The sequence below is a fragment of the uncultured Parabacteroides sp. genome, from assembly GCF_905196875.1.
In the GTDB taxonomy this organism is placed as follows: Bacteria; Bacteroidota; Bacteroidia; order Bacteroidales; family Tannerellaceae; genus Parabacteroides.
This window is the reverse complement of the sequence record NZ_CAJJWO010000003.1, coordinates 1-57,671: the sequence shown is the minus strand read 5'-3', so window position 1 is coordinate 57,671 and position 57,671 is coordinate 1. Positions and strand designations below refer to the sequence as shown.

Annotated in this window: 32 protein-coding genes and 2 pseudogenes; 18 read left to right on the top strand and 16 right to left on the bottom strand. The window is 44.6% G+C overall.

Features of this window, described 5'->3' with window-relative positions; translation table 11 throughout:
- Positions 1–63: 63 nt before the first annotated feature.
- Together QZ076_RS01860 and QZ076_RS01855 are read right to left on the bottom strand one after the other, a co-directional pair.
- Positions 64–612, bottom strand: coding sequence for an RNA polymerase sigma-70 factor (locus QZ076_RS01860; RefSeq protein WP_293709783.1), 549 nt, complete (start codon positions 610–612; stop codon positions 64–66).
- 293 nt (positions 613–905) lie between these two features.
- Positions 906–4,934 carry a two-component regulator propeller domain-containing protein gene (locus tag QZ076_RS01855; RefSeq protein WP_293709781.1) on the bottom strand — a complete coding sequence of 1,343 codons (4,029 nt, stop codon included), beginning with the start codon at positions 4,932–4,934 and terminating at the stop codon, positions 906–908.
- Between the two features lie 293 nt (positions 4,935–5,227).
- Between QZ076_RS01855 and QZ076_RS01850 the strand changes: the two genes are divergently transcribed.
- The 7 genes and pseudogenes from QZ076_RS01850 to QZ076_RS01820 all read left to right on the top strand — a co-directional run bounded on the left by QZ076_RS01850 (position 5,228) and on the right by QZ076_RS01820 (position 17,318).
- A complete protein-coding gene (locus QZ076_RS01850; RefSeq protein WP_293709779.1) occupies positions 5,228–8,461 on the top strand; it encodes a TonB-dependent receptor in 3,234 nt (1,077 codons plus the stop codon).
- A 13-nt stretch (positions 8,462–8,474) separates the two neighbouring features.
- A complete protein-coding gene (locus QZ076_RS01845) occupies positions 8,475–10,382 on the top strand; it encodes a RagB/SusD family nutrient uptake outer membrane protein (protein WP_293709777.1) in 1,908 nt (635 codons plus the stop codon).
- Between the two features lie 201 nt (positions 10,383–10,583).
- Positions 10,584–12,038 carry a sulfatase gene (locus QZ076_RS01840; RefSeq protein WP_293709775.1) on the top strand — a complete coding sequence of 485 codons (1,455 nt, stop codon included), beginning with the start codon at positions 10,584–10,586 and terminating at the stop codon, positions 12,036–12,038.
- A gap of 11 nt (positions 12,039–12,049) precedes the next feature.
- Positions 12,050–13,429: pseudogene (locus tag QZ076_RS01835) on the top strand (alpha-L-fucosidase); the annotation flags it as partial.
- Positions 13,403–15,433 (top strand): Sip1-related alpha-galactosidase, encoded by a 2,031-nt coding sequence (locus QZ076_RS01830; RefSeq protein WP_293709924.1) that lies wholly within the window; start codon positions 13,403–13,405, stop codon positions 15,431–15,433. The pseudogene QZ076_RS01835 and the gene QZ076_RS01830, both read left to right, overlap by 27 nt.
- A gap of 18 nt (positions 15,434–15,451) precedes the next feature.
- Positions 15,452–16,993 carry a sulfatase gene (locus tag QZ076_RS01825; protein ID WP_293709773.1) on the top strand — a complete coding sequence of 514 codons (1,542 nt, stop codon included), beginning with the start codon at positions 15,452–15,454 and terminating at the stop codon, positions 16,991–16,993.
- A gap of 70 nt (positions 16,994–17,063) precedes the next feature.
- Complete coding sequence (locus QZ076_RS01820) at positions 17,064–17,318, top strand: DUF6722 family protein (protein ID WP_293709771.1); 255 nt, start codon at positions 17,064–17,066, stop codon at positions 17,316–17,318.
- Between the two features lie 185 nt (positions 17,319–17,503).
- On the opposite strand, the gene QZ076_RS01815 is transcribed toward QZ076_RS01820, so the two are convergent.
- From QZ076_RS01815 to rbr, 8 genes are all read right to left on the bottom strand, one after another.
- Positions 17,504–18,217: a hypothetical protein gene (locus tag QZ076_RS01815; protein ID WP_293709769.1), complete on the bottom strand. Its 714-nt coding sequence runs from the start codon at positions 18,215–18,217 to the stop codon at positions 17,504–17,506.
- Position 18,218: 1 nt separating this feature from the next.
- The gene (locus QZ076_RS01810) at positions 18,219–22,931 is read right to left on the bottom strand and encodes an efflux RND transporter permease subunit (protein ID WP_293709767.1); all 4,713 of its coding nucleotides are present in this window, start codon (positions 22,929–22,931) and stop codon (positions 18,219–18,221) included.
- Positions 22,932–23,110: 179 nt separating this feature from the next.
- Positions 23,111–26,260 carry an efflux RND transporter permease subunit gene (locus QZ076_RS01805; RefSeq protein WP_293709765.1) on the bottom strand — a complete coding sequence of 1,050 codons (3,150 nt, stop codon included), beginning with the start codon at positions 26,258–26,260 and terminating at the stop codon, positions 23,111–23,113.
- Positions 26,261–26,381: 121 nt separating this feature from the next.
- Positions 26,382–27,443 (bottom strand): efflux RND transporter periplasmic adaptor subunit, encoded by a 1,062-nt coding sequence (locus QZ076_RS01800; RefSeq protein ID WP_293709763.1) that lies wholly within the window; start codon positions 27,441–27,443, stop codon positions 26,382–26,384.
- 6 nt (positions 27,444–27,449) lie between these two features.
- Entirely contained in the window at positions 27,450–28,946 is a 1,497-nt protein-coding gene (locus QZ076_RS01795) for a TolC family protein (protein ID WP_293709761.1), read from the bottom strand.
- Between the two features lie 19 nt (positions 28,947–28,965).
- A complete protein-coding gene (locus QZ076_RS01790; protein WP_293709759.1) occupies positions 28,966–32,280 on the bottom strand; it encodes a xanthan lyase in 3,315 nt (1,104 codons plus the stop codon).
- Between the two features lie 21 nt (positions 32,281–32,301).
- Positions 32,302–33,195 (bottom strand): ABC transporter ATP-binding protein, encoded by an 894-nt coding sequence (locus QZ076_RS01785; RefSeq protein WP_293709757.1) that lies wholly within the window; start codon positions 33,193–33,195, stop codon positions 32,302–32,304.
- A 150-nt stretch (positions 33,196–33,345) separates the two neighbouring features.
- Positions 33,346–33,924, bottom strand: a complete 579-nt coding sequence (gene rbr / locus QZ076_RS01780; protein ID WP_293709755.1) for a rubrerythrin — start codon at positions 33,922–33,924, stop codon at positions 33,346–33,348.
- A 375-nt stretch (positions 33,925–34,299) separates the two neighbouring features.
- Here rbr and sulP point away from each other — a divergent pair, with 375 nt between their 5' ends.
- The 3 genes from sulP (at position 34,300) to QZ076_RS01765 (ending at position 37,534) form a co-directional block, all read left to right on the top strand.
- The gene (sulP, locus tag QZ076_RS01775) at positions 34,300–36,000 is read left to right on the top strand and encodes a sulfate permease (protein WP_293709753.1); all 1,701 of its coding nucleotides are present in this window, start codon (positions 34,300–34,302) and stop codon (positions 35,998–36,000) included.
- Between the two features lie 110 nt (positions 36,001–36,110).
- On the top strand, positions 36,111–36,428 hold the full coding sequence (locus tag QZ076_RS01770; protein WP_233577140.1) for a helix-turn-helix transcriptional regulator: 318 nt from the start codon (positions 36,111–36,113) through the stop codon (positions 36,426–36,428).
- Complete coding sequence (locus tag QZ076_RS01765; protein ID WP_293709749.1) at positions 36,425–37,534, top strand: type II toxin-antitoxin system HipA family toxin; 1,110 nt, start codon at positions 36,425–36,427, stop codon at positions 37,532–37,534. The genes QZ076_RS01770 and QZ076_RS01765 overlap by 4 nt, the downstream gene beginning before the upstream one ends.
- A gap of 182 nt (positions 37,535–37,716) precedes the next feature.
- On the opposite strand, the gene glsA is transcribed toward QZ076_RS01765, so the two are convergent.
- The 5 genes and pseudogenes from glsA to QZ076_RS01740 form a co-directional block, all read right to left on the bottom strand.
- Entirely contained in the window at positions 37,717–38,682 is a 966-nt protein-coding gene (glsA, locus tag QZ076_RS01760; RefSeq protein ID WP_293709747.1) for a glutaminase A, read from the bottom strand.
- Between the two features lie 8 nt (positions 38,683–38,690).
- Positions 38,691–40,130 (bottom strand): glutamate decarboxylase, encoded by a 1,440-nt coding sequence (locus tag QZ076_RS01755; protein ID WP_293709745.1) that lies wholly within the window; start codon positions 40,128–40,130, stop codon positions 38,691–38,693.
- A 201-nt stretch (positions 40,131–40,331) separates the two neighbouring features.
- Positions 40,332–42,095, bottom strand: a complete 1,764-nt coding sequence (locus QZ076_RS01750) for a RagB/SusD family nutrient uptake outer membrane protein (protein ID WP_293709743.1) — start codon at positions 42,093–42,095, stop codon at positions 40,332–40,334.
- Positions 42,096–42,122: 27 nt separating this feature from the next.
- Positions 42,123–45,278 (bottom strand): TonB-dependent receptor, encoded by a 3,156-nt coding sequence (locus QZ076_RS01745; protein WP_293709741.1) that lies wholly within the window; start codon positions 45,276–45,278, stop codon positions 42,123–42,125.
- Positions 45,279–45,473: 195 nt separating this feature from the next.
- A pseudogene (locus QZ076_RS01740) lies at positions 45,474–46,925 on the bottom strand (alpha-L-fucosidase); the annotation flags it as partial.
- Positions 46,926–47,292: 367 nt separating this feature from the next.
- Between QZ076_RS01740 and QZ076_RS01735 the strand changes: the two are divergent.
- The 8 genes from QZ076_RS01735 (at position 47,293) to QZ076_RS01700 (ending at position 56,773) form a co-directional block, all read left to right on the top strand.
- Complete coding sequence (locus QZ076_RS01735) at positions 47,293–51,234, top strand: two-component regulator propeller domain-containing protein (protein WP_365324261.1); 3,942 nt, start codon at positions 47,293–47,295, stop codon at positions 51,232–51,234.
- Between the two features lie 59 nt (positions 51,235–51,293).
- Positions 51,294–52,529 (top strand): MFS transporter, encoded by a 1,236-nt coding sequence (locus tag QZ076_RS01730; protein WP_293709737.1) that lies wholly within the window; start codon positions 51,294–51,296, stop codon positions 52,527–52,529.
- A 15-nt stretch (positions 52,530–52,544) separates the two neighbouring features.
- Complete coding sequence (locus QZ076_RS01725) at positions 52,545–53,456, top strand: DMT family transporter (protein ID WP_293709735.1); 912 nt, start codon at positions 52,545–52,547, stop codon at positions 53,454–53,456.
- Between the two features lie 158 nt (positions 53,457–53,614).
- On the top strand, positions 53,615–54,061 hold the full coding sequence (locus QZ076_RS01720; RefSeq protein ID WP_293709733.1) for a DUF4252 domain-containing protein: 447 nt from the start codon (positions 53,615–53,617) through the stop codon (positions 54,059–54,061).
- Positions 54,054–54,566 carry a sigma-70 family RNA polymerase sigma factor gene (locus QZ076_RS01715; protein WP_293709923.1) on the top strand — a complete coding sequence of 171 codons (513 nt, stop codon included), beginning with the start codon at positions 54,054–54,056 and terminating at the stop codon, positions 54,564–54,566. Before QZ076_RS01720 ends, QZ076_RS01715 begins: the two co-directional genes overlap by 8 nt.
- The gene (locus QZ076_RS01710) at positions 54,556–54,957 is read left to right on the top strand and encodes a hypothetical protein (RefSeq protein ID WP_293709731.1); all 402 of its coding nucleotides are present in this window, start codon (positions 54,556–54,558) and stop codon (positions 54,955–54,957) included. Before QZ076_RS01715 ends, QZ076_RS01710 begins: the two co-directional genes overlap by 11 nt.
- A 4-nt stretch (positions 54,958–54,961) precedes the next feature.
- Positions 54,962–55,423, top strand: a complete 462-nt coding sequence (locus QZ076_RS01705) for a DUF4252 domain-containing protein (RefSeq protein ID WP_293709729.1) — start codon at positions 54,962–54,964, stop codon at positions 55,421–55,423.
- Between the two features lie 108 nt (positions 55,424–55,531).
- Entirely contained in the window at positions 55,532–56,773 is a 1,242-nt protein-coding gene (locus QZ076_RS01700) for an acyloxyacyl hydrolase (protein WP_293709727.1), read from the top strand.
- A 437-nt stretch (positions 56,774–57,210) separates the two neighbouring features.
- Here QZ076_RS01700 and QZ076_RS01695 read toward each other — a convergent pair.
- The coding region (locus QZ076_RS01695) for an Rpn family recombination-promoting nuclease/putative transposase (RefSeq protein ID WP_293709725.1) at positions 57,211–57,671 on the bottom strand (461 nt) is incomplete at its 5' end.

Here is a 57,671-nt window from a genome sequence, read left to right as displayed (position 1 = left end):
TTATCGTTTCTAATAATATAGACAACACACAGACAAAAATCCCTAAACAGATTTGAAATTATTTTAGGAAACAAACAGGAAATAAAAAAATGGAAGATATTCTTTTAAGGCTATTCGTAAAATTTTTAATGATTTAGTTATATGATATTCCACGCTTTTAGAGCTTATGGAAAGTTCTTCTGCTATTTCCTTTACCGAACGACATTCATATCGACTCATTTCAAAGACGCGGCGCGTTTGTTCGGGTAATGATTGTAAGGTCTCCTCTACTATTCGAGTGATTTCAAAAGAAAATATCTCTTCCGGATCGCATACCTGTAATGTAGATATGCGGTAATTCAAATCACGATCCATTTTAGAAGATATTGACTCAGAGGCTGTTTTTCTTATGTCCAAATGTTTTAGATGGTTTAATGCTCCATTTTTAAGCATCACCAACAGAAGAGACAAAGGGTGTTCCACCTCCTCCTTTTTGCTCGTCTCCCATAAATTAATTAAAGCTTCGGATACGATATCTTCCGCCACCATATCATCTCTGACATAGGACTTCACAAACAAAAACGATCGTTTGTAATAACTGGTATATATATCACTGAAACTTATATTACCCATATCCCAATCAAACCTCCTGAAAGATCTTTTTCATCTATCAACATTATGCAAATGTAATCTTTTATTCTTCCAGTAACAACATTTATTATAAAATCCGATGTCATTCTGAACACCTAATACCTACCAGAGCTGTATTCCGTTCATACCACAGTTGGATTCCGTTTGTTCCACAGATGAGTTTCTTTCATACTACAGTTGTGGTATGAAAAGAAAAACGGCTACTAGCTGCAGTACATTCTGGGTAAACAGCAACATCCACCGGGTAATCCGCTATATTTCAAAGGTAATGGAGACTATAACGCATTATACCGCGACGGCGACACCCCAAACTGCTTTGTAAAATGTTTACGGAAGGTCGTTATATCATTATAGCCCACCATTTCGGCAACCTCCTGGACGGAGTATTTCTTCTGCATGATCAGTGAGGAGGCTTTACTGATTCGTATGCTTCGGATTACTTCGATAATAGACAAATTGCTTTGCTGCTTCATCTTCCTGTATAAAGTCGGTTGGCTGAGGTTCAGGAGGCTTGCCAGGCTCTTTGCACTAAAGTCGGGATTAGTCAGATTGGCTTCTACAATACCGATCACCTGTTGCATGAAAGGATCGGCGGCCTCTTCATCGTCAGGTCTCTCCTCCGTATGTTTCAACATCAATGTCTTTGTATAAATACGCTTCAGTTGCTCGCGCAGACGGATCAGGTTCTCCACTTTCGCTTTGAGGACTTCGGGGTTGAAAGGTTTCATGATATAATCGTCCACACCAATCCGGGTACTCTTCAGTAAATCTTCTTCTTCCGCCTTTGCCGTAAGCATGATGACCGGGATATGAGCTGTCGCCAACTGCAGCCTGATCTCCTGTATGCAGGCAAAGCCGTCTTTTACAGGCATCATAATATCTGAAATGATCAGGTCCGGAATCTCTTCGGTAGCAATTTTTATTCCTTCTTCTCCATCATGGGCTTCCAATACCTGGTAATCTTTACAGAACAAAGAATAAATATAACTTCTGATCTCATCGTTATCTTCTATGATCAACAGCTTCTTTCCTGAAGTAACTTTTGTATCTTTTTCTTCTTTCTGCGTTGTATAGAAAAGCTCTTCTTCTTTTGTTTTCCGGATATCTTCAATCCACTCATATTCGTCCTCTCTGAAATGTTCTTTACCCAGCGGCAGGTAAAGCGTAAATCTCGAACCTTTCCCCGGAGAACTATCTAATAATACCTGCCCATGATGAAGATCCATCGTATTTTTTACAATACGTAAACCGATCCCCATCCGGGTAGAAAATGAGGGATCATTTTTACCTGTAATAAACGAATCGAAGATACGTTCCTGCAAATCTTCCGCTATACCGGGACCATTATCCAAGACGGAAAGCAAGCAGAACATTTTCCCGTCGACCTCCTTCTCCTCCAGCGAAACCCTTATTATTCCATCGTTTAGAGTATACTTAAATGCATTCGACAGTAAATTCTTTAATGCCGACTCTATCTTCCCGGCATCTATCCAAAGCGTAAGAGAAGAGATACCAGAGTCCAGGACATACTCAGTACTTTTTATCTCTGCCATCTGCAGGAAGGAGGCCATCACCTTCCTCACGAGCGCTACAATATCTACTTTCGACAAATGAAGCTGAACCATGCCGGCCTCTATCTTCTGGACATACAATAGTTGGTTCACCAGGGTAGATAATGAAGTGGCATTATTGTACACCAGAGACAGCTTGTTCTGTAAAGTCTGAGACAAACGCTCGGTCTGCAACAACTCCTGCAAAGGAGAAAGAATCAACGTTAACGGTGTGCGTAATTCGTGCGATACGTTCGTAAAGAAATTTTCCCGCTCACGGTTGATTTGTTTCTCTTTCTCACGTTCCAGATTAGAAACAAAGAGCTCATGTTTCAGGCGTTCTTCCTGAGTTAGTCGGATTTGTTCCTTCTTGACACGGCGCATCAGGTAATATACAATAAAGACAGCAAAAGCAAATACCAGTAAACGGAACCAGATCGTTTCATACCAATAAGGCAGAATATTTATTGTCAGCGAAGTAGTATCTCCGTTCGAACCGTCAGGGGAAATACTCCTTACCTCGAAAAGATATTCTCCGGCAGGCAAGTTAGCATAAGAAATCCGTTCGCCCTCACCGGCTACCAACCATTCGGACTGACCGGGAGCAAGCCGGTAGCTGTATTTTTGTAACTCTTCCGAATACGTCAGGTTACTGAACATCAAAGAGAAATTATTGTTGGAAGCATTCAGTGTCAGTTCGTTCGTGTAAGGAATCCCTTCCTGCAGAATAACCTGGTCATTTATTTTTTGTCCGATCAGAACCGGTTTGTTATCGACATCCAATTGAGTGATAACTACTTTATTCTGTTCAGGTTGATCGTTCATAACCTCTTCCGGCAGAAAATAGGTTATATTCTTGTTATTTCCCCAAAACAGAAAATCCTTATAATGTAATACAGATCGGTTATTGCCTGAGATATAATAGTTATAAAACAACTTCTGATGTTTACTGTACCGGCAGATACTTGAATTGGAACCGATCCATAAATGACCTTGTGAATCTTCACTGATACAACCGATAAAGTTATTACTTAATCCGTTATGCGTCGTATAGAAACTCCCGATCGAGTCGGTTCCGATCTCCATGACACCGAAGCCATCCGCATAACCTATATACAAATTCCCATCTGTCGAAGCGAAAAGAGAACGGGCATCCTTCGCCGGAATATTAGCATCTTGTTCAAAACCGGAACGTAGCATCTCATTTTGAAAAATAAACTTTTTCAAACCGTCAGTCGTACCCAACCATAAACATTCACCGGGAACTTCTGCGATAACCCGGATTGTACCCGGAGATACAGGATAATAAGAAAAAAGTTTGGTCACAGGATTAAAAAGAAGTAAACCATTTGTTGTTCCCAACCATAACCGATCCTCTCCATCACATAATATATACCAGACACTGCCTGTCCAGCCCGGCTTTCCGGGAATACGGATAGGATAAACCGTAAAAGACTCATTATCCGAATTATACCAGATCAGTTCGGACTGATTATTACCAAACCACAGATCACCGTCCCTATCGGTCGCTACACACAATACGGTATTTCCTGTTCCGACAGAGACTGGCTCAAAAGAAAGTCTTCCCTGAGGATCGAATGCTTCCGTGCTCTTCAATATTCCTTTATGGAAAGAAGCCAGCCAAATACGATCCTTTTTATCTGTTGCCATCCCGCATATTTCGTTATGTGTTTCCTGATGAAAACGTCGATAGAACTGTTTTCGCAGATCAGAAGCATACACACCTCCTCCTTGTGTCCCGATCCACATGATCCCTTCCGGATCATAATACGCGGAGATCATACGGGTTTCCAGATTGCGGTGTAACTGTGAAGCCGTATTGTTATACACTTCTGTTGTATACTGTGTAGAATCTTCTTTTTCAGGAACAAGGATCGTATATCCATTCCAGGTGGCAGCCAATAAACGACCGTTTCCCATAGGAACCATTTGATAGACATCCCAATGGGACAATGTCTTGTCTTTATCTTCGGGCTTATAGGTATATTGATCGTAAACTCCCGATTCCGGATTATAACGGATCGCCCCGTTAGCCCAGGTTGAAAGCCAGACATATCCGTCTGCATATAAAAGCCTGTGGACATGCACCTTATTAACCTTCGGCAAATCACCTTTATCTATCACATGGTAGGAGACCGGGTCGAACGTCACTATATTTCCCCAGTCTGTTGCGATATAAATCAGACCTTCCGGAGACTGGCACATCGCAGTATAATTAGTGCCACTTCCGATCAAATCGGTAAACTCCATTTCTACCCGAAGATCAACCCTGGTTATATTTTCATCCGTATCCTTCCTGTAATCAATGGAAATAAGATAAAGAGTTTCATCTGATATGACCCATAAAGAATTGTTTTTTTGCAATAGTATGTCCTGAACTCCGGTACATTTTTCGTTCAGGCTGACAGGAATATATTGCTCCATCCGCCGATCAAAGCAATAAATCTGTCCGTTGGCTACCAGCCAGAGTTGGTTATTCTCCGTTTCACGGATATGGCTTACTTTCATATACAGTTCATCCAAACCGAAATTCCTGATATTCTTTCCATCATAGCGGCTTAACCCGTTATCCGTACCAAACCACATAAATCCATCTTTATCTTTATGGATACAGGAAACAGTATTGTCGGCCAGCCCGTTCTGCATAGTAAGTATACGGATATCCTTTTCAAAAAAACTATATCCCGACAGGTAGCAAAAAATAAATAATAATATAAATAAAGATCTCCTCATATTCCTCCTTAACAAAGTCCAGTATGTAAACACAAAGAACATTATTACAAAGAAACAAAAAAAGAGGAAGAACACACCAACGCAAACAAAATAAAAAGTCTGCAAAACAAAGTATGAACAAAACACCCACTATTTATGAATAAAATACCCACTACACTGATATACAATCCACAGAATAAAGAAAACGCCCGTTGTTAATGAAGAAAACACCTGTTATCCCTTCCATGCATACCACATACTTTTGCTTACAAACATTTAAAAATTTTAGTATTTACACCTTAAACTAAAAGAGAATGAAGAAGAGAGTCACATTATTAATCATGCTGCTGTTAACCGGTATATCATATATATACGCACAGCAGTTGACCATCACTGGTACTGTTATCGACAAGAGCCTCGGCGACCCCGTTATCGGAGCTTCCGTACTGGTAGAAGGAACCACGAACGGAACCGTCACTGATATCGACGGTAAGTTTTCAATCAACGCCTCCAAAGGCAATGTATTAAACATTTCTTACATCGGTTACCAGACACAAACAATCAAGCTGGACGGAAATCAAACCGTCCTGACCATCCAACTGGGAGAAGACACCCAGGCGCTGGACGAAGTCGTTGTAGTAGGTTTCGGTTCCCAAAAGAAAGTAAACCTGACCGGTGCCGTATCGACTGTCGACAACAAGACACTTGCCTCACGTCCGGTAGCACAGGTAGGACAAGCTTTACAGGGGGTTGTACCCGGTTTGAACATGTCCCTCAACAACCAGGGAGGATCATTGGGTAATGCACTGAAAGTGAATATCCGTGGTACAGGTACGATCGGCGAAGGTTCGACCGATTCGCCGCTGATCCTGATCGACGGTATCGAAGGCGATATGAACGCATTGAATCCGGATGATATCGAAAGTATCTCCGTATTAAAAGATGCTGCTGCTTCCAGTATTTACGGTTCACGTGCACCTTTCGGTGTAATCCTTATCACCACCAAAAGCGGAAAGAGCGGAAAGGCACAAGTGAATTATAGCAATAGCTTCCGTTGGTCGGCGGCAACTAATCTGCCGGACATGATGGATTCCTATACATTCGCCAAGTTCTTCAACGCAGCTGCACTCAACAGCGGACAGAATGTTCCGTTCGATGACGAAACGATCGGAAGGATTCTGGCTTACCAACGCGGAGAGATCACAACGACAACCGTCCCTAACCCGGGTAACGGCATGTACGAATTCCACCAGAAAGCTAACGACAATCAGAACTGGGCACGCAACCATTTCAAGACAGCTTTCACACAGGAACATAATGTAAATGTAAGCGGCGGTACGGAAAAGCTTACCTATTTCATGTCGGGCGCTTTCATGGATCAGGGCGGTAATATGCGTTACGGAGATGATAGCTTCAAACGTATGAATGCCTCCGCCAAGATCAACTCACATGTAAACGACTGGTTGCAGATAGGTATCAGTACCCGCTTTATCCGCGAGGAACTGGATCGTCCGACTTATGCAAACGACGATCCGGACAATACCGTCAACGGTATCTCTGTCGGTTTGTATTACCATGATATCTCACGCACCTGGCCGACCATGCCTTTCCAGGACCCGAACGGCCATTACATGCGTAACTCCAAGATCATCCAGATCGAAGACGGCGGACGTTACAAACGTAGAAAAGACATTATCTATACACAGGCAAACTTCACCATCACTCCAATCAAAGACTGGAATATCCGCGGGGATGTAAGCCTGAAGGCAGAACATGTAAACAAAGACGAAAACCTGGCTAAAATTTATGAATACAACTCAAAGAACGAGCCTGTCGCCCTGGCATTTGCCGGTTCGTACGGACCAGGCGCCACTTATGCCTGGTCCTCGGCACAGGACAACAACCTGCTGACCACCAGTCTGTATACCGATTACTTCAAATCTATACAGAAGAACAACTTTAAAGTAATGGTCGGTTTCAATACAGAGCTGTACAAACAAAACTATGTATATGCCAGACGTGACGATGTGATCAGTGACGAAGTGCCGAGTATCGACGCCAGCATGGGTAAAGACTACACGGCAGCCAACAAGAAAGAATGGGCTACGGCCGGTTTCTTCGGACGTTTGAACTACGACTATGACGGACGGTTCCTGGCAGAAGTCAATTTGCGTTACGACGGTTCTTCCCGCTTCCTGGGGGACAAACGCTGGAATGTCTTCACTTCTTTCTCATTAGGTTACAATGTAGCACGCGAAGCTTTCTGGGAACCGTTCTCTGAATATGTAGGAACTTTGAAACCGCGTTTCTCATGGGGTAAACTGGGTAACCAGAATACAAAGGAATTCTATCCCTTCTATCCAGCCCAGCCACTGGGACTGAAAGACGGTAAATGGCTGATCGCCGGACAGATGCCGACAACTGCAACTGCACCGTTAATGGTCAGCGACTTGATGACATGGGAAAAGATCACGACAACCAATGTCGGTATCGACTTCGGTGCCTTCAGCAACCGCCTGTCGGGTTCTGTCGAATGGTTCAAACGTAAAACGGATGATATGGTGGGACCGCCGGAAGAAAAGTCGCCGATCATCGGTATCGACAACGACAAGCTGCCGCGTATCAACAACGCAGCCATGACAACCCAGGGATGGGAACTGGCCCTTAACTGGAACGACCGCATCGGTAAAGTAGGATATACCATCGGCTTTACCCTGGCCGACGCCAAAAGCAAGATTAACAAATACCCGAATGAAACACAGATCATCGACCGTAAAAACTCGGACGGAGTCATGGAATACGTTCCCTATGCAGGAAGATATATGGGTGATATCTGGGGATACGAAACGATCGGTATCGCAAAGACCGATGAAGAAATGCAGGCTCACCTGGCCACTACCGACCAGTCACAGCTCGGAAGCAAATGGGGCGCAGGCGATATCATGTATAAAGATCTGGACGGCGACGGTAAAGTATCTCCGGGATCAAACACCGTAGGCGATCCGGGCGACCGTAAGATCATCGGTAACGAAACGCCACGCTACCAGGTCGGTATCACCTTGGGAGCAGACTGGAACGGTTTCGACTTCCGTGCTTTCTTCCAGGGCGTTTGCAAACGCGATATCTGGTTGACCGGTAACTTCTTCTGGGGAGCCACCGGAGGTATCTGGCAATCTATCGGATATAAGGAACATTTCGACTACTTCCGCCCGGCAGGCGACGAGATGGGAGAGAATCTAAACTCCTACTTCCCGAAGCCTTATTTCGACAGCAATGCCGACAAGAACCAACTGTCACAGACAGGCTATCTGCAAAGTGCTGCTTACCTGCGTCTGAAGAACCTTCAGGTCGGTTACACCGTACCTACTTACCTGGTTAACAAGATCGGATTGAACAAAGTACGCGTATTCTTCTCCGGTGATAACCTGTTCACTATCTCTTCCATCTTCGGCGTATTCGATCCCGAAGCAGTAGGCGGAGCAATGGGTAACGGTAAGATCTACCCGCTTTCAAGAACACTTTCATGCGGAGTAAATGTTTCATTCTAAAAATTAAAGCATCATGAAAAGACAATCGATCATCATATTATCACTCGCTGCAGGTGCTTTCTGTTTTACAGCCTGCAACGATTTCCTCGACAGAGAACCCCTTTCCTCCGTTACGTCAGAACATTATCTGAACACGGAAGCCGAGTTGGCCAGTTTCGGTGCCGCTCAATATGACGCCCTTCCCGCACATAAACCGGGAGAATACAACGTCGGCGTTTTCAAAACAGACAATAACAGCGACAACCAGTGCTCGGCAACGGAAGAAAACAACTTCATCCCCGGCGAACGGCGCGTACCGACCAGCGGCGAATGGGATTTCAAGAAGATACGCGACTGCAATTATTTCCTTGAAACCGTACTGCCTAAATACGAAGAAGGAAAGATTACCGGTCTGGATGTCAACATCCGCCATTATATCGGTGAAATGTATTTCTTCCGCGCCTTTCAGTATTTCACTTTCATGAAAAAATACGGCGACTTCCCGATCGTGGATAAGACCCTGTCGGACGATTATTCGGAACTGGCGGAAGCCAACCAGCGCCGTCCGCAGAACGAAGTAGCCCGCTTCATCCTGAAAGACCTGGATAAAGCAGCCGAAATGATGAAGGAAACAGCTCCCGAAGCCAACCGCCTGACCAGATACGTAGCCCTCCTGTTGAAATCGAGAGTAGCCCTTTATGAAGGAACCTGGTTGAAATATCATGCAGGAACCGACCGTGTTCCGGGCGGACCGGGATGGCCGGGTGCAAACGCCAGCTACCTGAACGGTTTCAATATCGACCTGAACAGCGAAATACAGTTCTTCTTGTCAGAAGCCAAGAGTTCAGCCGAACAAGTAGCCGATAACTTTCCGTTGGAAGATTATGCCAGCATGTTCAACAGCATCGACCTCTCCGATAAAAAAGAAGTACTGCTTTGGAGAAAATACGATATCAGCCTGAAGGTGTTCCACTATGTCGTATCTTACTTACAGACAGTACAGCCCGGCGGCAACGGTTGCGGAAACACCGGCTTCACCCGTTCGCTGGTTGAAAGTTATCTTATGACGAACGGCTTACCTATCTATGCTTCCGGCTCAGGGTATAAGGGAGATAAAACACTGGCGGATGTAGCTGCCAACCGCGACAACCGTCTGCGCGAATCGATGAGCATTCCGGGCGACCAGATCAACCCGATGAATGTATATACCCGTCCGGGTATCACCATCATCACCGAGAATAAGAATACAACGGGATACACCTTGCGTAAAGGTCTGAACCAGGACCCGAGTATGGGAGCAACCAACCCCAGTAACACGGGCTGTGTGATCTTCCGTGCGGCAGAAGCTTACCTCAACTACATCGAAGCCAGCTATTTGCTGACTAACTCGCTGGATGCCAAGAGCACCTCATACTGGAAAGCTCTGCGCCAAAGAGCCGGTGTAGACGACGATATACAGAAAACAATTGCCGCCACCGACCTGTCCAAGGAAAACGACCTGGCAGTCTATTCCGGAGATCAGCAGGTAAATGCAACATTGTATAATATCCGCCGCGAACGCCGTTCGGAGTTCATTGCCGAAGGTTTGCGCCTGGATGACCTGTACCGTTGGAGAGCACTCGATAAGATGAAGAATTACCAGATGGAAGGTTTCAACCTGTGGGACGAAAACTACAAACTATATGACGACCTGAAACCGGAAGGTGAAGCCGACGAACCGAACGTATCCGGCCGTGCCAGCAAATATATCCGCCCGTACCAGATACATAAGAACAATAAGGCATTCAACGGATATACTTTCATGCAGGCTCATTACCTGGCTCCTATCGCCTACGACGTGATCCGCCTGAGTACACCGGATAAGGGTGGCGACATAAGCTCTGCTTACATCTATCAGAACCCAGGTTGGGATGTGCAACCGGGAACAAGTGCTAAGAAATAAGGGAGAGGCTAACACAAAACCGGTTAGCAACTAATGCAAAACTAGTTAGTAACTAATACGAAAGTCCTTATCCATTAATCTTTCGGCAAATGGCAAACAGTCTTTTGCCATCTATTAAAAGATAATTCTACAAATGGCAAAAGATCATTTGACAGCTGTCGAAAGATTAAAAGATAGGGTATTAAACATTAATAAGTCACTATGAAACAGTTACCCAAACAGTTGTTATTACTTACTTCCTGCCTGGTTGCCAACCAGATACAGGCAGAGAAGAAGTCTTCTTCCCCTAATCTGGTATTCATCATGGCCGACCAATGGCGCGGACAGGCAATGGGTTGTCTGGGACTGGAACCGGTACAAACGCCCAATCTCGATCGTCTGGCTTCCGAAGGGGTCTATTTTACGGATGCTATCAGCAGTTACCCTGTCTCCTCTCCTGCCCGGGGAATGCTGATGACGGGTATGTATCCGACAAACAGTAAAGTAACCGGTAACTGCAATTCAGAGACGGCTCCCTATCATGTAGAGCTGCCTACCGAAGCCCGTTGCTGGTCGGATGTACTGAAAGACCAGGGATACGAACTGGGATACATCGGAAAATGGCATCTCGACTCCCCTTATAAACCTTACATTGAAACCAATAACAACAAAGGAAAGATCGCCTGGAACGAATGGTGCCCGAAGGAACGTCGCCATGGCTTCACCCATTGGATTGCCTATGGCACCTACGATTATCACCTGAAACCTATGTACTGGGATACGGATGCTTCCCGCGAGGAATTCTATTTCGTAGACCAATGGGGACCCGAATATGAAGCCGACCGGGCCATAGACTATATCGCCAACCAAGATAATAAGTTACGCAACGCAGACAAACCGTTTGCCCTGGTCGTGTCGATGAACCCACCTCATACCGGATATGAACTGGTTCCCGACAAATACAAAGACATCTACCGCAACGTAAATGTCGAAACTTTATGCAATTCCCCTCTCATCGCCCCCAAAGGGACGGAAATGGGAGATTTCTACCGCAAGAGCGTGCTCGATTATTATGCCTGTATGACCGGAGTAGACGAACAAGTCGGCCGCATTATCCGCCAGCTGAAAGAACAGGGATTGTACGACAATACGATCGTGGTCTTCACTTCCGATCACGGCGACAGCATGGGTATGCACGACCATATCGGTAAGAATATCTATTACGAGGAAGCTATGCGCATCCCGATGATGATAAGCTGGCCGGAAAAGATTGCACCGCGCAGGGACTCTACCCTGATGATCGCTTTTGCCGACCTGTGTCCTTCTCTTTTATCATTAATGGGATTCAAAGACCAGATACCGGCAGAGGTCCAGACCTTCGACCTGTCTGCTTCCATCCTGTCACCGGAGAAGGAGCAGGAGATCGTACAGCCTTATTATTATCTTCTCCCTGAAAATTTAACAACCGGATACAGAGGATTACGGACTAAAAAATATACATTTGTCGTACACGCTACAAACGGCCAGACTGACGAGTGGATACTGTTCGACCGCGAGCAAGACCCGTACCAGCTAAACAATATTGCATCCGATCAGCCGGAACTGATTAAGCAGTTTTCAAACCAGCTAAAAGACTGGTTGAAGAAGACAAACGATCCTTTTATGAATTGTCTGTAAATAACATATACATGAAAACACATTTTTATCTGGCAATCTTACTGATAGCAAGTATTCTCCCGGCAACGGGACAACAGAACGATATTCCCCGCCCTGCACCTCATCAGCTGAAATGGCATGAATCGGAAATGGGCGTAGTCTTCCATTACGACCTGCACGTTTTCGACGGTATAAAGTATGGTCAGGGTAACAACCGCGTCCAGCCGATAGAGGATTATAATATCTTCAATCCCACACAGCTCGATACCGATCAATGGGTGCAGGCGGCGAAAGCGGCCGGGGCGAAGTTTGCCGTGCTGACGGCAACGCATGAAACGGGTTTCGCCATTTACCAGAGCGATGTAAATCCGTATTGCCTGAAAGCGGTGAAATGGGGCGACGGGAAAGGGGATATTATCCGCGACTTCGTCAATTCCTGCCGTAAATACGATATAATGCCGGGCATTTATGTCGGTATCCGATGGAATTCACTTTTTGGCGTTCATAATTTCAAGGTACAGGGAGAGGGAGAGTTTGCCGTCCACCGTCAACAATGGTATAAGCATCTTTGCGAGCGCATGGTAGAAGAACTGTGCAGCCGCTACGGGGATTTGTTTATGATCTGGTTCGACGGTGGCGCAGACGATCCGAAAGGCGACGGACCGAATGTATTACCGATCGTCAGCAAATACCAGCCTGAATGCCTCTTCTATCATAACGTAGACCGGGCGGACTTCCGCTGGGGCGGTTCCGAGTCGGGCACGGTCGGTTATCCCTGCTGGTCTTCTTTCCCCTACCCTTACTCACACAGTAACAATACGGAAGGAAGCCGCAACCATAACGACCTGCTGAAACATGGCGACAAAGACGGTAAATACTGGGTACCGGCTATGGCAGACACTCCGCTGCGTGGCATGAACGGCCGGCATGAATGGTTCTGGGAACCGGACGACGAGAATACCATCTATCCGGTAGACAGCCTGATGAATATGTATTATAAGTCGGTAGGCCGCAACGCCACCCTGATTGTCGGCCTTACTCCCGATACTACCGGTCTTATTCCTGCGGGCGACGTAGAGCGGCTGAAAGAATGGGGCGATGAGATCAACCGCCGTTTCTCTTCTCCTTTGGCTTATAATCCGGGACAAAAGAAAAGCCTGACACTGAAGCTGGACAAAACGCAGGCTGTCAACCATTGCATCATCCAAGAGAATATAGCCAATGGTGAACGTATCCGCCGGTATAAGGTAGAAGCCAAAGTAAACGGCAAATGGCAGACAGTCTGCGAGGGCGAGTCGGTCGGACATAAACGGATCGAGCAGTTCCCGGCAGTCGAAGCTTCGGCTTTGCGCCTGACGGTTTCCCAATCGGTAGCACAACCGGATATTCGTGACTTCAGTGTCTACAACGTACAGCCCTCGTTTGTCTATGAGAAAGGTAAGATGTTCGAAGATATAGCAACTTTTCAGATGACAAAGGCAATCAGCCTGGCGAAGTTGCAGGCCCCTGTATTCTATGAACAGGCCGTTCCTGAAGGACAGCAAACCCTGTCTTATAAGATAGAGATCCCGGAATATAAACGAGGTATCTTCTTCAGCCGCGATTCCCGTCCCGGCGATTATCAGTGGCCGAACAATACCAACCGGTTATTACCCTGGGTATTCACCCGTCTGGACGACCTGACGAAGGATACTTATGCGGGGATTCCTTCAAACGGAGCGCCTTCCGTATTAGGTGATGCCTTGTTACTGGAACTGACCGACGGGCAGTTCTTATATACCAAAGCGGTAGCCGGAGATAACAGTATCAGCTGGTTCCGGGTTAACAAAGACGGTTCGCTCACCCTCTATCTCTCTACATTAGGAACAGACACACTCAATCCGCAAGCTCCTGTCCTGTTAGCAGAAAAAGGTGTAACGGCTTACGACGCTATCGATAAAGCATATGCCACACTGATCGGCAACCGGGAAGTGTCCGCTTTGAAGAAAAGAGCAGATAAAGACTACTTCGAAGCGTTCAACTACTTGGGTTGGTGTTCATGGGAGCATTACCATTACGACATAGACGAAACAAAGATGTTGAACGACCTGGATGGTATCGAAGCGTCCGGCCTTCCTATCCGTTATGTCCTGATAGACGACGGACACCTGGCGAATAAGAACCGCCAGCTTACCAGCTTCGTGCCGGATAAGGAGAGGTTTCCTAACGGATGGAAAAACATCATGGCCCGGAAAAAGGAGAATAAAGTAAAATGGATGGGGTTATGGTATAACTTCTGCGGCTACTGGATGGGGATATCGCCGGAAAACGATTTCCCGGAAAAGATCAAACAATCGCTTTACCTCTATAATGGAAGTATGCTTCCGGGAAAAGAGAAGGAGGATATCGGGGCATTCTACCAATACTATGTCGGGATATTGAAAGACTATGGTTTCGATTTCCTTAAAATAGATAACCAGTCTTTCCTGTTGCCCCTTTACATGGGAAATACGGAAGTTATACATCAGGCTAAAGCGTGTAATCTGGCATTGGAAGAGCAAACGCACAACCGGCAGGTCGGCCTGATGAACTGCATGGCGCAGAATATCCTGAACATCGACCATACATTATATAGTGGTGTAACCCGTGTCAGTATCGATTACAAGAAATATGATGAAGACATGGCGAAATCGCATCTGTTCCAGTGTTATACCAATACATTGCTGCAAGGGCAAACGGTTTGGCCCGACCATGATATGTTCCATTCCTGCGATACTATCTGCGGAAGCCTGATGGCACGGTCGAAAGCCCTGTCCGGCGGCCCGGTTTATCTGTCGGACTCTCCCGCTGATTTCATCAAAGAAAACATAGTACCGTTGATCGATGAGGAAGGAAAGCTGTTTCGTCCCGAGGCTCCTGCCATCCCGACACCCGAATCGGTTATCACGAACCCGCTGCAGGATGGCAAGGCTTACCGGGTATTCGCCCCTACCGGCGATGAAGCCGTATCGCTGATATGCTATAACCTGAACACTTCTCCTCTGCATCATAACGTGCAGGCAACGATCGGTAAAGCCGATTATCTGCTGCGTGAAACGATGACGGAGAAAGCTGCTACCGAAGATCAGCGGATCATCCTCTACGACTGGGCTAAACAGACTGCTACCGAACTGACTACGGATGAACAGATAGGGCTGGAAGGTTTCACCGACCGACTGTATCATCTCTGCCCTGTCATCAACGGTTGGGCAGTCATCGGTGTACGGGAAAAATTCCTTTCGCCGTCGACAGTCCGTATCCTTACCCGTAATGACAAACAACTCACCCTGGATGTTCTTAGTCCGGGAACCGTCAATGTATGGGTAGAATCCGGGAACAAACGGGAACTACGGAGTATCCCGGTATCTGCCCCGGGCAAAATAACAATCGACAAATAACATTCAAAAGATACAAGTATGAACAAGAGACTATTCTTTTCCCTGGCTGCAATTCCTTTACTGGGAACGACTGGACAAGCCGAAGCGGCAAAGCCGCAGGATCGGCCGAATATTATTCTCTTCTTAGTAGATGATATGGGCTGGCAGGATACTTCCCTCCCTTTCTGGAAAGAAAAGACCCCTTACAATGAAGTATACGAAACGCCCAATATGGAACGTCTCGCCCGTCAGGGAATGATGTTCACCCAGGCGTATGCGTCGAGTATCAGCTCACCGAGCCGTTGCAGCCTCTATACCGGCATGAACGCCGGACGCCACCGGGTAACGAACTGGACTTATCCGAAGAATGCTTCCACCGACCGCAAAAGCGATATACTGGAACTGCCGGATTGGAATGTGAACGGCATCTGTGAAGTCCCGGGTATCGAACATACCTACCAGGTAACTTCCATGGCTCAGATCTTAAAAGATAACGGCTATCATACCATCCACTGCGGGAAGGCCCATTGGGGAGCAGTCGACACACCGGGAGAGAACCCGTACCACTTCGGCTTTGAAGTAAATATTGCCGGACATGCCGGCGGCGGACTCGCCAGCTATCTTGGAGAAGCTAATTTCGGTAACCGGACAGACGGGAAACCGAGTCCCTGGTTTGCCGTTCCGGGACTGGATGAATATTGGGGAAAAGATATCTTCATCACGGAAGCCTTAACCCAGAAAGCGGTGAAGGCATTGGATAAGGCACAGCAATATGATCAGCCGTTCTTCCTGTATATGTCGCATTATGCTATCCATGTCCCGATCGATAAAGATATGCGCTTCTATCAGAAGTATATCGACAAGGGGCTGGGAGAGAAAGAGGCCGCTTATGCCGCCCTGATCGAAGGAATGGATAAGAGCCTGGGAGACATTATGGATTATCTGGAGAAGAATAAACTGGCAGATAATACCATTATCCTTTTCATGTCGGATAACGGTGGACTGGCAGCCGAACCGGAATGGCGCGACGGCAAACCCCATACCCAGAATTCCCCGCTGAACAGCGGTAAAGGTTCTGCCTATGAAGGTGGTATCCGCGAACCAATGATCGTTAGCTGGCCGGGAAAAGTACAGCCGCAAACCAAGACAGACAAATATCTCATCATCGAAGACTTCTTCCCGACTATCCTCGAAATGGCCGGGGTAAAGAAATACAAAACGATCCAGCCTGTCGACGGTATCAGCTTCATGCCGCTACTGACCAACACCGGCGACCCCTCCAAGGGCCGTAGCCTCTACTGGAACTTCCCGAACCTTTGGGGAAACACCGGTCCGGGTATCGGAGCAACCTGTACGATCCGCCAGGGAGACTGGAAACTGATCTACTATTACGAAACGGGAAAGAAAGAGTTATTCAATATCCCTAACGATATAGGCGAAAAGAACGACCTGTCCGCTACCCATCCCAAACTGGTAAAGAAACTATCCAAAGACCTGGGCAAGCAGCTACGAAAGATGGAAGCACAGCGCCCATCGTTTAAGGTAAGCGGCAAGCCTTGCCCCTGGCCGGATGAGATATAAATTTTAGCAGTTATCCCTGCACTCTTTCAATAATATATCCTATCTTTGCCTGTAACAAAACATATTAGCTATGAAGAATAAACGAAGGACAAGAATTGTACCTGTTCCTGTCATAAAGGAACAGATACGGAGAGAGGAAATAAGTCTCTCTAAAGAATTTGGAAGGTATTTATTGGATCTATCGAAGTTGATCATTGGAGGAGCTGTTATTACAACAGCCCTACAACCCAATTCAGATAAATATTTGATAATAACAATCGCTGTGAGTCTAGCTGTTTTTTTATCAGGCTGGGGGTTTTTAGTATTAACTAATAAAAAGAAATAAATATGAGTCCTGCTTTATTTTTATATCTCCTTTTAGGAGCAGTTGCTCTTGGGGTTTTTATCTTTTTTAAAACACCTGCAGGTAAGCGTTGGTTTGACAAGAATAGCTAGTATAAACTAGCTCAAATAAAATGGGCGAAGAGAAACGCAAACAATATAGTTTGTGTTTCTCTTCGCCCATATCACTTATATAAACCTCTCTCTCTTCTGCAGATTCAACAGACCGATCATCATCCATACCACACCGCCTATCAGGAGGAAGATACGGTTCTTCACGATCAGACTTTCCCATATCACCGGAAGGAAGTTATCGGGAACTTTAAACGGGTTCAGTAGGATATTCCAGAAAGAGCGTTCTATTATATCCATTTCACTGGTTATCAACAGAAGGATTGCCAGGATGATTGTCAGTACCGCCGTGCCGTTGCCACTACGGGTGATGGTAGAAAGCATAAACGCCAGATTTCCGAAAAAGACTAATGGGAACATTAACTGAACGGACATTTCAAACGGATTAACCGGATAAAGCAATAAGGTCGCCACATAGGAAAAAGCGACAAGGATAAAGAATATCGCCACATAGATCATCAGTAGCCGTACTCCCCAAACCTTGTACTTATAATCAGGGATACCGAACAATATCTCCAATATACGGTTGTCCTCATCATTCTGGATACCGAAAACGGCCGGATAGAAAACAAGTAACACGCAAGGGAACATCAACAGGCTATAAATAAGACCTTCATTGATTTCCACCCGATTCCAGGCAGACTGAAACATGAAGTAAGCAAAGAAGACAAAGGCTGCCAACAGAAACCAGATAAACTTCCCTGCAAAAATGATCTTCAGGTTATATTTAACTACTTTAGGTAGTAATTGTATGAATTGTTTCGTCGTCATATCAGTTATTCATATTCTTTAATAGACAGAGATAAGCATCTTCCAAATTCGGCTCCACCAGTACGGCTCCTTCATAAGGCGATACGGTGGAGAGATAGCGCACCTGGATCGTATCACCATCCTGGATATGATGTATCACCATTGTCTTATCCAGTACTTTCTCGAATTCATCACGTCCGATATGGAACTGCCATACCTTACCGGCAGCCATATCCACCATATTGATCGGGTCACCGAAATACTTCAGATCACCCTTATTGATCACCACTACCTGACTGCAGGAACTGGATATATCTTCAATGATATGGGTAGAGAAGATAACGATACGATCGCGGCTCAGTTCGACCAGCAGATTACGGAAACGGATACGTTCGCGCGGATCGAGCCCGGCCGTTGGTTCATCTACCACAAGGATACGCGGTAAATGGAGCAAGATAAGGGCAATACCGATACGCTGTTTCATACCACCGGAGAAAGAACCGATCTTGTCGTCCTTCCGTTCATACATATGGACAGCTTTCAAGACGTATTCCAGGCGTTCCTCCCTCACCGTGGTATCAGTAATACCTTTTAAGATTGCCTGATAATCGAGAAATTCCCAGGAAGACATATTCTCGTAGGTACCGAACTCCTGTGGAAGGAATCCGATAAGGCTTTGCAATTCCTCACGATAAATACGGGTATCCAGGCCATTGATCCAGATGCTTCCGTAGCTCTGCTCCAGAATACCACAGATCACACGCATCAAGGTGGATTTACCGGCTCCGTTAGGTCCCAGCAAACCGAACATTCCTGTACGGATCTCGAAAGAGACTCCACGCAAAGCCTTGAACGGCTTCCGCTGTTTCCCGATCAGCGGGATACTTTTCACCATGCGAAACCAGGAACGGCGCAGGCCGGCCAAACGTCCTTTGATACGCTCTATATTGATCTCTTTCTCATACAGATATTGGGAAGAGATATAAACAGCTATACAGAACGCCCACAAGAATCCGACTACCCCCACCAGGTTGGGGTTATCCATCTTCCGGAATAAGACGAACAGGATTACCGGAGGGATACTCCAAAAGATGATACGGTTTATATACTTCACAACCTTACTCTCCGCAAAACGGAAGTAGAGATATTCACGGACTTTCCGCCACAGGTAAAGGGTCGTCGCATAAATAGCAAACGACAACAGGAATATCCAAAGCTTATTGCTGATAAAAAACCAGGTGAAATAGATACCGAAAAGCAACATACCGAATTGCCAGATCACATTCACGAAATCCTTCAGGGAATGGTATTCATTACTCAATCCCAAATGCTCACGGATATGCAGACCGCTATTCCACTGGCGACTGATGCGTCCCGGCCAATCGTATATCTTCACCAGATTACGAACAGAGATATGTATCTCCTCCCCGGGATCGATCACTTTCGAGCGTGCCCGCCGCAAACTGGCCTGTGCAAAATAAGTCACTCCCGGAATACCGAAAACAAGGATTACCAGATAAATGGCCTGCCACAACATGCCATCGGCATACAGCCAGATACAGGCTAGTCCCAGAAGAAACAATACAAGATGGAGTATCCATATTTTAGGAGACAAACCACGATACCATTGCAACGTGTTCTCCAATCCCATACAAACGGTCGGAATCAGAATCAATGTAAGTAAGGCTGAAAAAGCCAAACCTCCTATAACCGTAATGGCAAACGGTGCCCCGATCGCTCCGGCATATTCCGAATTACCCATTGCCAACGGGAACATGGCAACGATCGTAGTAATCGAAGTAATCAGGATCGGGCGGATACGCGACAGACCGGCTGTCATCAGGGCCCGGTTGCGGCGAAAACCTTGCTTACGGAGAATATTGGAGTAGTCGATCAGGATAATACCGTTGTTTACCACGACTCCCAGCAAGATCAGGAATCCGGTCAGGGTATTAGCATTGAGCAGGCTGTTATTTGTCAACAATAAGGCCAATAAGGAACCTATAGCTGCCAACGGAATAGAGAAAAGCAGGACAAAAGGCGTCACCAACGATTCGAACACAGAGGCCAGGATCATAAAGATCAATACAAAGGCGGCAAGAATAAGAAACTTAAAATCGGCAAACTCGTCTTCCTCATGAAAGACCTCTACGGCTACTCCGGCAGGAAGATTATAACCTGCCACCAACCGGTCGATATCCGAGCGATAACCTTCCAGCAAGTCTTTGGACGATTCCACATCCTTAGAAAAATTATAGAACACCTCGATCTGCTTATCCTGGTTGACACGCATAATACGTGACCGTCCCCGCCCATAATTAATAGAAGACAGATCCTGGAGGTTATGTAATCCTCCGGCGGCATTTTCTATCTGCACGGCACGCAGGTCGTCGACTGTCTTTTCTTTCTTTTTTGATTCCTCGCCGTCCGTTTCCTCTTCGGGGACATCGTTACGAATGATAATATCATACGTATCTTCCCCGATCTTGAATGAGGAGCCGGAAGAGAACTCCGAATTGAGTGCCGTGAGTCCGGCGGAGATATTGGCACGGGAGATATCATACGAGGTCAGCAAGATAGGATCGAAATCGAGCCGTATCTCCGGCTGACGGCGGTTGTAGGAAACATTGGAATTGCGGATAAACTCCTGCTCATCGAGATAATAACGGAAGTCTTCAGCCACCAGTTGCATAACGTCGAAGTCGGAACCTTTTATCACAATACGTTCACGGTTGTCGCCGATACCCAACAGACGCATAAAGCTACCCAGGCCACTCATAGCGGAACTACCGCCTCCTCCACCACCGCCCATCGCTTCGCCGACGGATATTTCGGTACCCTGGATATTGGCCAGTTTCGATTGCACATCGGCTTTGATATCGGCTATCTGACGTTTTCCGATCTTCCGGTAGTCTGCCTTTAAGACCAAAGTAAGGACGGCATCTGTCTCACGGATACGGCAGATCAGGTCTTGTTTCTCCGGAAAATCACTTAACCGCTCTTCCATTACCTTTACGACTTTGTCGGTATTGTCGAGTGTGCTGCCCGTTTGCATGGTAGCATAGATGTTGAAACGGTCGGAGTCGACATCTTTCATCTGCTGGACATTCAGGGTAATGGAGAGAATGAGGGTGACAAACAAAAAGATGATCGCGCCTAATATCGTCACACCGGGATTACGCATACAGGTTTTCAGGAAGACCAGATAGATCTGAACGGGACGTTGTACGATCGATACTTTCTCGTAGAACACGCTTCGTCCGTTTTTTTTCCGCAGCAAAGTGTAAGTCGCCATCGGGATAAACAACAGGGCAACGAACAGTGAAATAGTAAGCGTAGAGATAATCGAAACGCCGATATGATGCCCGATCAGCTTGATCATAAAATTATCGGAAAAGACAAAAGGCAGAAAGACCGTTACCGTCGTCAGCGTTGCCGCCACAATAGAGCGCCAAACCTCCCGCGTCCCCTGCGTCACGGAACGTTCGGGCGTAATACCGGTTGCGGAGAGGCGGTAGATGTTCTCAAGCACCACCACGCTGTTATCGAGCAGCATCCCGATAGCCAACGCCATACCGACCAATGTCAGGCTGTTTATGGTTATCCCGAAAGCATAGAAGAAGTTGAATGCCGTATAGACAGAGATCGGGATCGAGAGGGCGATAAAAAACACCAACCGCAGGTTCTTCAGGAAAAGCCAGAGGATCAATACAGCCAATAGTCCTCCTACGAGCGCCAAGTTGATAATCTGGTTGATATTATTCTCCATCGTCTCGGCCGTATTCTCCTGCACCACCACTTCCACATCGAGATATTCCAGTTTCTTATTCAGCTTTTCGATGGCTTCGGTAGCCCGGTGCGACAAGTCGATCAGATTGGCCTGCGAGTCGTTCATCAGGGCAACCGACACAGCATCTTTCCCATTCACGCGACTGAAAGAGGTTTCTTCTTTCAGGTCGAAGAAAACGGTTCCGACATCTTTCAACAGTACTGGGCCGGGGGCGACGACGATATTCTCGAGATCACCCACCTGGGTATAAAGCGAATTGACATGGATGAAATACTTGCTGTCGGGTTCATCCACAAAGCCGACAAAAGCTTTATCCTGCGTATTCTGCGTCAACAGGCTGCTTATTTTAGAAGGAGTAAGGTCTAATGCCCGGCACGCCTCCGGGTTGAGACGTATCTCGATGGCTTTCTCCCTTCCGCCGTAGATATTGACAGAGGCCACTCCGTCAACATTCTCCAGGTCGGAACGGATCTCTTTGTCCACGATATTGCGCACACGATCGATGCCCCCCGAGCCACGCACCTGAAGCACCATAAAGTTATTTGCCATCTGCGAGACATCTACCTTCTGTAATTGCACCGTGAAACCGTCTGGAAAGGCTCCGGCCACCTCGTTGATCTTCTCCTGCAGACGCAGGGAGGTGATCTTGAAGTTGACCGTGTTCTTAAAATCCACCTGTATACTAGACTGCCGGCTGTCGATCGTCGATTGTATCTTATCCACCCCACCGATCGAACTGATGGCGCCTTCCAACGGGATGATCACCTCCGATTCCACATACGAAGGATCCATATCCTGGCCGGAAGAAACCTGGACAAAGAGCATCGGCAATTCGGCATTCGGCAATAACTCCACCGGAAGCTGCTTATACGACACATAACCCAATAGGGAGAGTGCAATAAACAGCATCGAGATCGTTATTCTTCTATGTAGTAAAAAGTTCATGCTTCTTTCATTTTTTCGATGTCCGGAGACTTTCAGAAGGTTCTGAAATCCTCTTTTCTTCGTTTTTATATTTTCAGACAGTTCTGATTTTATTTTTTCATCAAAAAAGTCTTTTCAGAACCTTCTGATTTTATTTTTTCACCGGAAAAATCTTTTCAGAGCCTTCTGATCCTATTTTTTTACTCATTTGAAGTTTTCAGAAGGTTCTGACCTCTTTTCATCTTCTCCAAAGTATAATAAACGCATGGAATGACCATCAAACTCATTAAAGTGGACGTCACCAACCCTCCGATCACGGCAATGGCCATCGGTGAACGTAGCGAAGCACCTTCCCCGAAGCTAAACGTCATCGGGAGCAGCGCCAGAATGGTTGTCAACGTCGTCATAATGATCGGGCGGATACGTTGCTGCCCGGCCTGTACGATAGCATCGGTCAGCGGGGCACCGTCGGCTTTCAACTGGTTGATACGGTCTACCAAGATAATCGAATTGTTTACAGCGATACCCACCAGCATCACGATACCGATCACACCCATCATATTAATGGTTGTTCCGGTAAAGAAGAAAAGCAGGATGGCTCCTACCACTGCCAACGGAATGGTCAACAGGATCGTAAAGGGATGCAATAGCGATTCGAACTGGGATGCCAACACCATATAAACCAGAATGACAGACAAGGCAAGGGCAAACAACAGGCTGTTCATCGATTCCTGCCGTTTCTCCTCCTCTCCTGTCACCGTGATGGAATAATTGGCAGGAAGTTCAATGCTTTTTACTACCTGACGGATGTCTTCCGCTACTTTGTCCAGCGATTTACCGGCATCCATGTTCGCCATCACCCGACTGATGCGGTTCTGGTTACGGCGATATATTTCTTTCGGGGCCTGCGACTCGCCGAAGGTAGCGACCTCCCGCAGGCGGAATTCCTGTTCGCCGTTCTTTATCACCAGGTCACCCAGCGCATTAAGAGGAATATCGGGCGTCTTAATGACGATATCACGCATCTCACCACGGTATTCCATCTTTCCGGCATCCTTACCGCCCAGCTGTTGCTTGAGTTGTTCGATAACGGTCTGAACGCTCAGGTTGTTGATACCCGCCATCGTGCGATTGATGGAAATAGTTATTTCCGGGGCACCGTCTTCGATGGAAGATGTGATGTTATATAATCCGCCTACGTCCTGCATGCGGATCTTTACCTCTTCGGTTATATCAGCTATTTCATCCAGTTCCTCCCCTTTTACTTCCACCACGATAGGGGCACCTTCGCTACCCAACAGGGAACTCAGGGAGTTTTCTTCCTGTTTGATAGTCAGTTCAAGGCCATCCGGATTTTCCGCCGTACGGACGAACTGTTCGATAACAGCTTCCGGGGATATATTGCATTCCGACGAAAGAATGACCTTCATCATAGCCGTGTTCTCCCCTTCGAAGATAGCGTTCTCGGAACCACTGCCTTCGCCTATATGGCTGTAAACCGTCAATAATGAATCTCCCGAGATAGTATAAAGCATCTCCTCCAGGTTTCCTACAGCCGAGCATGTCCGTTCCAGACGGGTTCCTTCCGGCATCTTCACCAGGACGGTAAATGCCTTGCTTTCCATACGCGGCATAAACTCCGTCCCGATAAACGGGAGCAGGAAACCGGTGATCACCAGCAAGCCCACCGCCCCGGCAATCACCCACCAGCGCCGACCGATCAGCTTACGCAGCAGATGGCTATATCCAGCCATTTGAATGCCTCCCGCAGCCTGCTTTATTGAAATGGCCTGCCCTTCTGTACGGGCGGTTCGCGAACCGCCCCTACGGACGCCTGCCCTATTATTCCCAATGCGGTCATATAACATCGGTATCACCAATATCGCCACGAACAGGGAAGACACCAACGAGAACGTCACTGTCCAGGCCTGATCCTTAAACAATTCGCCCGAAGCCCCATGCAGATAAACGATCGGGAGAAAAACTACAACCGTAGTCAACGTGGAAGCAATCACAGCTCCCGCCACCTCCGACGTACCTTTGATAGCAGCTTCGCGTACAGACAGGCCTTTCTCCTGGTTCCGGAAAATACTTTCGATCACTACAATCGCATTATCCACCAACATTCCCGCACCAAGCGCCAGTCCTCCCAACGTCATTATATTCAGGGTAAGCCCGTTGAAGAACATCAGATTGAATGTTGCCACAATCGAAATAGGAATAGCCATACTGACAATCAATGTCGTCCCGAAACGGCGCAGAAAGACGAACAGGATAACCACCGCCAGAATGATCCCCAATACGGCACTATCCTTTACTTCGCCTATCGCGTTCTTGATAAACGTACCCTGATTGCTTATCACCTTAAAATGATAACCGGGCAATGCCTGCTCGATAACGCCCAGCTGACGGGCGACACCGTCCACCACCTTTACCGTATTATAACGCATCTCTTTATAAACGGACAATCCGATACTCCGTTCCCCGTTGATACGGACAATATTATCCGGACGGGCATTTTCAAACTTCACCGTTGCTACTTCACGGAGAAAAAGAGGGGCTTTGTCCCCTGTCGTTTCCCCCTCCGTCTCCTGTTTGTTGATCGGTTTATAACCGACAATCAGGTTTTCAAAATCTTCCTCCGAAGCGAACAGGCTCGAACTCTTTACCAGATACTGCAAACCCAACTCACTGACACGTCCCCCGGATATACTTTGGTTATTCGCTTCGATACGGGAAGCGATATCTTCTATCTTCAACCCGAAAGCATCCAGTTTATAGGGATCTGTCCGGATGGTCAATGTACTTTCCTCCTGCCCCGACAGTGTTACTTCGGCCACACCTTCCAGCCGGATCAGCTCGTTGCGGATATAACTTTCGGCAACCTTCCTGAGTTCCGCCATATCCGTAATATTCTGATGCGACATACCGATCAGGATGACAGGTGACTGGTTGGGATCATGCTGCGTGATCTTCAATTCGGTGATATCCTTATTCTGAGAAAACGGATTCATGGCTTTCTGTAAATCAAGGAAAGCCTCATCCATATCTTTCGTCCAGGTATATTCTACCGTGATACGGGCCGAACCGGCCTTCACCACCGACGAGACCTGTGTAACATCGCTTTGGCGGATCACCATCGACTCCATATTCTTTACAAACTGTTTCTCGATCTCTTCCGGCGGACGTTCGCCTGCCTTCAGTTCGATAAACAGCCGGGGGTTATTCAGGTCGGGTAGCAAGTCGACACTCAGCTGGTCGTACGAGATCTTTCCCAGTAACAGGATAGCCAGTACAACCATACAGATAGTAACCGGATTACTTACCGCAAATTTGACGATATTCTTCATTATTAATAATGTGCTAATTTGTCAATATGTCAATATGCCAATGTGCCAATAAGAATGCGACAATTATACACCGATGATTGGCACATTTAGCGAAGCGCCACATTAGCATATTGGCATATTATTATTTTTGTACTTTCACTTTGCTATTCTCCTTCAGAGTCTCGAAGCCCTTAGTCACAAGGTTGTCATTTTCATTCAATCCTTCCAGAACTTCGATATTGTTTTCATCTTCCAAACCTGTACGGATATTCCGTAGAATAGCCGTGTTCTTATCCACAATAAATACATATTTACGGCGACGGTTGGATTGTACCACATCTTTCGGAATGATAATAGCACTGTCGGCACGGTCTACCACGATATCGGCCTTGACAAACATTCCGGGACGCAGTTTCAGATCGTTATTCTGGATCAGTACCTTACCTTTGAAAGTACGTGTCTCGGTACTGATAGCCGGAGACAGTTCACTGATCACCGCTTTCAGCGTATCTTCCGGTAACGTATAATGAGTGATATATACCGGCTGATCCGCCTTCACATAGCTGATAGTACTTTCCGGAAGGTTGACATCCATATACATCCGGGCATAGTCCATTATTCCAACCATCGGCTTGCCCTGTTCCACCCGCACATCCGCCGTATAATGAGGAAGATTGACGATCACACCGTCGAAAGGAGCCTTTACATTCATCTTTTCCAGACTAAGTTTTGCATTCTCCAGATCGTAACGGGCATTCGTCACCTTTACTTCGGTATTGCGCATTTCACTGAGTGTTACTCCGCCTTTTTCATACAGTGCTTTTTGTTTGTTTTGTTCCTGCTCGGCTATTTCCAGACTAAGTTCTTTGGCATCGATAGCGATGCCGTTCTCATATTCTTTATCCTCCAGGCGAATGATAAGCTGTCCTTTGGATACAAGATCGCCCAGTTTGAAAGGTTTGCCTGTCTTTGGGTTGGTCTGAAGTTTGTAAAGACCGCTCATTTCAGAATTGAGGTCCACACCATAGGTTGGCTGTGCCGTACCGGTCGTATTGATCAGTTTGCTGATAGAGCCTTTTTTCAGTTCAGTTACAGAAACCGGCGTGGCAATATCACTGGGAGCATTCTGCGGTTGATTGTTACAACCGGTGGTTATTACAGCTACAAATAAAAGAGTAGCGAGGGTATGACTATATTGTTTCATGACTGATTATTTTTCTGATATTAAGTCTTTCATAGGAACGATAGGAGTATTCTGCTCGAAGTCGTACAACGAGAGTATTTTAAGATTCAGCAACTCGATCTTGTAGTTGATGAGGGCCTGTGTATAAGAGATCTTTTTATTGGAAAGCTGTGTCTGGAACTGGCTCATTTCCATACCAGTCAGATCCCCTTCCCGGTAGCGGGTCAGGTTCAGATCATACGTCAGCTGGGCATTCGTTACGTTCTGTTCGGCAATCTTTATCTGTGTACGCAGATTCTCCAGACTACGCCATACCTGACGGATATTCAATTCGATGTCTACCTTGTCTTCATGAAAATCGAGTTCATTGATCTTTTGTGCTACTTTCTGTGCACGAACGCGGGCTTTCTTTTCTCCCCAGTCGAAGATGGGAACAGAGAAGCTGATCGCGACACGTGGGTTCTGTGTCGGATTATCATAGATATTCTTCAGGTTACGGTTATCACCGATCAGACCGAAAGAGACGGCAATATCTCCTTTGAACTCGTTCAGCGCCTTCGTTTTAATCATTTCAAACCCCAGTTCATCACTCTCTATCTCACGCTGGCGAAGTTCAAGGCGCGATTCCAGGCCGTGTGAAATAGCTTGTTGCAGATTTACATCGATCGGTTTGATGTCTATTTCGGCAAACACCATCAGGTCTTCATTCAGACTCATTCCCAATGTCTGCTTTAACTTATCCTTTGCATTTTCAAGCGACACTTGTTGTTCCTCCACCGAAGAACGGGCTGTAGCCAGGTTGAGTTCCGCCTGGAAGAGTTCGTCTTTGGCAGCCAGATCGGCTTCTACCTTATTCCGGATGATGTCATAGCTTTGCTGGGCATTCACCAGTTCCTCGCGGGTGATAGCCAGTTGGCTCTGCGCCATATAGACATTATAGAACTGGTTCGTTATATCCTTTTCGGTATTCAGCCGTTGCAGGGCATAACTGATATTGGCATTCTCGTAATCGTATTCGATCTGTTTCAGTTCCATCTTCCGTTTGTTATAGGTGAAGATAGGTTGGGAAAGTTGCAGGTACAGGTTATTGTTAAATGCCTTATTACTGTTCTTGGATCCCTCCACATCCGAGTTATTATCCTGCCAACCAAACGTATTTATCAAAGAAATTTCACCATCTGTCCACAAAATAGGCTGGTCTACCCGGAATGTACCGCTCGAACTGAATGTCTCGTTGGTGTACCACTGCGACAGCCGGTTATCGAACCGGCGGTTTTTGTTGTAATCGACCGGATTCAGGTTCAGTGAGAACTTCGATTTAAGGGAAGCCCGCTGTGCTACCAATGTTTCCTGATACCGTTCCAGATTCATGTGCGAACGGCGCAGAGTCGGACTATTCTCTTCCGCTATGTCCAATGCTTTCTCTATGGTCAGAGACAGTTGTCCGCGAGCTGCCAAAGGCACTCCCAACAGGACTACAATAGCCAGGATCATCTTTTTCATCAATAGTAACTCTCTTTGCATATTAAGATTATATTAATTATTATCGTTTGACCAGTTTAACGGCATCCGCCGCTACACTTTTTAGTTTACACTCGTTTGTCAGGGTAATATAAGCCGTATCGGCCGTGAAATAATAAACACCCAGCTGCTCCCAGCCTTCATTGGCTCTCCGCAGATTGATATAGGCATCTTCCGGCACCTCTCCCTGTCTTACCTTGAAATGGTATTCACCTTCTATCCGGTCATTATACCGCAATTCATTGCTTTTGCTCACATAATAATAAAGATCATATTGTCCTTCGGCCGGTATAGGGACCTTCCAAGTAGCTGTCTGACTTCCATTACCGCTTTTTATCACATAAGCAGAGCGGATGTATTTACCGTAATAGTTGTTATTGGTTGTAGCCGTCCATTGTAACGGCGGACGCCAGTCGGAAACACCGGAATATTTGAAGGAGGTATCTTCCACTTTATCCAACCATTTAGGAAGCAATCCCACTACGTCCGGTTCAGATAGGACGAATAGAGAATCATCCTCGTTATCAACAATGATTTCATCTGTATTTTCACGTGAAGAACCGGAAATGATAAAATCACCTTCGACATCCACATCGCGTCTTCTTTCTTCTTTTATATTTCCTATTTGCTGACTGATCACACTCGGCAGATTTCCGGAGATCATGGTATTGACCATCACATACCTCGGAGCATTCTCCCAAACGGAAATCAGCAGTTTTGTTTGATGCGGTTCCAGAACGATTTTACGGTTAGCACGCGGATCCGGATTCTGACCGCCTCGTTGTACCCCCTGTATTTCCAGATGGACAATGCCTTCATAATCCGAATTATTACTTATCTGTACTTTCAACACAAAATTCTCCTCTCCCCTGTTTGTCACTTTAGTTACCTCAAACCGTTCAGCACTATAATAAGGAAGAGGCGTAGGACGTTCCCACTCGGAAAAGCCTGAACGAATATCTGCATGGCTCACCTGCCCCAACGTATCCAATAAGTTTTCAAACTGGATATTCCGGAACGTATTCCGATCCAGCAATGTATAAAGAGAATCCCTGAAAGCATCCACTCCGATATTGATTTCGGGTACGGCAAACAACCGGTATGTCTTCAGACCGATGATATTATTCAATAAGTCACGGTATTCCACATCCGTAAGAAGTTCTTTAAAAGTCTGTTTCTCCATCAACAGGCTTGCCTTCTCATTATTACTGATACCATTGATATCGCGTTCCCAACCCGAGTTATCCGACTTCTTTTGCAAGTACAGTTCAATAGCAGTATTCGCTATCGGCCATTCGGGAGAAAATATATTATACCGGAAATTATATAACTGTGGAAACAGGAAATAGGGATTTGCTTGTGACGAGATATTATAATTTCCACGACCACTGGATGAGAAGTTATAATTCCCTTCCGAACGGGTAAATATCCAAAGAAAATTATTCAATGCCCGTATCTTTGCTTCTTCTTCGGTAATTTCACGACCGCCCCTTTTCGACCATTTAAGCTGGTTCTTCCAGGCCCTGTCGACATCCAACTGTCCGAATACACAACCTTTTTCCGGAAAAAGAACCATTTCCGGCTGTACAGCCTCCTGTGCCTGCGACCAAGCACGGGGATAGGTAGAGAACTGCACGGGAACCTCTACAACAGAAAAGCGTTTGAACGGATAAGACAGTTTGTAGGTACGCTCCAGATTCTCCCTGATATTATGAATAAAAGAAGGGATCGTATCGCGGATCGAATCAAAAGTAGCCGTATAGTAATCGTTCCCTTCAATATGCCAGATACTATATAAGGTACTGTCAGACTCCAGGGTTTGTTGTTTATATTTACCGATAATCAGCGAAACCGTCTGTGCCGGATATTCCGCGGCAAAAGAATAGCTACCGTCTTCCTCTTTCACACTTTCTCCCTGCGATACAGGAACCAAGCCGGGAAGCGGTTTTATCTGCAACCCGAACTTACTGAAATAAGTCTGTTGCCAATCAGAACTAAGATCACTGTAAGCCGTACCGGGACGAGGATACCAATAGGTTTCGGGAGTAAACAATACATAATCCGGCGTCTGGAACACATACTGTTTATCAATATTAAACAGAAAATTCTTATATTCCTGTTGCAATACTTCGGCCGGAATATCCAGATAGCAAAACCGGCTGTTTATTCTTCCACCATATTTAACAGAGAAAGTAACCGTATCCGAAGGAACGATCTTTTCACCGAAATCGACCAACAAGATCTGATTATCCCGCTCAAAATTCAAATTCTTCCCTCCCCGTGTTATTTCCTGCACCTGCAAACCCGGATTCAGACAAAAAGTAAAGACAGAAGCAGGTTCCAATGCCGTTCCTTTCATTGTCACTTCCGAAGAGAATGTTTCGGGTAGTTGTTCGAATGAAATATCATAACGGTCTATAATCATTTTAGGGGTATGCACATATTTATTATTGATAGCGGTATACAATGCACGCATATCGCTCTCCACCAATATGGAATGCACATGTTTATAGCCGGCGGCTCCACTGATCGACAGCATACAAAGGGAAAGCAACAACCACGGATAATTGCTGCGTGAAGAATTAGGCAGACGCCTGAACAAAAAGATCGTAAAGAAGATAAAGGCCAGGCCGGCAAAGAAATAGATCGCCCGATGATTCAATACTGTCTCCCAATTGGTAAAGCCGACGATTGTTGATTTTACCAGCGGCAAGCTATAAGCCATATAATCGAATAAGTAATAGAATTTATCACTAATATAAAAGATTGTCAGGCCGATATATCCCAATAGGACAATAAAGGTAAGTGCCTGATTCTTAAATACAAGCATCAGGAAAATGGATAGCCCTATGATAAAGACCAACGTCGGAATACTTATCAACAGGAAATAAAGAATATACGCCATCCAATCTACCGCCATTCCTGAAGTCATAAAGTTAAACAGCAAAGCGATCCCCATGATGATAAGGTTAAGGATCAGGAAAACACGCAGGTTTCCCCATATCTTACCGATCACATATTCGGCATTGCTCAAGGGACGGACATAAAACACCTCCGAAGTATCGAGCTTCTTATCCCTCTTCAGGAATTCCGAAGAAAGAAATATACAGATCACCGCCTGTCCGGTATTCAGTAAGAGCAGGTTCAGATAAGGAAGGTTGGCCGGAATTGCTTTCACCAACCAGAATCCTCCGGAGTCTTCCATGATCAGCATGGCAAAATCAAAGAATCCGAGTATCAGAATGGCCAGTATGGTAAACACTTTAAAGAACCAGCTCCGGATCAGAATTTTACTTTCGTACTTTGCTACCGATTGTATATTGTTGATAAACGACATAGAGGGTCAATTAATAGGTTGCTAATCGTTGGTCCAAAGATTCAGTTTATTCTCCATATAATATACATAAGCATGTTCCAGATTGGGAGGATACGATTCCGCTTCATATCCTATGATCTCGTCGGCCACCACCTGCACTTCCCAACCGGAACCGGAAGGAATGGTCGAGATTACAGGATATTTCTTATCCACCTCATGCAGTTGGTCGCTCGTCACTTTTATACGCCATACTTTCCCTTCCGCCTGTTTCAGCATATCCTGCGGTGAACCGTAAAAAGAAACCTGCCCTTTGTTCATCAGCGCCATACAATTACAAGTACTGGATATGTCTCCCACGATATGGGTAGAAAGGATAATCGTTACATCATTCTCGCTCACTTCCGAAAGCAGGTTACGGAAACGGATACGCTCTTCCGGATCGAGTCCGGTAGTCGGCTCGTCGACAATGATTACTTTCGGATGATGGATCAGTGCCTGTGCTATTCCCAAACGACGCTTCATACCGCCCGACAGCTTATTCGCATACCGTTCGCGCACATCGAACAACCCCACATTTTCCAGCATAGCGTCTACCGCCTGCTTTCTTTGTTTACCGTTGGTCATACCCGACAAGCGGGCGGCATAATCCAGAAACTCATGTGTTTTATACTTTGCGAAGAAACGGAAGTCCTGCGGAAGATAACCTAATATGCCTCTGATCTCTTTACGCTGCCTGAGCAGATCGTATCCACAGATATCCACCTGCCCCGAAGTCGGTTCCATCAAAGCAACCAGAATACGCATCAATGTAGATTTTCCGGCACCATTCGGACCCAACAGTCCGAACATTCCCGTCGGTATCTCCAGATTCACATCTTTCAATGCATGGTTTCCGTTCGGATATACCTTATTGAGGTTCTTTATCGATATACTCATTCAGTCAAAGGTTCAGAAGAAAGTTAGAATTAAATCATAAAATGCTGGTAAAGATATACTTTATTCGTATCAATACAAATAAAAAAACGTTCCCAACCAAAATATATTGGATGGGAACGCCTTAAATCAAATCCTGATAAGGAAAATTTTTTAATAATTCTGCTTCATAGGTTCGAAGTAAGCCTGAGGATGTTCGCAAGCCGGACATTTAGCCGGAGCTTTCTTTCCTTCGAATACGAAACCGCAGTTACGACACTGCCACAAGATAGCTTCATCCTTTTCGAATACTTTTCCTTCTTCCAGGTTAGCCAGCAGTTTACGATAACGTCTTTCGTGTTCAGCTTCTACCTTTGCGATCATTCTGAAAGCAACGGCGATTTGTTTGAAACCTTCTTCTTCTGCGATGTCGGCGAATGCAGGATATAAGTCAGCCCACTCTTCATTTTCACCGGCCGCAGCTTCAGCCAGATTTTCCATTGTAGAGCTGATCACTCCGGCAGGATAAGAAGCTGTGATCTCAACCATACCGCCTTCCAGAAATTTAAAGAAACGCTTTGCATGTTCTTTTTCCTGCTCGGCTGTTTCCATAAATACACCTGCAATTTGTTCGTAGCCTTCTTTTTTAGCAACGCTTGCGAAGAATGTGTAACGACTTCTTGCCTGAGACTCTCCGGCAAATGATTTAAGCAGATTCTGTTCTGTACGTGTACCTTTAATACTTTTTTCCATAATGCTAATATGTAATATAAAATGAGTTTGTCTAATCGCCCTATTCAAATAACTCTCAAAAGTAGGAAATTGTTTACCATTTTAACTCATTCATTTACTTAAAATATATCTATCGGACAATAAACCGTATCTATCCATATCTTTTGTAGAACGAGCGAATTGTTTCACCTATATGAAACAGTTGTTTCTATTAAGTGAAACACTTGTTTCTCCTAGGTGAAACAGTTTAAAAGATACTGTTTTGATTTTTTCGCCTGCCTGGATTCACATTTATCCCATTTTGAAATGTCGACATTGCAAAATACCCTATAATTTATACTTCCCGATAAATATTATTGTATCTTTGCACCACAATTTAACACATTAGGCAGATAGATGAAAAGTAGATTTGATTTTCAGCCCAAGCTTATATCGGCGCTGAAAAATTATTCCAGAGAAAAGTTCATGAGCGATCTGATGGCGGGAATCATCGTGGGTATCGTAGCCCTTCCGCTGGCTATCGCATTCGGTATTGCTTCGGGAGTAAGTCCGGAAAAGGGATTGATCACGGCAATAATCGGTGGGTTTATCGTTTCTCTTCTGGGAGGAAGTTCCGTGCAGATCGGCGGGCCGACGGGAGCTTTCATTGTCATCGTATACGGAATTATACAAAGTTTCGGTATCGAAGGACTGGCGATAGCGACAGTTATCGCCGGAATAATATTAGTGGTAATGGGAGCTTTAAAGCTGGGAACGGTCATCAAGTTCATTCCTTATCCTATCGTAGTCGGTTTTACCAGCGGTATTGCGCTGACTATCTTTACCACACAGATGAAAGACTTGTTCGGTCTGACGATGGAAAAGGTGCCGGCCGACTTTATCTCGAAATGGATTGCTTACTTCGAACATTTCCAGACAATTAATCCCTGGTCGTTCGTCATCGGAATTATCAGTATTGTTATTATTGCCGTTTCACCCAGGTTCTCAAAAAAGATACCGGGTTCTCTGATCGCTATCATTGTGATGACAATCATCGTTTATATCATGCGTAACCATTTGGGTATAGCCGGTATAGAAACGATCGGCGACCGTTTTACCATCAATGCTTCCCTCCCGCAACCAGAAGCTATTTCTTTCAATATGGAAACGATCAACCTGTTGCTTCCTTCCGCATTCACAATTGCCATGCTGGGGGCAATCGAATCGCTCCTTTCTGCAACAGTGGCGGACGGTGTGACAGGTGATAAACATAACTCAAATACCGAACTGATCGCACAGGGAGCAGCCAATATCATTGTCCCTATTTTCGGAGGTATTCCGGTAACCGGAGCTATCGCCCGTACGATGACTAACATTAATAACGGTGGCCGTACGCCTGTTGCCGGTATTATCCATGCGGTGGTGCTGTTGCTGATCCTGCTGTTTTTGGGCCCGCTGACCAAACATATCCCTATGGCCTGTCTGGCCGGTGTACTGATCATCGTTTCCTATAATATGAGCGAATGGCGTACGTTCCGTTCGTTGATGAAGAACCCGAAAAGCGATGTTTCCGTTTTACTGGTAACCTTCTTCCTGACCGTGATCTTCGACCTGACGATCGCTATCGAGATAGGCTTGTTGATCGCCATGTTCCTGTTTATGAAACGGGTAGCTGAAACAACGCATGTTTCAGTGTCCAAAGACGAAATCGACCTGTCCGACGAAGGTGAGATCCATCATGACGAAGAGGTACTGACTTTACCGAAAGGCGTTGAAGTGTATGAAATCGACGGCCCGTTCTTCTTCGGTGTAGCCAACAAATTCGACGATGTGATGAAAGTCATCGGCGATAAACCCAAAGTACGTATCATCCGTATGCGCAAAGTCCCGTTCATGGATTCGACAGGCCTGCATAACCTCGAAAGCCTGTTCCGTTTGTCGAAAGCCGAGAATATACACATGATCCTTTCGGGAGTAAATGAAGATGTGCGTCGCGTATTGATCAAATCCGGTTTCGATCAAAAGATCGGCGCCGATAATATATGTTCAAACATAAACGAGGCGGTGAAGAAGGCTGAAGAAGCAGTGGTATCAAAACCTGCTGAAGAAAAAGAATAAATAAGGAAAATGATACCAAATCCGGTATTGTCTCAGATAAGTTGCCTATATTTGCATATTATTGATACCATTATAGCATTAATGTTACATATAGCAACTTATTTGATACAATGATGTATATTAAATTTATACCGGGAATTACCCGTAGCGAAGATATAATAACAGAATATGCCGCCCGTATTAAACAGCGCAGGCTCGAAAAGAATCTCTCCAGAAATAAACTGGCAGAGCTATCTGGAGTCAGCGCTGCCACCTTACGTAAATTCGAAGATGAAGGTAAGATATCTCTGGAATCTTTCATTGCTATTGCCGTCGCCCTCGGATACTCCGAAGAGTTGCTGAAATTAATGGAAACACCCCGGTATACAACTATCGAGGAACTGAATGACATCAATACCAATAAATCCAGAAAGAGAGGGAGAATATGATACGTGAAATCTCCAAACTAAATGTATACTATCATGACAGGCTTGTAGGTATGATAGCCATCTCTCCCAAAGGTAACTGTATATTTCAGTATGACAAAAAATGGCTTACTGACGGTTTCTCAATATCTCCCCTAAAATTACCTCTCACAAACCAATTATTTGAAGCGCCTTCAACACCGTTTTACGGCAATTTCGGTGTATTTGCCGACAGCCTGCCGGATGGCTATGGTAGATATTTACTCCATAAGATGCTTTTGAAAGAAGGCATCGACGACTTTACTTTAAATCCACTGCAACGCCTAAGTATTGTAGGCTCAAGTGGTATGGGAGCCTTATGTTATTTACCGGAGACAGCAGTCGGTATATCTAAGAAACTTCCCAGCCTCGACTCCCTACAACAACTGGCAGATGATGTCTTAAATGAAAAATCGTTGGATAACATCGATATTTTATACCACAACAGCGGAAACTCAGGTGGATGTCGTCCCAAATGCCTGCTCAATGTAGATGGTGAATCCTGGTTAATCAAATTCAGGCATACTTATGATCCGTCGGATATGGGACAGAAAGAATATCAATATTCACTTACAGCCAAAGCTTGTGGTATCAATATGCCGGAAACAAGATTGTTCGAAGGGAAGTACTTTGGTGTAAAACGTTTCGACATCCACAACGGACAACGTATTCACACCCTCACCGTAGCCGGATTACTGGACGTGGACTTTCGCTACCCCTCTCTCGATTATATCGCTTTAATGCAGGCAACCAGCTATTTAACCAAGCAGCAATCACAGGTGGAAGAAATGTTTCGTCGGATGGTATTCAACGTATTGACCGGTAATAAAGACGACCATGCCAAGAACTTTGCCTTTTTATATATCAATAACGGTTGGCAATTATCACCCGCCTACGATCTCACCCGCTCGGATGAAGGCTATGGTGGCGAACATACTACGCTTATCAACGGGAAAGGTCTTCCCGATTATAACGATATGATTGAAGCTGGAACCCGTATGCGCCTTCTCCGTAAAAAGTGCAAAGAACTGTTTGATCAGGTATACTCAAATTGTGAAAAGATCATGTTAAAGAAATGGCATGATCTCTAATAAATAGCATGTTTGCCCGCCTTGCGTTTATGTTTCACCAGCGTGTCGGCGTAGGTGAAGAAGGTTGTTTTATCCATAACGATATGGTAATTATAGAAATAATTGAAATATAGTAACCAAACAAGCCTCCCGCCCTCTGAACGAGGGATAAGGAGGCTTGCCAATTAAAAGAATAAACTGTTCTATTCAGTAATTGTTACTCGGTCGCCATTAAAAATGGACAGACCCAGCTTATTCATTATATATTTGATAGCCAACTGAGCTTTCACGGAGTTTCCTGCGCTGTCGATCGGAGGTGCAAAAGCAGAGATACCGAACAGGCCGGGCATTACGCCCATCACACCACCGCCTACACCTGTCTTGGCAGGGATACCGGAAGTATATAACCAGTCGCCGGTATGTTCGTAAAAACCTACGGTAGCGATCAACGAGGTGATCTTTGGCGACAGGGAAGCGTCGAATATCTGTTTTTTCGATACCGGGTTCAGCCCATCGTTGGCAATCGTCGCGCCGCAGATAGATAATTGAGCGGCTGTAATTCCTAACGAGCACTGACGGGTATACAGGTCGAGCGACATATCCGGATCGTCGTAGATACGGTTGTAGTTCTTCAGCAGCCAGGCAATAGAGCGGTTGTTGAAGTTGGTGGCCGACTCCGATTTATAAAGCTCGTCGATCAGTTGCGGTGCACTGCCGCAAAGATCGGTGATGTTGGCTACGATGGCCTCCCATTTCTTCGCAGAGTCGCCGATCGGCTGCACCATACTATCGGCAGTAATCGCACCGGCATTGACCAGCGGAGTGGAAGGATGATCCTTTTCCAGCAGGATCGCCATGATCGAGTTGAAAGGCAAGCCGGTTGCATCGGCACCGATCATTTCCAGCAACTTCTCCGCACCGTACTGACGCAGAGCCAGTATTGCTGTATGCACTTTAGATACCGACTCGATACCAAAACGATATTCGGAGTCGCCCAGCTGGATCACTGTCCCGTCCATCAGGCAAATGCTGATACCGAACAAGTTCTTATCTATATTAGCCAGGTAAGGGATATAATCGGCATTCTTGCCTCCCGTATTCGTCTTAAACTTTTCGTAGGCCTCCTGAGCCGCTTCTTTTATTTGTGAAACGGAAATCTTCTTATCCATACGACAAATTATTTAGTTGATTTAGGAGTTCCTGTATGTGTAAAGACAGAACCTTTGACAGGTTGTTGTCTGTCCTGTGCGATGCGGGTCGGAGTCGGATATTCCAGTTTTTCCAGATCGGTGATGGCATTGCTGATGTCGCCCAGTAACTGGTCTGCCATGTCGCGGCTGAATCCCTGGCGGACAACGATACGCATAACGACCCAGTTTTCGAGGTTTTCAGGTAACGTATAAGCCGGAACCATCCATCCGCTCTGTTTCAGTTTATCCTGCAGGTCGTACAATGTCCATTTAGCAGTCTTAGCATACTCCGGTTTCAGGTACCAGATGAACAGCGGGTTCACCACTTCTTTGCTGTAGTTCTGGAACGGAGCCATCTTAGCGATTTCAGCGTGCAGATAGTCGGCAACAGCCATACTGTTCTGCTGTACTTCCTTATAACCCTGGAAGCCCAAACGGATGAACTGGTAGTATTGTCCCAGTATCTGTGCGGCAGGACGAGAGAAGTTCAAACCGACCTGAGTGATGTTTGCACCTAAATAATTAACACTGAAAGACATGGAGCCCGGCAGGTATTTCTTGTCTTTCCATACAACCCATCCTAAGCCCGGATATACCAGACCAAATTTGTGTCCGGAAGTGCTGATGGAAAGTACCCATTTCAGGCGGAAGTCCCATTTCACTTCGGGTTTCAGGAACGGCAGGATGAAGCCACCGGAAGCTGCATCCACGTGGATACAGATTTCGTAACCTGTTTTTGCATTGTATTCGTCGAGGGCGGCGTCCAAAGCTTCCACATCGTCGTTCAGACCTGTCCATGTAACACCCTGAATAGGAACGATACAGATGGTATTTTCATCACAATACTTCAGGGCTTCCTGCGGATCGAGTGTGATATGTTCCTGTGTCAACGGCACCTGGCGCATTTCGATCTGCCACAATTGGGCGAACTTTTCCCATACCACCTGAAAACCGGCAGAGATAACGAAGTTAGGCTTGTCGGTCGGTTTGCCTTGTGCTATTCTTCTTTCGCGCCAACGCAACCAGGCAGCAACACCCCCCAACATACATGCTTCGGAAGAACCGATCGCCAGGGCACCGGCTTTCCACTGTGCCTGCTCGGGGCTGTTCCACAGGTTAGCCATGATGTTGATACATTTGGCATTCATCACGGCGATACGCGGATACTCAGTTTCGTCGATATAGTTGATGTTGATCGCTTCATTCATCAACTTCGTTGCATAATCATCCATCCAGGTGGTAACGAATGTAGCCAAGTTCAGACGGGGTTGAGTCTGGGCAAAAGTTTCGTCTTTTACCATCTGGTAAGCAATTTCCGGAGTGGTAGGACCATCGGGAATCACATCTACCGGAGCTGGGTGCAACATCGCATTCGAGCCAAAAATAGCTGTTTTGGCATCACCTTCTCTAAAACTTGAATCTTTCATGTCTTTTTGTTTTTAATTATTTAAGAATTGGCGCAACCGACATTCGTGCGTCGATTTGTATGGCAAAAAACAGCTGCTACCGGCAATTGTTCTTTGATTTTGGTTAATTTGGAGTTTATTAATAAGTAAAACACAAGAGAAAACCCCTGCGAACCAAAACAAATGGCTTACAGGGGTTGATTTATCTATAAAGATCCAAGATTAGTCTTCCCAGCCGGGATTCTGTGTTAAATTCTTGTTGATCTGTAACTGATCCTGAGGCAATGGATATAGGTAATGGCGATCAGTCCATTTATAAGTTGTCAGTCCCGGATAAGGTCTGACATATTTCTTTCCACCAATTTCCATCAATTCAACTTTACCTTCTCCAAATGTGTTTTCCGGATAACGTTTTATCACATCGTCATTTACAACGATACCCAACATAATCTTCGGATTATGATTAAAGATAGCTTCAGCAGCTCCCCAACGTATGATATCATCGTAGCGGAAGCCTTCGTTTACCAACTCAATGCGACGTTCACGACGGATTTCCTGAAGTAACGGACTAATTGTATATCCGTAGTTTGGCCAATTAGGATCTGTAAAGCCGACGTTTTCTTTCAGATGAGCCATATCAACACGATCACGCAATTGGTTAATTGTCTGGTCAAGTATATCCTGAGTACATTCTCCCAGTTCAGCTTTTGCCTCTGCATAAATAAGCAATACTTCAGCATAGCGGAAAAGGTACCAGTCAATATCACAACCAGCAGGCTGTTGATAAATCAAATCCGGATGACCAAACTTCATATTGGCATATCCTCCGGGGTTGGCTGCAGGAGCCACAGATGTGGTTCCAGATACACTCACTTTGCCATTATCATAAGAAACCATAGCCGTTTTATTCTGAAATGTCTGGCGCATACGCGGATCGCGATTAAGCACTTCGAGCGTAATTGAGTCGTCGCCCAAATATAATGGACTCATTGAGATGGGAAGACCGTCTTCACACAAATAGCTATCTGCCAAATCCTTACTCATACCGACACCCCATTCTGCCAATACGCGTGGAGTGTTATGCATAACTACATTGGTTATATAAATACGGCATAACACAGCTTCTGGATTGTTTGTCAGGTCTACCTGGTTGAATGCACTGTAATAATACATGGGGAACGTCTTTCCATCAAACTGAGGCAAAGAAGGATCTTTGAAAACTGCTTTATACATCTCAGGCATATCCTGTTTAAAAATACTGAATCCACCTTCATCCATCACTTTTTTAGCAGCTTCTGCAGCTTTACGGATTAAAGCATTCGAATCAATTCCCGGAGTTCCGTGATATTTAGCATAAGTACCTTCATGCAGGCAAACACGTGCCAACATCTGATAAGCAGCCATATTGTGCAAACGACCGGCCGTTACTTTACTTTTTGTTTTCATATTAGCAGCTGCCCACTCCAGATCTTCGATAATTTTGTCGACAATCATTGAACGAGGATCACGTGCCTTATAAAGTAACTCAGTATCGTTAATATTCAGATCTTTATCAAACCAAGGTACATCGCCAAACAGTTTGACCTTCTTGAAATAGTCCATCGCACGAAAAAAACGGACTTCTCCAACATATTGGTTAATATCTGCTTCAGTCCCTTCTGCCGTTTGATAATGGGTCATAAAATAGTTTGCTTTCTTGATTGTTTCCCAATTCCAATTACCAGTATAAGTTCCGTCATTGTTCGAAACCTGATCCAACAACCAGTTATCGGGAATATTACCATAACGGTTGTCACTGACTTTATCGTAAGTAGGATTAGCCGCATCGAAATTTGTATAGAAATTATTACAATATAATTCCAGATCTGTCGTACTTTTCCAGAAATTTACATCAGACAATCTTTCTTCCGGAGTCACATCCGTGAAGTCGCAGGCATTAAAAAAGAATGCTAAAACTGCTATAATTGAATATATTATCTTTTTCATATTTATCAATGTATTACGATATTAGTTTTAGAAAATAACATTTAAACCTAATGAGTACATCCGAGCCAAAGGATATGCGTAAATATTATCTGTCTGCTCAGGGTCATAATCACGATATAGCTTCGTCAAAGTGAACATATTTTCACCTGTGAAATAAACTCTCACATTCTGCATCTTAACTACAGATACCCACTGCTTAGGAAGGTCATAAGACAATGTCAGCGATTTCAGACGCATATAAGCCGCATTCTGCAACGTACCGGTCTGAGTTTGCCTGTTTCCATTACTGTAGCTCTGTCGGGCAATACGGGCATTCGGATTTTCCGGAGTCCAGTAATCCAAAGCTGATTTAAACGGAGCCACTTCGCGACGAGCACCATAGAAGTTCCCTTCGGGAGGAACATCTCGTTTAGCAACTCCCTGGAAGAACAATTGCAGACCAATCCCTTTCCATTGTGCACCACCTGTAATACCAAAAGAATAACGGGGAGTTGTATTACCGATAATCTTCATATCACCCGGATCAGCCACTGTTCCTTTTCCATTCGAAATTTTACCATCTCCATTTAAATCCTTATAGCGGACATCACCGGCATACCATTTTCCACCATAAAGCTGACTTTGATTGGCAGCTGCAGCTTCTTCATCCGTCTGAAAAAATCCATCAGAAGTGTATCCCCAGATTTCACCCCACATCTTACCCGGACGGTTAGCACCAATAGCAGGGTCAGTTACATCAAAGCGGGTAAGTTTCGTTTGGTTGTCTGATAATACAACACCTATGTTATAATATAAATCACAACTCTTAATCACATCATTCCAGTTCAGAGACACTTCCCAGCCGTAAGTCTTCAGATCGGCCGCATTATCACCCGGTTGTCCTGCTCCAAGTACGTTAGGTAGCGGAGCCGGAGAAGTTAGCATGTTCAGAGTATAACGGTTATACCAATCGAATGTTCCTTTCAAACGGTTCTGCAATATAGTGAAGTCAAGACCTAAGTCAACCTGTCTTACAGTCTCCCAGGTAAAATTAGGATTTACAAGCCCTGGAGCTGTAACAGCCACCGGTTGAGAATTACCGAAGATATACTGGAAATTAGTATTTGTAGGCATAGACGGCATGTAATCAAAGTTTCCGATATTCTGGTTACCTAATTCACCATAAGATACACGAAATTTCAGATCGTCCAGAAAACCTTTTGTTCCTTCCATGAATGATTCTTTAGACAAACGCCAAGCTGCCGAGAAAGATGGGAAAAAAGCCCAACGTCCTGAAGATGGGAAACGCGATGATCCGTCATAACGTCCGTTCACTTCTAACAAATAACGATCGTCATAGTTATAATTCAAACGAAAGAAATATCCCTGTATCGCCCATTCCTGGTTTGCATTTTTTACTAATTCATTATCACTGGGAAGATCTTCCGGTATATTAGAATTCCATGAACCGACATTACTTGTGTAAATGTTCATAGTACCCGTAGCCAGTCCTAAAAATGGCAATTCATTATTGATCAGATTTGTACGGCTTACGCCATAACCTGAATACTTTTTGGTTTCCTGATTATAACCGATCATTGCTTTTAAGCCGTGTTTACCCAATTGCTTGGTATAATCTGCATAAGCATTGAATGCTGAATAATAATCTGCATTGTTATACTGGGTTACTCTATTCGGATTAGTATGAGGGAACATTACATATACACCAGGAACAGCAAGATACTCTTTATAACTACGATCATGACGCTTATAATCACGTGAATAATAGTTGAATGTATAATCAGCATTAACAGTCAGACCAGCCATCGGAGTTAGTTTTGCACCTCCTGTAAACCAAAGGTCGTTCGTTAATACATTCGTGCGACCACCCTGGGCAGCCAAAGCCGCGCCATTAGTAATAGACCCCTGGCCTGAATAGTTTCCATCCGGATGGCGGACTGGCAGCAGCGGATTCAAGTCATACCCCAATACTCCTGTATTATAATCATAGTATTTACCTCCGGAAGGACCTTCTGTATCCCCATGAGAATACTTTGTTTTAGCTGAAATTTCCAGCCACTTCGTAATTTCGGTAGTAACATTGATATTTGCATTATATCTACGAAAAACATCATCAGTCAGTTTCATCAAACCTCCTTGATCCATGATACCCAAAGATGCATAATAAGTGGTCTTTTCGGAACCACCGTTGATATCCACATTATATAATTGGTTCACACTATAAGGTTTGATCGTTTCTTTTACCCAGTTGGTATTACCAACATATTGATAACGTTGGTTACCTCCCGTTGGATCATAATAAACAGGTAAATTATTTACAGGATCGTCATAGTAAGCCTGTACACGTTTAATGACATCCGCACTGTACACATCACCACCGCCGGAGTTTCTTTCTACCATATTCATAAAGTTGACATACTCCATAGAGTTCATGGGCTGTGGAAGAACTGTCGGTTGGTTGAATACTACCGTAGCTTTCAAAGATACACGAGGTGCTACATTCTTTTTACCTGATTTAGTCGTAACCAAAATTACACCATAAGCAGCACGAGCACCATAAATAGCGGACGAAGCAGCATCCTTCAATACGGAAATAGATTCCACATCTTCCGGATTCACCAAGTTGATATCCATTTGTACTCCATCCACAAGGATCAACGGAGAACCACCATTGATGGATGTCGTACCACGGATGTTAAACTCAGCACCTTTACCCGGACGACTATTACCTGGGGTAACAACAAGGTTAGGAACTACTCCTTGCAAACCCTGTCCGATATTGACCAACGGACGGTCTTCGAGGACTTTGCTATCTACTGAAGCAACTGCACCTGTCAGGTTCACTTTTTTTACAGAACCATAACCAACAACAACGACCTCATCCAGATTCATCGCATCTTTTTTCATTTTAACGGTAAGAGGTCCCATACTATTTTTCACTTTAATATCCTGAGGAACCATACCTAAATAAGAGAAGGATAATACTTTATCCACTGGAACTTCGATGGTAAATTTCCCATCCACATCTGTTACAGTACCTTGATTGGTTCCTTTAACGGCAACCGCGACACCAATCAGCGGTTCATTACCCGGATCTTCCACAACAATACCACTCACTTTCAGTTGTGCGAAACAAACACAGCAAATTAATGCCAGCAAGAAGGTTGCATAAATTTTTCTCATAAAATTAAATTTAAGTAGAACTAAATACTATTTGATTGTCCGGCTCCCTTTTTGAGTCTTTCATTTATATTTTAGAAGCAAAAGTCAACCGAGACAAAATTCTTAATAAGTCTTACAATACACATCCGATTTTAATCAAAAGTATATCCGAAAATGTTCAGATTCCGCTTAAAAGCAGGATTTTCATTCAACACAATAGGCTTCTATATTAGATATACACAAAGGCCCTCTACTCTCTTCGAAACGGATACGTAACCGATCTGTTCCTACGGTATTGAAGCGAAGTATTCGCTTATAACCAATCGTCGTCGTTTCTTCCCGGGTATCAACAGGAACCCATACATCTCCAACAAAAACCTCCACTACAAATTTCTTTACCCGCTGTCCTAATGGAATATATTCCTGAAGAACCAAGCGATTTATACTCACCTTTTGGGGTAAACAGAAAATGAGAGAAGCACTAAACGTACTATCCCCGGTTGCCCAGTAGGTATCACAATTCCCGTCAGTCAGATTCTTTGTGGAGAACTCCCTGTCACGAGTATCGGAAGCCTTAGGATTTAATCCGGCAAGGAGATCGTCTGCTAGCTCTTTCTGTATTTCCTGATGCCATTGAACAGCGTTTGCCGAGTCAGTCGGGTTTACTTTTCCTGTTTTATCAACAGGAAAATTCAATAATAAAGTAGCATTATGACCTACACTTCGATAATATAGATCTTTCAACTGATCTACCGTTTTAACAAGACTATCTTCACTCTGATGATAAAACCAGCCCGGACGCATCGATACATCGCATTCGGCAGGAGTCCATTGATCACCATCGGCATGCCCGGATGACAACTCCTGATATTTGGGATAACCAGGATACACTACTCCTTTTCTAAGGAAAGACCAATTAGTTTCACCCGCATAACCGCTCTCATTACCTACCCAGCGGCAGTCAGGCCCTCCATCGGAAAAAAGCATGGCCTGAGGTTGAAGTTCGGCGGCCATTTTATAAAGTCGGGCCAGATCATAGTAGTTTTTACGATCTATCTGTCGTGCCTCTTTAGCACCTCCATACCAACCATCACCACCATTCGCACCATCAACCCAGATTTCAAAAACTTTCCCATACTGAGTCATTAATTCATTCAGTTGATTGTAGAAATACTCTACATAGGCAGGACTACCGTAATCAGCTCGATTCCTGTCCCAAGGAGAAAGATAAACAGCAAACTTGATACCGTATTTTTTACATGCGTCGGAAAGTTCGCGTACCACATCACCTTTCCCGTCTTTCCAGGGCGAACTTTTCACGCTATAGTCTGTAAAGACAGAAGGCCACAGGCAAAAACCATCATGGTGTTTTGCTGTAAGTATCACTCCTTTCATTCCTGCTTTTACAAAGGTCTGTACCCATTGTTCACAATCCAGATCCGAAGGATCAAAGAGGCTGGGATCGGCATCACCAAATCCCCACTCCGAGTCAGTAAAGGTATTCATACCAAAATGTACAAAGGCATATGTTTCCATCTTTTGCCATTCCACCTGTTTAGGTTCAGGGACAGGCAACACTAAAGACGGAGGTACTGTCGTTGTACAGGCGGCTAGCAGAAAAAAAGAAAAGGCTCCATACACTAAGGATTTTAAATAAGTTAGATCCATATTCTTCAAGATTAAAAAGTATGGTAGCAAAGATGTTGCATCTGCAGATCTTTTGCATCCGATATTAATCATTTCAGATCAGGAAATGTTCATATTTTAAATATCTACAAGTATATATCAAGAAGAAAGAGTATTCAAAAACGAATAAATTCTATTTTTTTGATAAATAAACACCATAGTCTTAGTAGAACTATGTTATTTACAGACAGTAAGGAGATAATTATCAACCGATTAAGCAGCCACTGCTTTTTATCAAAAGAATATTCCCTTCTATCTGTTTATAAAAATTTAATTGCTAATTTTGTGAAACTAAATCTCTTAATAAGATAATCACTGGTTTTATTTATTAAATAGTTCTACTAATACTATGTTAACTTCTATCAGACAGATAATGAGACATTCCTTTTCAATGACTATTTTTACTATTGTTATAGTTGGCTTTTTATGCAATACTACAATAAAAGCAAATACCGATTACTACTTCCAGCTAATAACAATAGAGAAAGGATTATCCCAATCTACCGTTAACTGCATTTTAATCGATCATAAAGGATTAATGTGGATTGGTACCTCTTCCGGACTGAACAGCTTCGACCGTCATGAAATAAAATCTTATTTTCAGGATCCATCTAATCCAAACAGTCTTCCGGGAAATCGGATATTTTTTATTGCCGAAGATTCATTACATAACCTTTGGGCCGGAACTAATAATGGCTTGGCGAAATACGATAAAGAAAAAGACTCTTTCTCCCCTGTAATTAAAAACAAACCTTTCTTTTCGTACTCTTTTACTCCCGGTGGAATTATATTCGGAGGATATAATACATTCCATCAATATAAGTATCAAACACAAACAATCACAGAGCTCCCCACTATAGGCGATACCTCTATTAAAAATTTTCATCGTATTGTCTACTGGAAAGAGAATATCTGGTTAATATCAGACCGCGGAGGTTCAATTTGGAGTTATAACTCTACCAATCATCTCATTGAAAAAGTCTCTTTCTGTCAAAAAAGCGGAATAGCATCTCTATTCGTCGACAGTAAGCAGAATGTATACGTCTCCCCTTATCGACAAGGAGTTATTTGTTACTCCGCCGAAGGAAAAGAAAAATGGCATCTCACCAGTTCCAACTCTACCCTGACCAACGACATCGTACTGGATATACAAGAGAAAGACGGAAAATTATGGATAGCCACAGATGGTGGGGGTATTAATATCCTAGATGAGGATATGGATATATCTTCTTTAGTACATATTCCCGGCGATATCAATTCCATGCCTGTAAACTCGATCACCTGTTTATATAAAGACGACGAAAGCAATATATGGGCCGGGAGCGTTCGTGGCGGTATCATCGGTGTACAAGAAGTCTTTATAAAAACATATAAGGATGTGGCTTTGGGTAGTACATACGGCTTGAGCGAAAAAACGGTCATCAGTTTGTTTGAAGATAAAGATGGTATCCTGTGGATAGGAACGGATGGAGGCGGCATCAACCGTTATAACCCCTTTGAGAATACATTCCAACATTACCCCAATACCTACAACGAGAAAATCGTTTCGATCACCGATTACTCGGATACGGAGTTACTACTCTGCCTGTATGGTAAAGAACCTTACTTATTCAATAAAAAGACAGGCAGCCGCCGACCATTTATCATTATGAACTCCGAAATAAACCAGAAAATCTATCAGTCACTCTATATCACCTATGCCAACCGGGTATCTAAAAACAAAATATATATTCTGTCAAACTATGCCTATATTTATGATACGGAGAAAAATACTTTCTCATCCTTCAAAACAGATCTGGACTATTTGGGCGGACTGGTATTGATCGGATTTACAGATGACGCCGCCTATCTGATCAATAATAATGAACTATTTGAAGTTCAGCACAAAAATGACAGTCTGCAGGCCATATTTTCGATTAACAAAAACGAGACGATAAAAGCCGCTTGTCGCGACAAAAATGGTAAATTCTGGCTGGGAACAGACAATGGGCTCAGCTGCTACGACTCCAAAACCGGAGTTTACCAAAAAATAGAAACACAACTCTTTTATAATGTTTCGACCCTGCTACTCGACGACGAAAACCGCCTGTGGATCGGAGCACAAAATATGCTATTCTCCTATCACACCGAAAAGAACAAATTTACAATTTGGGGGGAGTCGGATGGATTCCAACCCAACGAGTTGCCTTTTGCCTATCCCCCCACCTCCATTGCCGGAAATATCTACTTCGGCGGAGTATACGGACTGGTCAAAATAAACAAAAAGATATCTATCGAAGACGAACATCCCCTGAAACTCGAATTAATGGATGTATTGGTAGACGGCAGTTCTTTATCTCCCAAACTGCTGGAAACCCAGAAAGAGATTAAAATACCCTGGAACCATTCTTCAGTGGTAATCAAAGTGATCTCCAAAGAAAAGGATGTATTCAGGAAAAGGATTTTCCAATACAATATTGTTGGCCCCAACAGTTCCTATACCGAGTCGTATAGCCATGCCCTCACCCTAAGCACATTGATTCCGGGTGATTATTCAATACGAGTTTCCTGTAATACTAAAAACGGCGACTGGAGTCCCAGTCAGGAGCTACTTCGAATCACCGTCACCCCTCCCTGGTACAGAAACACATGGGTTATTACAGGCCTGCTCCTACTAATCGTCTGTGTCACATTTACTATTATCCGCAATATTATCAGAAGGAAAGAATTAAAACTTTCATTACAGATAAAAGAGCATAAAGAGAAAGCCAGTGAAGAACGTATTCACTTCCTGATAAACATCAGTCACGAACTACGTACTCCACTTACATTGATCTGCGCTCCCCTCAAACGTTTACTGGATGCAAAGAAGCAACCAGAGTCGGAGGTAATGACGCAACAACTAACGAGCGTTTACAACCAGGCCTGTCAGATGAAAAACCTGATTAACATGGTGCTCGACATCAATAAGATAAAAGAAGATAAAAACATCCTGCGCAAAAAGCCGTATCTACTGAACGAATGGATCAAATCGGTCTGTGAAGACTTCAGAAACGAATTCGAAGCCAAACAAATTACGCTGGTTTATCATCTTGACGATACCATCGACACCCTTTCTTTCGACAAGGCAAAATGCGAAATCGTACTGTCTAACCTTCTGATGAACGCACTGAAGTTTACCTTCCCTAATACTCAGGTAACAGTCGCCACCAAAACAATCAGGGAAAACATCCGCATAACAGTCAGCGACCAGGGTATCGGATTAAGTAATGTAGATACCCATAAACTCTTCACACCTTTCTATCAGGGAAACCATGACCAACATGGCAGCGGTATCGGCCTCTCGTATGCCAAAGCACTGATCGAAATGCACAGAGGTAAGATCGGAGCATATAATAATGAAGACAAAGGAGCCACCTTTTATTTCGAATTACCTTTACATGCAGAGCAGGAGGAAAAAACAGATACCTCTATCCTGCTCTATGACAACGGGAATAACATAACCATCCCCGAAGAAACCATCATGACCCAAATTTCTACCGAAAACTATACGGTATTGATTGTAGAAGACAAACAGGAGCTACGCACCTTCCTGAAAAATGAATTATGGGGATTTAAAGCCATCTATACTGCTGAAGACGGCATAAATGCAATGGAAGTTATCCAAAACAAACAGCCGGACATCATTGTCAGCGACATCATGATGCCCCGTATGGATGGATATGAATTATGTAAAAACATCAAACAGAATATCCATACCAGTCACATCCCGGTCATACTGCTTACCGCCCGTGGCGACTCAGACAGTACCCAAATCGGATATAACCTGGGAGCAGATGCTTACATAAGCAAACCTTTCGAACTCGATCTATTGATAACAGTTATCAGAAATCAGTTGAAAAACCGGGAGATCATCAAGCAAAAATACATGGACATCAGCTATGTTGCAGAGTTAAGACCTAACCAACCGAACAATATAGATGAAGAATTCCTGCTTAAACTAAGCAAAGTAATCAATGATAATCTGAATGACTCTAAGCTGGATATTGCCTTTCTGACCGACCAGATGGCAATGAGCCGCACCTCTCTTTACAATAAGATCAAGGCATTGACTGGTATAGGAGCAAACGATTACATCAACCGGATACGCATTGAAAAAGCAGTACAACTACTGACACATTCGCAATTAAGTATCACAGAAATATCAGACGAAGTAGGTTTCGCTTACCAGCGATATTTCAGTACGACCTTCAAACAGATTAAAGGAGTTACACCAACACAATTCAGAGAAAATCTGAAAAGACAGGAGTAAGTCGCTAAACTTTCATTCTCAGCATTTTGTTTATAGAGGAAAACTTAAATGCACAAAATATGAAAGTACAAACCGGACAGGGGACTATTCCTCTTATCACATTGATCGGTATATGGTCTATCTCGGCACTCAACGCACTCCCTGGACTTGCCGTATCCCCCATTTTAGGAAAGCTTTCGACCATATTCCCGGGATCGACTGAGCTCGACATCCAAATGCTCTCATCACTGCCTTCATTGCTTATCATTCCGTTTATAATCCTATCGGGAAAGCTGACTGAAAAGATCAACATTATAAAATTACTACAGATCGGTCTGGTTATATTCTCATTAAGCGGCCTGCTGTATCTGTTATCCGGCAAAATGTGGCAACTGATCGCTGTAAGTGCACTGCTGGGCATAGGGTCCGGATTAATCGTTCCCTTGTCAACCGGGCTTATCTCTCACTTTTTCACCGGTGGATATCGGACAAAACAATTCGGATACAGTTCAGCCATCACTAACATCACCCTGGTAATGGCAACAAGTTTGACCGGCTATCTGGCCGAGATCAACTGGCACCTTCCGTTTGTCGTTTATTTGTTTCCACTGATCTCCATCGTCCTGTCTTACTACCTAAAAAGTAACATGACACTCGATACTTCGGAGATAAAACCGGCCGACGTTATCCTCCCCGATTCCAATCCATCGGACACCGCTTACGGCAAAAGCGGCATACAGGTAAACCACCTGTTGCAGATCATGTCATTCTACGGACTGATCACCTATCTGGTGGTAATAGTCACCTTCAATCTGCCTTTCCTGATGAAATCCTATCATTTTACCAGCGGCAATTCCGGCATTATGATCTCCCTTTTCTTTCTGGCTATTATGACTCCGGGATTCTTCCTGAACCGCATCGTGGCATCGTGGAAAAAGAAAACGAAGTTCTACTGCCTGCTCCTCGTGGCAGCAGGAATGGGACTGATCCTTATTTCGCGTACGGAATGGCTAATCGGACTAGGATGTATCCTGATCGGTTTCGGCTACGGCGTAGTACAGCCCATCGCCTACGATAAAACAACCCGCACCGCGTTACCCAACAAGATCACTCTGGCACTGGCATTCGTCATGTCGATGAACTATCTCGCAATCTTGCTTTGTCCCTTTATCATCGACTTATTCCAGTCTCTGTTCAACGTCAGCTCGCAACAGTTCCCCTTTATCCTGAATATGATCATCGCATTGATCGCCGCTGTATGGGCCTATATAAAACAAGATTCGTTCCTGTTTAACGACAGTTATAAAAAAGCATAAACAACAGTATACAGTATGAAGAATAAAAAGATAGAAGCCAACCTTAGTATGATCGTATCGAAAACCTTTAGCGGTCTGAATGCAAATGCACTTAAATATCTCCTACCCTTATGGATCGCTCCGCTGACAGGTGTTATGTTCCGTTGTGTATTCGCTGCGGCGGTATTCTGGATCATCAGCCTGTTCTGGAAACAAGAGAAGACGACCCGGCGGGAGAAGATCACCCTGTTCCTGCTGGGGGCGATCGGGCTGTACGGCTTTATGTTCTTCTACCTGATAGGAGTCAGCAAGACGACACCGGTATCCAGTTCGCTGTTCAGCAGCCTGCAACCGATCTGGGTATTTATCCTGTCGGTCATCTTCCTCAGGGAACGGATCACGGCGATGAAAGTGATCGGTATTGTAATCGGGCTGGGCGGCGCATTGCTCTGCATCATGACCCAGAAAAGCGACGATCTGGCTTCGGACGCTTTTACGGGCAATATGCTCTGTTTACTCAGCTCGATCGCTTATGCAGCCTACCTTATTATAAGCAATATCGTACTGGGCAAGGTCAGTTCGCTCAATATGTTGCGGTATAGTTTCCTGGGAGCGGCTGTTTCATCCCTGATCGTCATGGCTTTCACCGGTTTCCACGGCCATTTGTTCAGTCATTTCGAATGGCAACCTTTCCTTATCCTGATGTTTGTCCTTATCTTTCCTACCACGATCAGTTATCTTCTGATTCCGATAGGCCTCAAATACCTGAGCACTACGCTGGTCGCTTTATACGGCTACATTATATTGATCGTTGCCACCATCGTCTCCCTCTCCATCGGCCAGGATCGTTTCAGCTGGTACCAAATGATCGCCATCGCACTGATCTGTTCGAGTGTCTATTTCGTTGAAATAGCGGAAAGTAAGGATAAAGCAACCGTCTCAAAATAATTGGACATTGCCCTATTAATACATTGCCGCATTATTTTTTTCTCTTTCTTTGTAACAACTTATTCTCTGTTCCCGTCTACCTTATGAAGCCTCTCCGAAGTGCGCACGAGGAAAGGCTGGAACAAACAGAATTAGTAATCATTTAATTCAATAGAAAGATGAAACGATACTTTGTTATCCTGGCGCTACTAGTGATCTGCCAGGTAGGAAACAGCCAGACAATGAACCAATTGTTCAACGAGTTCTCCAAAATAGAACAGATCAACCATGTCAAGATAGGTAATATAACTATGAAACTTGCCAGTATGTTCACAGAGACAATGGGGGTTAACGGCATCGAAGTACTTGAGTTCGGCGATTGCAAAAGAGAAGTGAAAGAACGTTTTGAGAAAGCAATCAAAGAGTTGAAAGACCCGCTGTTTGAAACGATGGTCACCTCTAACGAAAAAGACAGCCGTACAAAGGTTCTGGTACGCATCGAAAATGATATGATCCGCGAACTTGTAGTCCTTACCACCGGCAACAGCAATGCCCTGGTACGTATCAAAGGCAAAATCAAACAATCCGATATAGATAAAGTGATGAAAGATCATGGGAATGGATAATGAGAGCTTCAAACGAAAGTTCCTTTCCTTCCACCCCAAGCTTTTTCGAATTGCTTATGCACTTGTCGATAACAAATCGGATGCAGAAGATATCCTTCAGGATGCTTACTATAAACTATGGAATAAGCGGGATGACTTGCCCGACATAGAGAATCCGGAAGCCTTCTGTGTCACATTGGTCAAAAACCTCTGTCTCGATTTTCTCCGGTCACCCCAGGCTAACCGCCGGGAAGAAGATATTGAAAGCGTATTTACACTGACCGCCGGCTCCTCACCGGAGAAGGAACTGGAAACAAAAGACAAGGAGCTACAGATCAGGCAGTTGATCAACCGGTTACCCGAAAACCAACGGCAAGTGATCAGACTGAGAGGTATCGAAGATTGCTCGATGGATGAGATAGAACGAATAACCGGCCTGAGTGCCGTAAACATACGCGTGCTACTTTCCCGGGCACGAAAAGTAATCAGGGAACAATTTGAAAAATTATACGGATATGAACGATAAACAGATAGATGAATTAATCGACAAGGTTCTCCAGGAGGATCAGATATTGCCGGAAGGACTTTCCGAGCGGTTGGAACAGCAGATAGATGCCTGGGCTACCACCGAAAAGAAAGAGACGATGCGCTCATCTTTCCGCCGTCGTTCCCTCTATTGGTTCAGCGGAGCCGCTGCCGTCGCACTGTTATGCGTAGGTATCTTCCAGTTTGTCGCCCCCGAGAAGGAAAATCAGCTGGCAGACACGTATACTAATCCGCAGGAAGCCGCCATCGCCGCCCAAAAAGCACTCGCTTTCATGTCTGTAAACCTGAACAAGGGCATCGAACAGGTAAACGAAGCTCAACAGGAAATGAATAAAGTAAACAATATCCTGAACAAACATTTAAAAGACTAACAAGATGAAAACTAAAAATATATTGCTCATTCTCTTTCTGTGCTGCACAAGCATCTGCTTTGCACAAAACAAGCTTTTCGACAAATACTCCGAAATGGATAACGTCACCTCCGTCTATATCTCCAAGAAAATGTTCCAGATGATGCCCAACTTCGAAACCAATGGCCTCAACCTGATGAACATGAAAGGTAAGATAGAAGGCCTGCAAGTGCTCTCGACCGAAGATAACACCAAAAAAGAAAACATGCGCAAAGACTTTAAAGGGCTGATCAGTAAAGACCACGAAGAATTAATGCGTGTAAAAGATGGCAACACCCGTGCTACTTTCTATGTAAAACAAAAAGGAGACTTGATCAGCGAACTTATCATGCTGGCCGACACGGATAAAAGTTTCAGCGTTATCCAGCTAGTAGGAAACTTCACCCTCCAGGACATACAGGAGATCACCCAAAAGATGGATAAATAAAAAAAGAATACATAATAGGCTATCTAACCGCTTCAAAATATTATATTTGCGAAATATAGGGGACCTATCCCTTTACATGAATCAAATAACAAACGAGTGGAGCGGCGTATGGAAATAGAGAGGTTGAAAGTAATGGTCGTTTTGATTACCATGCTTTTCTTGTCTGATATAGCACTTGCAGAAAATAGAAACAATGAGAATGTACCGGGAGGCGGAGTAGACTCCGTTGCTTATTCACGGCGATTGATTCACCGGCTGGGAATCGACGGCCGACCGACTTATATTTTCCCTACCAACTCTTTTCTGCGGGGAGATAACAGGTATAATAAAACAATCGACCAATCGATTTCCGCCCATTTGAAATACTCTTTCCAGTACTATCCGAACAGTTATACCGACCGGATTTACAGAGGTGCTTACCAGGGTATCGGATTGGCTTATTATTCTTTAGAGAGTAAAGAAGAACTAGGAAGCCCGATAGCCCTCTATCTCTTCCAGGGAGCCCGGATCGCTCGGTTCAACCCACGCTTATCTTTTAATTATGAGTGGAACTTCGGAGTATCGTTCGGCTGGAAGCCCTTTGATGAATACGAGAATTCATACAACAAAGTGATCGGATCGAAAATAAATGCCTATATCAACACCAACTTTTACCTGAACTATATGCTTTCGAAGCAGATAGACCTGACAGCCGGTGTAGATTTAACGCATTTCTCGAATGGTAACACCCGGTTTCCAAATGCCGGGCTGAATACGATCGGATTAAAAGTAGGATTGGTATACAACTTCAACAGGAATGGCGATTGCTTCTCCAAACCTTTCTTCCGGTCACCCGTACCGAATTTCCCCCGCCATATCAGTTATGACGTCGTTTTGTTCGGTTCCTGGCGACGGAAAGGGGTATATGTCGGAGAGGGACAAGTTGCCGCTCCAGGGGCTTTTGCCGTAGCAGGATTCAACATTAATCCGATGTATAATTTCGGGTATAACTTCCGGGCAGGTGTATCGTTGGACGGTGTCTATGATGAAAGTGCCAATATTTATGCCGACCAATATTCTTCCGATCGTTTTTACCGTCCGCCGCTCAGTTACCAGATGGCGCTGGGACTTTCTGCCAGAGCAGAGTATGTGATGCCTTATTTCACTGTCGGCATCGGCCTGGGAGGAAATGTGATCCACCGGGGTGGCGACCTGAAAGGCCTTTACCAGGTACTGGCCCTCAAAATCGAGGTTACCCGAAGCTCATTCATCCATATCGGATATAACCTGCAAAACTTCCATACTCCTAACTATCTGATGCTGGGTATCGGATACCGGTTCCATAACAAGTATCCGACGTTTCATAGATAGGAAATAAGTTCATATTATCTACAATTATTCCCAATCATTTACCACTATATATACCATCTTCACCTTTCAATGGAGAGAGATAGAGCGAGGTAAAAGTTTCTATAGGAGAAAACTAAAGTTTAAACAGCAGAAGAACAGATGTAGGCAACTCCTATTAAAAGGACGTTGCCATTTTGTTCCCAGACGATAAAAATAAGGCGGAACAAGCTGATATTATGTTTTTTCTGTATTTTTGCGACTGGATCAAGGCGACTTGTCCAGATTTATTCCGAAAAAAGACGAGTGATAATACTATTGCGGATTTATACAGTGATTTAACAAAGGAACAGAGGTGTTCTATCATTCAATTGTATTCTTATTCAAACTATCAATGATAAATCAGCAAAGTTTCAGAATTATCCGAAGCTTTGCTGATTCAATATTATAGTATAAACCAATTACAATTCTTTTATTTCTTCGATCGACAAACCGGTGCATTGGGCAATCGTTTCAATATTAACTCCCTGCTTTTTCAAGTTTGCAGCAATCTGACGTTGTTCTTCAGCCTTACCTTTGACTAATCCTTTCTCTTCGCCTATCTTGAGTCCTTTTTCCAAACCTCTCTCTTCCGCATAGTCTATCGTATTCTTATAATCGCGATAACGTTTCAGGGCTTCATCATACAGGACACGCTCGTCCTTGCTCAGATTAGCCACATCCGCCACTTCGAGCAGTTTGTCGAAGACGGCTTTTTGTGCTTTGAAGGGCATTCTTTCTAATGTATCCATATGCTTTAGTAAATAGAGCCAACGCTCAAAATCTGTTTCACATTCATCTGCTTCCTTTGTAAACCAGGGAAGCTCCAGATAGACCTGCCGGATCTTGTCGCTAAACATACGTCCGGTGTCGCGGTCTGCCA

Coding starts and splice junctions, on each gene's coding strand:
- QZ076_RS01860 (WP_293709783.1), bottom strand. CDS start 612: ATGGGTAATATAAGTTTCAGTGATATATATACCAGTTATTACAAACGA.
- QZ076_RS01855 (WP_293709781.1), bottom strand. CDS start 4,934: ATGAGGAGATCTTTATTTATATTATTATTTATTTTTTGCTACCTGTCG.
- QZ076_RS01850 (WP_293709779.1), top strand. CDS start 5,228: ATGAAGAAGAGAGTCACATTATTAATCATGCTGCTGTTAACCGGTATA.
- QZ076_RS01845 (WP_293709777.1), top strand. CDS start 8,475: ATGAAAAGACAATCGATCATCATATTATCACTCGCTGCAGGTGCTTTC.
- QZ076_RS01840 (WP_293709775.1), top strand. CDS start 10,584: ATGAAACAGTTACCCAAACAGTTGTTATTACTTACTTCCTGCCTGGTT.
- QZ076_RS01825 (WP_293709773.1), top strand. CDS start 15,452: ATGAACAAGAGACTATTCTTTTCCCTGGCTGCAATTCCTTTACTGGGA.
- QZ076_RS01820 (WP_293709771.1), top strand. CDS start 17,064: ATGAAGAATAAACGAAGGACAAGAATTGTACCTGTTCCTGTCATAAAG.
- QZ076_RS01815 (WP_293709769.1), bottom strand. CDS start 18,217: ATGACGACGAAACAATTCATACAATTACTACCTAAAGTAGTTAAATAT.
- QZ076_RS01810 (WP_293709767.1), bottom strand. CDS start 22,931: ATGAACTTTTTACTACATAGAAGAATAACGATCTCGATGCTGTTTATT.
- QZ076_RS01805 (WP_293709765.1), bottom strand. CDS start 26,260: ATGAAGAATATCGTCAAATTTGCGGTAAGTAATCCGGTTACTATCTGT.
- QZ076_RS01800 (WP_293709763.1), bottom strand. CDS start 27,443: ATGAAACAATATAGTCATACCCTCGCTACTCTTTTATTTGTAGCTGTA.
- QZ076_RS01795 (WP_293709761.1), bottom strand. CDS start 28,946: ATGCAAAGAGAGTTACTATTGATGAAAAAGATGATCCTGGCTATTGTA.
- QZ076_RS01790 (WP_293709759.1), bottom strand. CDS start 32,280: ATGTCGTTTATCAACAATATACAATCGGTAGCAAAGTACGAAAGTAAA.
- QZ076_RS01785 (WP_293709757.1), bottom strand. CDS start 33,195: ATGAGTATATCGATAAAGAACCTCAATAAGGTATATCCGAACGGAAAC.
- rbr (WP_293709755.1), bottom strand. CDS start 33,924: ATGGAAAAAAGTATTAAAGGTACACGTACAGAACAGAATCTGCTTAAA.
- sulP (WP_293709753.1), top strand. CDS start 34,300: ATGAAAAGTAGATTTGATTTTCAGCCCAAGCTTATATCGGCGCTGAAA.
- QZ076_RS01770 (WP_233577140.1), top strand. CDS start 36,111: ATGATGTATATTAAATTTATACCGGGAATTACCCGTAGCGAAGATATA.
- QZ076_RS01765 (WP_293709749.1), top strand. CDS start 36,425: ATGATACGTGAAATCTCCAAACTAAATGTATACTATCATGACAGGCTT.
- glsA (WP_293709747.1), bottom strand. CDS start 38,682: ATGGATAAGAAGATTTCCGTTTCACAAATAAAAGAAGCGGCTCAGGAG.
- QZ076_RS01755 (WP_293709745.1), bottom strand. CDS start 40,130: ATGAAAGATTCAAGTTTTAGAGAAGGTGATGCCAAAACAGCTATTTTT.
- QZ076_RS01750 (WP_293709743.1), bottom strand. CDS start 42,095: ATGAAAAAGATAATATATTCAATTATAGCAGTTTTAGCATTCTTTTTT.
- QZ076_RS01745 (WP_293709741.1), bottom strand. CDS start 45,278: ATGAGAAAAATTTATGCAACCTTCTTGCTGGCATTAATTTGCTGTGTT.
- QZ076_RS01735 (WP_365324261.1), top strand. CDS start 47,293: ATGTTAACTTCTATCAGACAGATAATGAGACATTCCTTTTCAATGACT.
- QZ076_RS01730 (WP_293709737.1), top strand. CDS start 51,294: ATGAAAGTACAAACCGGACAGGGGACTATTCCTCTTATCACATTGATC.
- QZ076_RS01725 (WP_293709735.1), top strand. CDS start 52,545: ATGAAGAATAAAAAGATAGAAGCCAACCTTAGTATGATCGTATCGAAA.
- QZ076_RS01720 (WP_293709733.1), top strand. CDS start 53,615: ATGAAACGATACTTTGTTATCCTGGCGCTACTAGTGATCTGCCAGGTA.
- QZ076_RS01715 (WP_293709923.1), top strand. CDS start 54,054: ATGGATAATGAGAGCTTCAAACGAAAGTTCCTTTCCTTCCACCCCAAG.
- QZ076_RS01710 (WP_293709731.1), top strand. CDS start 54,556: ATGAACGATAAACAGATAGATGAATTAATCGACAAGGTTCTCCAGGAG.
- QZ076_RS01705 (WP_293709729.1), top strand. CDS start 54,962: ATGAAAACTAAAAATATATTGCTCATTCTCTTTCTGTGCTGCACAAGC.
- QZ076_RS01700 (WP_293709727.1), top strand. CDS start 55,532: ATGGAAATAGAGAGGTTGAAAGTAATGGTCGTTTTGATTACCATGCTT.